The sequence below is a fragment of the Allokutzneria multivorans genome (assembly GCF_039537405.1).
In the GTDB taxonomy this organism is placed as follows: Bacteria; Actinomycetota; Actinomycetes; order Mycobacteriales; family Pseudonocardiaceae; genus Allokutzneria; species Allokutzneria multivorans.
This window is the reverse complement of the sequence record NZ_BAABAL010000019.1, coordinates 421,031-474,777: the sequence shown is the minus strand read 5'-3', so window position 1 is coordinate 474,777 and position 53,747 is coordinate 421,031. Positions and strand designations below refer to the sequence as shown.

64 protein-coding genes and 1 pseudogene (2 of these 65 running past the window's edge) are annotated in these 53,747 nt (G+C 69.9%); 52 read left to right on the top strand and 13 right to left on the bottom strand.

The window, feature by feature from the left end; genetic code table 11:
- The 5 genes from ABD798_RS30205 to ABD798_RS30185 form a co-directional block, all read left to right on the top strand.
- Nucleotides 1-224: the 3' portion of an acylphosphatase gene (locus ABD798_RS30205; protein ID WP_344882293.1), read on the top strand. Its footprint begins 70 nt before the window's first position; only the last 224 of its 294 coding nucleotides appear in the window; its start codon lies beyond the left edge, outside the window; the stop codon is at nucleotides 222-224.
- 35 nt (nucleotides 225-259) lie between these two features.
- On the top strand, nucleotides 260-625 hold the full coding sequence (locus tag ABD798_RS30200) for a winged helix-turn-helix transcriptional regulator (RefSeq protein WP_344882290.1): 366 nt from the start codon (nucleotides 260-262) through the stop codon (nucleotides 623-625).
- A 141-nt stretch (nucleotides 626-766) separates the two neighbouring features.
- Nucleotides 767-4,366, top strand: a complete 3,600-nt coding sequence (smc, locus tag ABD798_RS30195) for a chromosome segregation protein SMC (RefSeq protein ID WP_344882287.1) — start codon at nucleotides 767-769, stop codon at nucleotides 4,364-4,366.
- Between the two features lie 29 nt (nucleotides 4,367-4,395).
- The gene (locus tag ABD798_RS30190) at nucleotides 4,396-4,776 is read left to right on the top strand and encodes an LppU/SCO3897 family protein (RefSeq protein ID WP_344882283.1); all 381 of its coding nucleotides are present in this window, start codon (nucleotides 4,396-4,398) and stop codon (nucleotides 4,774-4,776) included.
- A gap of 106 nt (nucleotides 4,777-4,882) precedes the next feature.
- Entirely contained in the window at nucleotides 4,883-5,296 is a 414-nt protein-coding gene (locus ABD798_RS30185; protein WP_344882281.1) for an LppU/SCO3897 family protein, read from the top strand.
- 110 nt (nucleotides 5,297-5,406) lie between these two features.
- Here the strand turns inward: ABD798_RS30185 and ABD798_RS30180 are convergent, their stop codons facing one another.
- On the bottom strand, nucleotides 5,407-5,703 hold the full coding sequence (locus ABD798_RS30180; RefSeq protein WP_344882278.1) for a hypothetical protein: 297 nt from the start codon (nucleotides 5,701-5,703) through the stop codon (nucleotides 5,407-5,409).
- Nucleotides 5,704-6,015: 312 nt separating this feature from the next.
- Between ABD798_RS30180 and ABD798_RS30175 the strand changes: the two genes are divergently transcribed.
- From ABD798_RS30175 to ABD798_RS30165, 3 genes are all read left to right on the top strand, one after another.
- Nucleotides 6,016-6,435, top strand: coding sequence for a hypothetical protein (locus tag ABD798_RS30175; protein ID WP_344882275.1), 420 nt, complete (start codon nucleotides 6,016-6,018; stop codon nucleotides 6,433-6,435).
- Nucleotides 6,436-6,502: 67 nt separating this feature from the next.
- Nucleotides 6,503-8,062, top strand: a complete 1,560-nt coding sequence (locus tag ABD798_RS30170) for a phytoene desaturase family protein (RefSeq protein ID WP_344882272.1) — start codon at nucleotides 6,503-6,505, stop codon at nucleotides 8,060-8,062.
- A 16-nt stretch (nucleotides 8,063-8,078) separates the two neighbouring features.
- On the top strand, nucleotides 8,079-8,528 hold the full coding sequence (locus tag ABD798_RS30165) for a hypothetical protein (protein ID WP_344882270.1): 450 nt from the start codon (nucleotides 8,079-8,081) through the stop codon (nucleotides 8,526-8,528).
- Here the strand turns inward: ABD798_RS30165 and ABD798_RS30160 are convergent.
- From ABD798_RS30160 to ABD798_RS30150, 3 genes are all read right to left on the bottom strand, one after another.
- The gene (locus ABD798_RS30160) at nucleotides 8,525-8,845 is read right to left on the bottom strand and encodes a GNAT family N-acetyltransferase (protein WP_344882267.1); all 321 of its coding nucleotides are present in this window, start codon (nucleotides 8,843-8,845) and stop codon (nucleotides 8,525-8,527) included. The genes ABD798_RS30165 and ABD798_RS30160 overlap by 4 nt on opposite strands.
- 93 nt (nucleotides 8,846-8,938) lie before the next feature.
- Nucleotides 8,939-10,435 carry a sodium:solute symporter gene (locus ABD798_RS30155; RefSeq protein WP_344882264.1) on the bottom strand — a complete coding sequence of 499 codons (1,497 nt, stop codon included), beginning with the start codon at nucleotides 10,433-10,435 and terminating at the stop codon, nucleotides 8,939-8,941.
- 44 nt (nucleotides 10,436-10,479) lie between these two features.
- A complete protein-coding gene (locus ABD798_RS30150; protein ID WP_344882261.1) occupies nucleotides 10,480-11,712 on the bottom strand; it encodes an anhydro-N-acetylmuramic acid kinase in 1,233 nt (410 codons plus the stop codon).
- Between the two features lie 129 nt (nucleotides 11,713-11,841).
- Here ABD798_RS30150 and ftsY point away from each other — a divergent pair, with 129 nt between their 5' ends.
- The 19 genes from ftsY to ABD798_RS30055 all read left to right on the top strand — a co-directional run bounded on the left by ftsY (nucleotide 11,842) and on the right by ABD798_RS30055 (nucleotide 29,669).
- Nucleotides 11,842-13,152: a signal recognition particle-docking protein FtsY gene (gene ftsY, locus ABD798_RS30145; RefSeq protein WP_425549309.1), complete on the top strand. Its 1,311-nt coding sequence runs from the start codon at nucleotides 11,842-11,844 to the stop codon at nucleotides 13,150-13,152.
- A 184-nt stretch (nucleotides 13,153-13,336) separates the two neighbouring features.
- On the top strand, nucleotides 13,337-14,677 hold the full coding sequence (locus ABD798_RS30140; protein WP_344882258.1) for an ammonium transporter: 1,341 nt from the start codon (nucleotides 13,337-13,339) through the stop codon (nucleotides 14,675-14,677).
- Nucleotides 14,674-15,012: a P-II family nitrogen regulator gene (locus ABD798_RS30135; protein WP_344882255.1), complete on the top strand. Its 339-nt coding sequence runs from the start codon at nucleotides 14,674-14,676 to the stop codon at nucleotides 15,010-15,012. Before ABD798_RS30140 ends, ABD798_RS30135 begins: the two co-directional genes overlap by 4 nt.
- A 66-nt stretch (nucleotides 15,013-15,078) precedes the next feature.
- The gene (locus tag ABD798_RS30130) at nucleotides 15,079-17,433 is read left to right on the top strand and encodes a [protein-PII] uridylyltransferase (RefSeq protein ID WP_344882252.1); all 2,355 of its coding nucleotides are present in this window, start codon (nucleotides 15,079-15,081) and stop codon (nucleotides 17,431-17,433) included.
- Nucleotides 17,434-17,769: 336 nt separating this feature from the next.
- Entirely contained in the window at nucleotides 17,770-18,360 is a 591-nt protein-coding gene (locus ABD798_RS30125; protein WP_344882249.1) for an AAA family ATPase, read from the top strand.
- Between the two features lie 37 nt (nucleotides 18,361-18,397).
- A complete protein-coding gene (gene ffh / locus ABD798_RS30120) occupies nucleotides 18,398-19,939 on the top strand; it encodes a signal recognition particle protein (RefSeq protein ID WP_344882246.1) in 1,542 nt (513 codons plus the stop codon).
- A gap of 2 nt (nucleotides 19,940-19,941) precedes the next feature.
- Entirely contained in the window at nucleotides 19,942-21,027 is a 1,086-nt protein-coding gene (locus ABD798_RS30115) for an amidohydrolase family protein (RefSeq protein ID WP_344882243.1), read from the top strand.
- A gap of 62 nt (nucleotides 21,028-21,089) precedes the next feature.
- Nucleotides 21,090-21,974: a CPBP family intramembrane glutamic endopeptidase gene (locus ABD798_RS30110; protein WP_344882240.1), complete on the top strand. Its 885-nt coding sequence runs from the start codon at nucleotides 21,090-21,092 to the stop codon at nucleotides 21,972-21,974.
- Between the two features lie 45 nt (nucleotides 21,975-22,019).
- Entirely contained in the window at nucleotides 22,020-22,823 is an 804-nt protein-coding gene (locus ABD798_RS30105; RefSeq protein WP_344882237.1) for a CPBP family intramembrane glutamic endopeptidase, read from the top strand.
- Between the two features lie 165 nt (nucleotides 22,824-22,988).
- Nucleotides 22,989-23,447: a 30S ribosomal protein S16 gene (rpsP, locus tag ABD798_RS30100; RefSeq protein ID WP_344882234.1), complete on the top strand. Its 459-nt coding sequence runs from the start codon at nucleotides 22,989-22,991 to the stop codon at nucleotides 23,445-23,447.
- Nucleotides 23,444-23,683 carry an RNA-binding protein gene (locus ABD798_RS30095; RefSeq protein WP_030430526.1) on the top strand — a complete coding sequence of 80 codons (240 nt, stop codon included), beginning with the start codon at nucleotides 23,444-23,446 and terminating at the stop codon, nucleotides 23,681-23,683. Before rpsP ends, ABD798_RS30095 begins: the two co-directional genes overlap by 4 nt.
- 16 nt (nucleotides 23,684-23,699) lie before the next feature.
- Nucleotides 23,700-24,209 carry a ribosome maturation factor RimM gene (gene rimM, locus ABD798_RS30090; protein WP_344882230.1) on the top strand — a complete coding sequence of 170 codons (510 nt, stop codon included), beginning with the start codon at nucleotides 23,700-23,702 and terminating at the stop codon, nucleotides 24,207-24,209.
- A gap of 4 nt (nucleotides 24,210-24,213) precedes the next feature.
- Entirely contained in the window at nucleotides 24,214-24,975 is a 762-nt protein-coding gene (trmD, locus tag ABD798_RS30085) for a tRNA (guanosine(37)-N1)-methyltransferase TrmD (protein ID WP_344882227.1), read from the top strand.
- A gap of 173 nt (nucleotides 24,976-25,148) precedes the next feature.
- The gene (gene rplS, locus ABD798_RS30080) at nucleotides 25,149-25,508 is read left to right on the top strand and encodes a 50S ribosomal protein L19 (RefSeq protein ID WP_030430523.1); all 360 of its coding nucleotides are present in this window, start codon (nucleotides 25,149-25,151) and stop codon (nucleotides 25,506-25,508) included.
- A 33-nt stretch (nucleotides 25,509-25,541) separates the two neighbouring features.
- Nucleotides 25,542-26,426, top strand: a complete 885-nt coding sequence (lepB, locus tag ABD798_RS30075; protein WP_344882222.1) for a signal peptidase I — start codon at nucleotides 25,542-25,544, stop codon at nucleotides 26,424-26,426.
- A gap of 15 nt (nucleotides 26,427-26,441) precedes the next feature.
- Nucleotides 26,442-27,263, top strand: a complete 822-nt coding sequence (locus ABD798_RS30070) for a ribonuclease HII (protein WP_344882219.1) — start codon at nucleotides 26,442-26,444, stop codon at nucleotides 27,261-27,263.
- The gene (locus tag ABD798_RS30065) at nucleotides 27,260-27,583 is read left to right on the top strand and encodes a DUF2469 domain-containing protein (RefSeq protein WP_030430520.1); all 324 of its coding nucleotides are present in this window, start codon (nucleotides 27,260-27,262) and stop codon (nucleotides 27,581-27,583) included. Before ABD798_RS30070 ends, ABD798_RS30065 begins: the two co-directional genes overlap by 4 nt.
- A gap of 202 nt (nucleotides 27,584-27,785) precedes the next feature.
- Complete coding sequence (locus tag ABD798_RS30060; protein ID WP_344882212.1) at nucleotides 27,786-28,157, top strand: YraN family protein; 372 nt, start codon at nucleotides 27,786-27,788, stop codon at nucleotides 28,155-28,157.
- Complete coding sequence (locus ABD798_RS30055; RefSeq protein WP_344882209.1) at nucleotides 28,158-29,669, top strand: YifB family Mg chelatase-like AAA ATPase; 1,512 nt, start codon at nucleotides 28,158-28,160, stop codon at nucleotides 29,667-29,669. It begins immediately after the preceding gene.
- A 5-nt stretch (nucleotides 29,670-29,674) separates the two neighbouring features.
- Here ABD798_RS30055 and ABD798_RS30050 read toward each other — a convergent pair whose 3' ends face one another.
- The gene (locus ABD798_RS30050) at nucleotides 29,675-30,286 is read right to left on the bottom strand and encodes an amino acid transporter (RefSeq protein ID WP_344882206.1); all 612 of its coding nucleotides are present in this window, start codon (nucleotides 30,284-30,286) and stop codon (nucleotides 29,675-29,677) included.
- 41 nt (nucleotides 30,287-30,327) lie between these two features.
- Here ABD798_RS30050 and dprA point away from each other — a divergent pair, with 41 nt between their 5' ends.
- From dprA to ABD798_RS30035, 3 genes are all read left to right on the top strand, one after another.
- On the top strand, nucleotides 30,328-31,524 hold the full coding sequence (gene dprA, locus ABD798_RS30045; protein WP_344882203.1) for a DNA-processing protein DprA: 1,197 nt from the start codon (nucleotides 30,328-30,330) through the stop codon (nucleotides 31,522-31,524).
- Between the two features lie 234 nt (nucleotides 31,525-31,758).
- Nucleotides 31,759-33,003, top strand: coding sequence for a tyrosine recombinase XerC (locus ABD798_RS30040; protein ID WP_344882200.1), 1,245 nt, complete (start codon nucleotides 31,759-31,761; stop codon nucleotides 33,001-33,003).
- 397 nt (nucleotides 33,004-33,400) lie between these two features.
- The gene (locus tag ABD798_RS30035) at nucleotides 33,401-34,177 is read left to right on the top strand and encodes a FliA/WhiG family RNA polymerase sigma factor (RefSeq protein ID WP_344883650.1); all 777 of its coding nucleotides are present in this window, start codon (nucleotides 33,401-33,403) and stop codon (nucleotides 34,175-34,177) included.
- A gap of 15 nt (nucleotides 34,178-34,192) precedes the next feature.
- On the opposite strand, the gene ABD798_RS30030 is transcribed toward ABD798_RS30035, so the two are convergent.
- Nucleotides 34,193-34,702: a murein hydrolase activator EnvC family protein gene (locus ABD798_RS30030; protein ID WP_344882197.1), complete on the bottom strand. Its 510-nt coding sequence runs from the start codon at nucleotides 34,700-34,702 to the stop codon at nucleotides 34,193-34,195.
- A 351-nt stretch (nucleotides 34,703-35,053) separates the two neighbouring features.
- Between ABD798_RS30030 and rpsB the strand changes: the two genes are divergently transcribed.
- From rpsB to ABD798_RS30005, 5 genes are all read left to right on the top strand, one after another.
- Nucleotides 35,054-35,890, top strand: coding sequence for a 30S ribosomal protein S2 (rpsB, locus tag ABD798_RS30025; RefSeq protein WP_344882194.1), 837 nt, complete (start codon nucleotides 35,054-35,056; stop codon nucleotides 35,888-35,890).
- 106 nt (nucleotides 35,891-35,996) lie between these two features.
- A complete protein-coding gene (gene tsf, locus ABD798_RS30020; RefSeq protein ID WP_344882191.1) occupies nucleotides 35,997-36,812 on the top strand; it encodes a translation elongation factor Ts in 816 nt (271 codons plus the stop codon).
- Nucleotides 36,813-36,966: 154 nt separating this feature from the next.
- Nucleotides 36,967-37,701, top strand: a complete 735-nt coding sequence (gene pyrH / locus ABD798_RS30015; RefSeq protein ID WP_344883648.1) for a UMP kinase — start codon at nucleotides 36,967-36,969, stop codon at nucleotides 37,699-37,701.
- A gap of 56 nt (nucleotides 37,702-37,757) precedes the next feature.
- On the top strand, nucleotides 37,758-38,315 hold the full coding sequence (gene frr, locus ABD798_RS30010) for a ribosome recycling factor (protein ID WP_344882188.1): 558 nt from the start codon (nucleotides 37,758-37,760) through the stop codon (nucleotides 38,313-38,315).
- A 114-nt stretch (nucleotides 38,316-38,429) separates the two neighbouring features.
- Nucleotides 38,430-39,224 (top strand): phosphatidate cytidylyltransferase, encoded by a 795-nt coding sequence (locus ABD798_RS30005; RefSeq protein WP_344883645.1) that lies wholly within the window; start codon nucleotides 38,430-38,432, stop codon nucleotides 39,222-39,224.
- Nucleotides 39,225-39,229: 5 nt separating this feature from the next.
- Here the strand turns inward: ABD798_RS30005 and ABD798_RS30000 are convergent, their stop codons facing one another.
- A complete protein-coding gene (locus tag ABD798_RS30000; RefSeq protein WP_344882185.1) occupies nucleotides 39,230-40,066 on the bottom strand; it encodes a VOC family protein in 837 nt (278 codons plus the stop codon).
- A gap of 108 nt (nucleotides 40,067-40,174) precedes the next feature.
- Between ABD798_RS30000 and ABD798_RS29995 the strand changes: the two genes are divergently transcribed.
- Both ABD798_RS29995 and ABD798_RS29990 read left to right on the top strand, forming a co-directional pair.
- Nucleotides 40,175-40,588 (top strand): hypothetical protein, encoded by a 414-nt coding sequence (locus ABD798_RS29995; protein WP_344882182.1) that lies wholly within the window; start codon nucleotides 40,175-40,177, stop codon nucleotides 40,586-40,588.
- 38 nt (nucleotides 40,589-40,626) lie between these two features.
- Nucleotides 40,627-41,373 (top strand): class I SAM-dependent methyltransferase, encoded by a 747-nt coding sequence (locus ABD798_RS29990; RefSeq protein ID WP_344882179.1) that lies wholly within the window; start codon nucleotides 40,627-40,629, stop codon nucleotides 41,371-41,373.
- A 4-nt stretch (nucleotides 41,374-41,377) separates the two neighbouring features.
- On the opposite strand, the gene ABD798_RS29985 is transcribed toward ABD798_RS29990, so the two are convergent.
- Entirely contained in the window at nucleotides 41,378-42,082 is a 705-nt protein-coding gene (locus tag ABD798_RS29985) for a PadR family transcriptional regulator (protein ID WP_344882176.1), read from the bottom strand.
- 169 nt (nucleotides 42,083-42,251) lie between these two features.
- Here ABD798_RS29985 and ABD798_RS29980 point away from each other — a divergent pair, with 169 nt between their 5' ends.
- From ABD798_RS29980 to ABD798_RS29960, 5 genes and pseudogenes are all read left to right on the top strand, one after another.
- Complete coding sequence (locus ABD798_RS29980; protein ID WP_344882173.1) at nucleotides 42,252-42,416, top strand: hypothetical protein; 165 nt, start codon at nucleotides 42,252-42,254, stop codon at nucleotides 42,414-42,416.
- A gap of 49 nt (nucleotides 42,417-42,465) precedes the next feature.
- Complete coding sequence (rlmN, locus tag ABD798_RS29975; protein ID WP_344882170.1) at nucleotides 42,466-43,572, top strand: dual-specificity RNA methyltransferase RlmN; 1,107 nt, start codon at nucleotides 42,466-42,468, stop codon at nucleotides 43,570-43,572.
- A 44-nt stretch (nucleotides 43,573-43,616) separates the two neighbouring features.
- Entirely contained in the window at nucleotides 43,617-43,865 is a 249-nt protein-coding gene (locus tag ABD798_RS29970; RefSeq protein ID WP_344882167.1) for a CopG family transcriptional regulator, read from the top strand.
- Nucleotides 43,859-44,203, top strand: a complete 345-nt coding sequence (locus tag ABD798_RS29965; protein WP_344882164.1) for a type II toxin-antitoxin system PemK/MazF family toxin — start codon at nucleotides 43,859-43,861, stop codon at nucleotides 44,201-44,203. Before ABD798_RS29970 ends, ABD798_RS29965 begins: the two co-directional genes overlap by 7 nt.
- Nucleotides 44,204-44,232: 29 nt before the next feature.
- Nucleotides 44,233-44,439 (top strand): annotated as a pseudogene (locus tag ABD798_RS29960) (dual-specificity RNA methyltransferase RlmN); the annotation flags it as partial.
- 64 nt (nucleotides 44,440-44,503) lie between these two features.
- Here ABD798_RS29960 and ABD798_RS29955 read toward each other — a convergent pair.
- The gene (locus ABD798_RS29955) at nucleotides 44,504-44,824 is read right to left on the bottom strand and encodes a hypothetical protein (RefSeq protein ID WP_344882160.1); all 321 of its coding nucleotides are present in this window, start codon (nucleotides 44,822-44,824) and stop codon (nucleotides 44,504-44,506) included.
- A gap of 96 nt (nucleotides 44,825-44,920) precedes the next feature.
- Here ABD798_RS29955 and ABD798_RS29950 point away from each other — a divergent pair, with 96 nt between their 5' ends.
- Genes ABD798_RS29950 through ABD798_RS29940 form a run of 3 tightly spaced genes read left to right on the top strand, consistent with a single transcriptional unit; the run spans nucleotide 44,921 to nucleotide 46,353 of the window.
- On the top strand, nucleotides 44,921-45,592 hold the full coding sequence (locus ABD798_RS29950) for a DNA alkylation repair protein (RefSeq protein WP_344882158.1): 672 nt from the start codon (nucleotides 44,921-44,923) through the stop codon (nucleotides 45,590-45,592).
- 60 nt (nucleotides 45,593-45,652) lie between these two features.
- Nucleotides 45,653-45,907 carry a FitA-like ribbon-helix-helix domain-containing protein gene (locus tag ABD798_RS29945; RefSeq protein WP_344882155.1) on the top strand — a complete coding sequence of 85 codons (255 nt, stop codon included), beginning with the start codon at nucleotides 45,653-45,655 and terminating at the stop codon, nucleotides 45,905-45,907.
- Nucleotides 45,904-46,353 carry a type II toxin-antitoxin system VapC family toxin gene (locus tag ABD798_RS29940; RefSeq protein WP_344882152.1) on the top strand — a complete coding sequence of 150 codons (450 nt, stop codon included), beginning with the start codon at nucleotides 45,904-45,906 and terminating at the stop codon, nucleotides 46,351-46,353. The genes ABD798_RS29945 and ABD798_RS29940 overlap by 4 nt, the downstream gene beginning before the upstream one ends.
- Nucleotide 46,354: 1 nt before the next feature.
- Here ABD798_RS29940 and ABD798_RS29935 read toward each other — a convergent pair whose 3' ends face one another.
- Nucleotides 46,355-46,843 carry a beta-class carbonic anhydrase gene (locus ABD798_RS29935; protein WP_344882149.1) on the bottom strand — a complete coding sequence of 163 codons (489 nt, stop codon included), beginning with the start codon at nucleotides 46,841-46,843 and terminating at the stop codon, nucleotides 46,355-46,357.
- Nucleotides 46,844-47,045: 202 nt separating this feature from the next.
- A complete protein-coding gene (locus ABD798_RS29930) occupies nucleotides 47,046-47,300 on the bottom strand; it encodes a DUF2631 domain-containing protein (RefSeq protein WP_344882146.1) in 255 nt (84 codons plus the stop codon).
- Nucleotides 47,301-47,417: 117 nt separating this feature from the next.
- On the opposite strand from ABD798_RS29930, the gene ABD798_RS29925 reads away from it, so the two are divergent.
- Genes ABD798_RS29925 through ABD798_RS29900 form a run of 6 tightly spaced genes read left to right on the top strand, consistent with a single transcriptional unit; the run spans nucleotide 47,418 to nucleotide 52,382 of the window.
- The gene (locus tag ABD798_RS29925) at nucleotides 47,418-48,605 is read left to right on the top strand and encodes an ABC transporter ATP-binding protein (protein WP_344882144.1); all 1,188 of its coding nucleotides are present in this window, start codon (nucleotides 47,418-47,420) and stop codon (nucleotides 48,603-48,605) included.
- Complete coding sequence (locus tag ABD798_RS29920) at nucleotides 48,595-49,737, top strand: polyamine ABC transporter substrate-binding protein (RefSeq protein ID WP_344882141.1); 1,143 nt, start codon at nucleotides 48,595-48,597, stop codon at nucleotides 49,735-49,737. The genes ABD798_RS29925 and ABD798_RS29920 overlap by 11 nt, the downstream gene beginning before the upstream one ends.
- Entirely contained in the window at nucleotides 49,734-50,522 is a 789-nt protein-coding gene (locus ABD798_RS29915; protein WP_344882138.1) for an ABC transporter permease, read from the top strand. Before ABD798_RS29920 ends, ABD798_RS29915 begins: the two co-directional genes overlap by 4 nt.
- Nucleotides 50,519-51,346, top strand: a complete 828-nt coding sequence (locus tag ABD798_RS29910; protein ID WP_344882135.1) for an ABC transporter permease — start codon at nucleotides 50,519-50,521, stop codon at nucleotides 51,344-51,346. The genes ABD798_RS29915 and ABD798_RS29910 overlap by 4 nt, the downstream gene beginning before the upstream one ends.
- A complete protein-coding gene (locus tag ABD798_RS29905) occupies nucleotides 51,327-51,638 on the top strand; it encodes an RNHCP domain-containing protein (RefSeq protein ID WP_344882132.1) in 312 nt (103 codons plus the stop codon). Before ABD798_RS29910 ends, ABD798_RS29905 begins: the two co-directional genes overlap by 20 nt.
- The gene (locus ABD798_RS29900; protein ID WP_344882130.1) at nucleotides 51,639-52,382 is read left to right on the top strand and encodes a class I SAM-dependent methyltransferase; all 744 of its coding nucleotides are present in this window, start codon (nucleotides 51,639-51,641) and stop codon (nucleotides 52,380-52,382) included.
- Here ABD798_RS29900 and ABD798_RS29895 read toward each other — a convergent pair.
- Together ABD798_RS29895 and ABD798_RS29890 are read right to left on the bottom strand one after the other, a co-directional pair.
- Entirely contained in the window at nucleotides 52,361-52,936 is a 576-nt protein-coding gene (locus tag ABD798_RS29895) for an HAD family acid phosphatase (protein ID WP_344882127.1), read from the bottom strand. The two genes, ABD798_RS29900 and ABD798_RS29895, sit on opposite strands and share 22 nt — an antisense overlap.
- Nucleotides 52,937-53,125: 189 nt before the next feature.
- Nucleotides 53,126-53,395 carry a GlsB/YeaQ/YmgE family stress response membrane protein gene (locus tag ABD798_RS29890; RefSeq protein WP_344882124.1) on the bottom strand — a complete coding sequence of 90 codons (270 nt, stop codon included), beginning with the start codon at nucleotides 53,393-53,395 and terminating at the stop codon, nucleotides 53,126-53,128.
- 235 nt (nucleotides 53,396-53,630) lie between these two features.
- On the opposite strand from ABD798_RS29890, the gene dxr reads away from it, so the two are divergent.
- Nucleotides 53,631-53,747, top strand: partial view of a 1-deoxy-D-xylulose-5-phosphate reductoisomerase gene (gene dxr, locus ABD798_RS29885; protein WP_344882121.1) — the start only. It continues 1,134 nt past the right edge of the window; 117 of the gene's 1,251 nt are visible here — the first part of the coding sequence; the start codon lies at nucleotides 53,631-53,633; its stop codon lies off the right edge, out of view.

Sequence of the window (53,747 nt, the reverse complement as noted above, 5' to 3'; positions counted from 1 at the left end):
GTTTCCGCTGGTGGACCCGGGCGCGTGCGCTGGAGCTGGGCCTGGTCGGGGCGGCGACCAACCTGCGGGACGGCCGGGTGGAGGTCACGGCGGAGGGGCCGAGGGCGGAATGCGAACGGTTGCTCGGCCTGCTGCGCTCCGACGGCGCGCCGGGGACCGTCACGGCGGTGGTGGAGCGCTGGTCGGCGGCCCGTGGCGGGCTCGGTTCCTTCGTCGAGCGCTGACGCGAGCACCCCGCAAGATCAAGTAAAGTTGAGGCATGTCGACGTCGCACCCGCCAGGTGCAGCCGCCTCCCTCACCGGCGCGCTGGAGGAGATCGGGGACTTCGAGGTCCTGCTCGTGCTCGCGCACGTCTTCGCCGGTGCCAGCACCGAGGAGGAGCTGCTGGCCACGGCGGGCTCGCGGCGGGAGCAGGCCAAGGAGCTGCTCCAGCGGATGATCGAGTACGGCTTCCTGGAGCGCCGTCCTCGGATGCACCGCTCGACCATGGCCTGGGCCTACGAAGTCACTCGCAAGGGTGAAGAACTGCGCGAAGTGGTGGCTCTGCTGGAGCGCTTCGGCGAGCGGTGGTCGGGCCCTGACGCGGAGCTTCTGCCCTACCCGAGGGCCCGCGTGGCGCGCTGAGCGCGCGCCGCCTGGCCGGAGCGCGGGCGCCCTGCGGCTATCCTCCACCCCGATACCACGGCCGCCGGTCGGAGACCGAAGATCCGTTTGCGGGATCGAGCACGGGCACCGGAACCGGACCAGACACGGGAGCGGGCGCGCGTGCACCTCAAGAGCCTGACGCTGAAGGGCTTCAAGTCCTTCGCCTCGGCGACGACCCTGCGCTTCGAACCGGGTATCACCTGCGTCGTCGGCCCGAACGGCTCCGGCAAGTCCAACGTCCTGGACGCACTGGCCTGGGTGATGGGCCAGCAGGCCGCCAAGGCGCTGCGCGGCGGCAAGATGGAGGACGTCATCTTCGCCGGCACCACCGGCAAGGCCCCGCTCGGCCGGGCCGAGGTGACGCTGACCATCGACAACTCCGACGGCGCGCTGCCGATCGACTACACCGAGGTCTCGATCACCCGGCGGATCTTCCGCGACGGGGCCAGCGAGTACGAGATCAACGGCACCAGCTGCCGCCTGCTCGACGTGCAGGAGCTGCTGTCGGACTCCGGCATCGGCCGCGAGATGCACGTGATCGTCGGCCAGGGCCGCCTCGCCGAGATCCTGCAGTCCAAGCCGGAGGAGCGGCGGGCCTTCATCGAGGAGGCCGCCGGTGTGCTCAAACACCGCAAGCGCAAGGAAAAGGCGCTGCGCAAGCTCGACGCGATGCAGGCCAACCTGACCCGGCTCACCGACCTCACCGCCGAACTGCGCCGCCAGCTCAAGCCGCTGGGCAAGCAGGCGGAGATCGCCCGCAAGGCCCAGACCGTGCAGGCCGACCTGCGTGACGCGCGGCTGCGGATCTACGCCGACGACCTGGTCAACGCGCGCTCGGAGCTGGCCAGGGACCAGGCCGACGAGGCGCAGGCCCGCGCGCGGCGCACCGAGGTGGAGCGGATGCTCCAGTTCGGCCAGAACGAGCAGTCGGAGCTGGAGGAGAACCTCGCCCAGGACGCGCCGCTGCTGGCCGCCGCGCAGGAGACCTGGTACCGGCTCTCCGCGCTGGAGGAGCGGCTGCGCGGGACCGTGCGGCTGGCCCAGGAACGCGCCCGCCACCTGACCGCCCCGCTGGAGGAGCACCGCGGCGGGCGGGACCCGGAGGAGATGGAGCAGGAGGCCGAGGAGGTCGCCGAGCAGGAGCTGGAGCTCCAAGAGGGCGTCGAACAGGCCAGGATGCTGCTGTCCACGGCGCTGGAGACCCGCTCCGAGCTGGAGCAGGAGCTCAAGGCCGCCGAGCGCGAGCACATGGCCGCCGTGCGCGCCGTCGCCGACCGCCGCGAGGGCCTCGCCCGGCTGGGCGGCCAGGTGGAGGCGTTGCGCAGCAAGACCGGCGCCACCGCCGAGGAGATCGAGCGGATGTCCGTGGCGCTCGCCGAGGCCAGGGAGCGCGCCGAGCAGGCCCAGCTGGAGTTCGAGGAGACGCGGGCGGAGACCGGTGTCGAGGAGGACGCCGACACCGGGCTGGCCGGGCGCAAGGACGCCGCGGTCGAGGAGCACCGCCAGGCGCGGGCGCGGGTGGAGGAGCTGGTCGCCGCCGAGCGCAAGGCCGAGCGGGAGATCGCCTCCTGGAAGGCCCGTGTCGACGCGCTGTCGCTGGGGCTCAACCGCAAGGACGGGGCCGGCGCGCTGCTGGCGTCTGCGGCGAGGCTGCCCGGCCTGCTCGGGTCGGTCGCCGCGCTGATGACCGTGGAGCCCGGCGCCGAGGTCGCCCTCGCGGCGGCCCTGGGTGCCATCGCCGACGCGGTCGCGGTCGCCGCGCCCTCGGACGCCGTTGCGGCGCTTGAACTTCTGCGTGCCTCGGACTCCGGGCGGGCAGGGCTGCTGATCGGCGGAGGCGTCCAGCCGGAGCGCTCGGCGTGGCCGGTGCTGCCGCACGGCGCGCGCTGGGCGGTGGACCTCGTGCAGGCGCCGCAGTCGCTGCGCCCCGCGCTGACCCGCGCGCTGGAGAAGCTCGCCGTCGTCGACGACCTGCCCGCCGCGCGAGCGCTGGTCGAGCGCTTCCCCGGCGTGCGCGCCGCCACCGTCGAGGGCGACGTGCTCGGCGTGGACTGGGCCGTCGGCGGTTCCGGGCGCAGCCAGAGCGTCATCGAGGTGCAGGCCGCTGTCGACGAGGCGCGGGACAAGCTCACCGAGGCCGAGCGCGCGCTGGAGCACGCCGGAGCCGCGTTGCAGGGCGCCCGCGAGGACGAGAAGGTGCGCCGCGCGGCGGTCGCCGAGGTCCAGGAACTGGTCAATGACTCGCGCGTGCAGCGGGCGCGCAGCACCGAGCGGCTGTCGCGGATGGCCAAGGCCGCCAGCGCCGCGCAGGCGGAGGCCGAACGCCTCGCCGGGCAGCGGGAGAAGGTGGAACAGGCCCGCGAGGACGCGCTGAGCAAGCTCTCCGAGCTGGAGGAGCGGCTGCTCACCGCCGAGTCCGAGCAGGTCTACGACGAGGAGCCGGACACCCAGCGCCGGGACGAGATCGCCATCCAGCTCGCCGCGTCGCGCCAGGAGGAGGTCGAGGCGCGGCTGGTGCTGCGGACCTCCGAGGAGCGGGCCCGCGCGCTGCTGGGCAAGGCCGACCAGCTGCGCAGGGCCGCGCGCAACGAGCGCGATGCGCGCGAGCGGGCCGAGCGGGCACGGGCGGCGCGGGTGCGCAGCGCGGTGGTCGCCGAGGCCGTGGTGCGCGGTGGTGAGACCGCGCTGGAGCGCATCGCGCTGTCGCTGACGCGGGCCGCGACCGAGCGCGACGAGGCGCAGTCCCGGCGCACCGAACGCGAGGCCGCGCTGAACAAGGTGCGTGGCCGGGTCCGCGAACTCTCCGGCGAGCTGGAGAAGCTGGTCGACGCCGTGCACCGGGACGAGGTGCTGCGGGCGGAGCAGCGGCTGCGGATCGAGCAGCTGGAATCGAAGATCACCGAGAACTTCGGCATCGGCCTGGACGACCTGGTCGAGGAGTACGGGCCGATGGTGCCCGTCCCGCCGAGCGCGCCCGAGGTGGCCGAGTACGAGGCGGCCAAGGAGCGGGGCGAGGACGTCAGCCCGCCCCCGCCGCTGCCCTTCGACCGCGCCACCCAGGAGCGCAGGGCCAAGCGCGCGGAGAAGGACCTGACGCTGCTGGGCAAGGTCAACCCGCTGGCGCTGGAGGAGTTCGCCGCGCAGGAGGAGCGCTACAAGTTCCTCTCCACGCAGCTGGAGGACATCAAGGACACCCGTCGCGACCTGCTGACCGTGGTCAAGGAGGTCGACGACAAGATCCTGGAGGTCTTCACCTCGGCCTACGAGGACGTGGCGCGCGAGTTCGAGACCGTCTTCAGCACCGTCTTCCCCGGCGGTGAGGGCAGGCTGCTGCTCACCGACCCGGACGACATGCTCACCACGGGCGTCGAGGTCGAGGCGCGGCCGCCGGGCAAGAAGGTCAAGCGGCTGTCGCTGCTCTCCGGTGGCGAGAAGTCGCTGACCGCGGTGGCGATGCTGGTGGCGATCTTCCGCGCCCGCCCCTCGCCGTTCTACGTGATGGACGAGGTCGAGGCCGCGCTGGACGACACCAACCTGCGCAGGCTGATCAGCCTCTTCGAGCAGCTGCGGGAGAAGTCGCAGCTGATCGTCATCACCCACCAGAAGCCGACCATGGAGATCGCCGACGCGCTCTACGGCGTGACCATGCGCGGTGACGGCATCACCCAGGTGATCTCGCAGCGCCTGCAGCGGCCCGCCGCCGCGCCCGTCGCCGAGTGAGAACCAACGCACCCCAGGGAGAGACCGGAGTGGACACTCCGCAGGACGCGCTCGCAGGACGCTCGATCCCGCGAGCGGATCATCGGCGGCGTTCGTCGGTGAAGCTGGTCGTCGCGATCGTCGTGCCGCTGCTGGTGATCGGCGTCGGCGTGTACTTCTACGTCACCTCGGCGGGCACGGCCAAGGTCGGCGACTGCCTCAGCGACGGCGAGACGCCGGACTCGCCGATGGTCAAGATCGCCTGCGGGGAGGCCGCCGACTACCGCGTCGTCGGGCGGCTGGAGGGCAGGAAGAAGGCCGAGATCAACGACGCCAAGCCGTGCGAGCGCTTCCCGACCACCGCGGTCACCTACTGGGAGGGCGATGACTCCTCGGGGAACCTGCTCTGCTTGGAGCCGTACCGGCCGTAGCCCCGATGGCGCAACGCACATCTGAAAACAGTTCCTTTTTTGTCCATTTCCATGCATGATGAGCGCCCGCTTGACGCGGATCTCACATCTCTTGGAAAGAAGTCCAGTGAGCACTCCTCAGAACATGCCGGACCCGACTCAGCCCGCCGCCGCCGAGCAGCAGCCCGCGAAGAAGAAGCGGTCGCCGGTGAAGCTGATCATTTCGATCCTGGTGCCGCTCGCGGTCATCGGGTTCGGTGTCTACGGCTACTTCAACTCGGTCGGCAGCTCCTCCAAGGTCGGTGACTGTCTTGCTGGACAGATCACGGATGACCCGAAGTCGGCCGACAGCATCAAGAAGGCCGACTGCGGTCCTGGCGCCACCTACAAGATCGTGGGCCGCATCGAGGACAAGAAGCAGACGGAGGCAGGCGCGGACGGTGCGATCTGCCAGCCGTTCCCGGCCGCGCAGTACGTTTACTGGGAAGGTACCAGGGGCGGCAACGGCAACTTCCTCTGCCTGGAGACGCTGAAGCCATAGCTGTTGTCGCGTAAGGGCCCGGCACGAGTTATCCGTGCCGGGCCCATTGTTTGATCACTGGTGTACGCCGAAGAGCCCTCGGTGGACACCGTCCACCGAGGGCCTGCCCATCAGTAGTACTCGCGAGGGAGGGTGCAGCTGGTTCCTCCGACGGGAACGGGCAAGGAGCCCGCCACCCAGTGGCTGTAGAAGAACTGGTGAGTTTCCTGGCGCCAGCGCTCCTTGAAGTTGTTGACCAAGGTGGTTCGCAGGTACTTCCACCAGTGTGAGCCGTTGTACAGATCGCTGGCCTTGCACTCCGGAGGTGCCGGAACAATACCCTCGCTCATTGAATAAGACGCCGGTGCCGCGTTCTGAGGTGCGGCCTGTGCTGTGGCGTTGCCGAGGCCGGCCAGTGCGATGACCATGGCCACAGTGGTCGCTGTTCTACTGAGCTTCACTTTTCCTCCCATGTGCGAAGGCCGCCTCCCTAGCCAAGAGAAAAGTTCTCCAGGCTCCCCTGGTGCGCTGCTTCGCTTACTTCGTGTCTGCGCTCTGATGGTCAACTTTGGGGCGGATTTGGGCAAGCGGTATCTACGTTCTTGGTGCCAAATCCATTCCTTCAGAGGGTGTTCATGGCGTTCTTGTCAGGTGGGCTTGCACGACGTGGTAGGGGTCGGAGGCGATCACGCTCCGGGGGCGCTGTGACTTCTGTCCCCTGGGACCATTACCTTGTGCGCATGTACCCGCAGCAGCCCTATCCTCAGCAGCCGATGCCGCCGCAGCCGGGTTTCGGGCGCGTGCTGCTGGACATCTCGTTCAACCCGATGAACTGGTTCCTGTTCTTCATCAAACCGACCGTGGTGATCAATGGTCAGGCCCGGCAGGTGGAATGGGGCCAGATGCCGATCGATCTCCCGGCCGGGCAGCACACCGTCCAGGTCGGGTTCCAGTACATGGGCAAGCCGCGAGGTGTCGCCAGCGTGACCATTCCGGTGCACCCCGGCCAGGTGCAGCCGGTGTGCTACCGCGCGCCCGCCTACATCTTCATCGCGGGCGCGATGGGGCCGACGCGTCCGATGACGCCGGGCATCATCGTCAACGTCGTCGCGATCGGTGTCGCGGTGCTGATGCTGCTGCTGTTCACCCTGCTCCTCTGAGCCTGGCGATCCGGAAAGCCCCGGGTGGTCCTGGCCGGAGGGTGTCGTCCTCGGCGAAGATCGGCGCATGCGCTGTGACGATGACGTCGTGGTTGTCGGTGGCGGGCACAACGGCCTGGTCGCCTCGATCCTGCTGGCCAGGGCCGGTCTGTCGGTGCGGCTGCTGGAGCGCGCGGAGCACGTGGGCGGCGCTTCCGTCGGCAAGCGCGTCTTCCCCGGCCTGCCCGCGAGGCTGTCGAAGTACTCCTACCTGGTGAGCCTGTTCCCGGACGCGCTCGCGGCGGAGTTGGGGCTGCGGCTGGAGCTGCGCTCGCGCGCGGTGTCCTCCTACACGCCGACCGTTCGCGACGGCCGACCGACGGGGTTGCTCGTCGAGCGCGATCCGGGCGCGGCCACGGAGGCGTCCTTCGCGGAGCTGACCGGTTCCGGCGAGGCGTGGCGGGCGTGGACCTCCTTCTACGACAGGGTTTCCGCGTTCGGCGCGGCCCTCGGCCCGGCGTTGCTCGGTCCACTGCGGCGGCGCTCCGAGCTGCGCGCCGAGGTCGATCCGTCCACTTGGGACGACCTGGTGGAGCGGCCGCTCGGCGAGGTCTTGGAGCGCGAGTTCGCCGACGACCTGGTGCGCGGTGTGGTGGCCACGGACGGGCTCATCGGTACCAACGCGTCGCTGCACGACTCCGCCGCCAACCGCTGCTTCGCCTACCACGTGATCGGCAACGGCACCGGGGAGTGGCGCGTGCCCGTCGGGGGGATGGGCGCGCTGGCCGACGCGCTCGAACTCGCCGCGGTCGAGGCGGGCGTCAAGCTGACCACGTCCACCCCGGTGCTGGCGCTGCACGAGCACGGTGATCACGTCGAGGTGGTGACCGAGGCCGGGGCCAGCTCGGCGCGGCGGGTGCTGTGCGCGGTCGCTCCGTCCACTGTGGACGAACTGCTCGGCAGGGCCGCGGAGAAGCCGGAGGGCAGCCAGCTCAAGGTGAACATGCTCCTCAAGCGGCTCCCGCGACTGCGAAGCGGTGTCGATCCCCGGGTGGCCTTCGCGGGCACGCTGCACCTGGAGGAGGGCTACGCGGACCTGGAGCGGGCCCACCGCCTCGCGCAGGACGGCACTGTGGCCGATCCGTTGCCGTGCGAGGTGTACTGCCACTCGCTGACCGATTCGAGCATCCTGGGGGAGCTGGCCGAGCACGGTTTCCACACGCTCACGCTGTTCGGGCTGCACGCGCCCGCGCGTCTGTTCACTGTGGACGGTGCGCGGGAGCGGGCGACGGAGGCTGCTGTCGCGGCGTTGCAGAAGCACCTCGCCAAGCCGCTGGAGGACTGCCTCGCCGTGGACGCCGACGGGCGGCCGTGCTTGGCGGCTGAGTCCCCGTTGGACCTGGAGCGCGACCTGGGCATGCCCGGCGGGCACATCTTCCACGGTGACCTGGACTGGCCGTGGCTCTCCGACGACGAGCCCGCCGACACGCCCGCACAGCGCTGGGGCGTCGAGGTTTCCGGGTCGAGCCGGGTTCTGCTGGCCGGTGCTGGCACCCGTCGCGGCGGCGGAGTGAGCGGCCTCGGCGGCTGGCACGCTTCGAACGCTGTGCTGGAGGCCAGGCCTAGACAACCGGGCAAGATCGTCTAGACGTAGGGTTGGTGGTGTGAGCGCGGAGAGCGGAATGCTGATCGTGCACGCCACCTACCACCGCCGACTGCAGCGCGAGCTGTCCAACGACACCTCGGGTGCGAGGGTGCTCGTCGCCGACCGCGGCCAGTTGGCCGACTGGGGCGGGACCGCGGCCTTCGAGCTGCCCGAGGGCTCCTACGAGGTCTCGGCCGGGGTCAGCAGGGCGGAAGCGGCCTTCCTGGGAGAGGGCGAGCACGAGGAGACGGTCTACGGGGAGGCGCGCACCATCGTCCTGGTGCCGGCCGGTGGCAGTGCGGAGCTGTTCTACGCGCCGCCGTGGACCTCGTCCGGGCCCGGAGCGCTCGCCACCACCCGTCCTCGCACAGGTGGTCTGCGAGCGCTCCTGCCGGTCGTCGCCGCACCGCTGGTGATCGTCGCCATCATCGCGATCACCCTGGCCGTGCTCGCCGCGGTGCTGCTCTAGTCGACCTTGGCCGCGGCCATGACGCGCATGCGGTCGACGGGGTCGATCAGGTCGACGTAGTCGGTGTGGCGGCGAACCCAGCCGGCCACGAACGGGCATAGCGGGCGGACGACCAGCCCGTCGGCGCGGGCGAAGTCGAGCGCGGCCTTCGCCAGCTCTCCGCCGACGCCCTGGCCCTCGAACGCGGCCTCGACCTCGGTGTGCGTGAGCAGGACCTTGCCGCCGAGCCGGGCGTACTCCAGGTGTCCGGCGAGCGCGTCGCCGACGCGGGCTTCGAACCGGGTGCGTGCCGCCACCTCGGTGACCACGACATCCATGGCTGCTCCTCTCGCCGTGAACCACTGCGTGTGGAGCATGCAATGCCGGGCACGCGCTCGCCATTCCAGCGCGTGCCCGGCATCGTGGAGGGGTTACTTGGCGGGCAGTTCCGCCTCGACCGACTCCGGCGCGTTCGTGCTGTGCCGCAAGGACATCAGCCCGCCGACCACCAGGGTGATCAGCACGCCCAGCGGCGGGTACCACGGGTAGGCCAGCGCCAGTTCCTTCGCGCCGACCGGGAACTTCACCGTGAGGATGATCGTGGCCATGCCGAGCACGGTCACCACGAACGCCACCAGCGCGTCGCTCTGCCTGGCCTTCTTGAAGATCAGGCCGAGCAGGAACGAGCCGAGCAGCGCGCCGTAGGTGTAGCCGGTGATCGACAGGCCCTGCTCGACGATCGGGTTGTTCTTGCTGGTGAACAGCGAGGCGAAGCCGATCAGCAGGCCGGCCCAGACCACGGTCCAGATCTTGCCCTGGCGCAGGATCTCCGCGTCGGTGAAGGTGCGCTTGGAGACCTTCTGGATCACGTCGGTGACGGTGGAGGAGGCCAGCGCGTTGAGCGAGGAGCTCATCGCCGCCGCCAGGATCGCGGCCAGCATGAAGCCGGAGACGCCGGGCGGGAGCACGTTGATGATCACGTGCGGGAACAGCTCGTCGCTGGCGGCCATGCCCATCGACGCCGGGGTGGCGCCCTTGAACAGCGCCCAGATCATCACGCCGATCAGCAGGAACAGGCCGAACTGGAAGAACACGATCACGCCGGAGCCGATCAGCGCCTTGCGGCTGTCCTTGAGGTCCTTGCAGGACATCAGCCGCTGCACGATCAGCTGGTCGGAGCCGTGCGAGGCCATGGACAGCACCGCACCGCCGAGTACCGCCGTGATGATCGCGTACGGGCTGGTCAGGATGTCCGCGCCGAAGTCGAAGATCTGGAACTTGCCCGCCTCGAAGGCCTGGCCGAGCCAGCCGTCGGGGAGCTTGCCCGCGAGCACGGCGATCACCGCGAGGCCGCCGATGACGTAGACGCCGAGCTGCACCGCGTCCACCCAGACCACCGCGCGCACGCCGCCGATGTAGCTGAACACGAGCATGCCGACGCCGGTGACCAGGCAGATCGCCCAGTACGGGGCGTTGATGTCGTAGGCGGCCAGCAGCACCTTGATCGGGATCGCGGTGGCGAACAGCCGCAGGCCGTCGGCGAGCAGGCGGGTGAACAGGAACGTCACCGACGCGGTGCTCTGCAGCTTCGAGCCGAAGCGCTTGCCCAGGTAGGCGTAGGCGGTGACCAGGTTGCCGCTCATGTACTTGGGCAGCAGCACGAAGGCCACCACGATGCGCCCGAGCAGGTAGCCGATGGCCAGCTGGAGGAAGGTGAACGTGCCCAGGTACGCGACGGTGGGCACGCTGATCACGGTCAGCGCGCTGGTCTCGGCGGAGACCACCGAGAGGCAGACCACCCACCATGACATCGGTTTGTCACTGACGAAGTAGTCCTTCGAGGAGCGTTGCCGCCCCCCGAAGAGCACTCCGAGCAGCGGCATACCGATCAGGAACGCCGCGACGATGATCAGATCGAGAGCGTGCATGGCCTCTCCTGCGGACTCCGGGGGACGTGACGTGCGGGTACTGCTCAGCCGTGACGCGGCATCGGGGTCCGGTCGGCCAGCTGGAGCACGCGCAGCCGTCTCGGCGGCGTGCTGGAGGGTTCTGGCAGCTGGAGCGGACGCCTGCCCGGGGTGATCGAGCCGAGCACGCGGGGGCCGCTCGCCCCGGTCGCGGTCGGCAGGTTCGCGGGCAGACCGTGCCAGGTCAGCAAGCCCAGCAGCGCGGTCAGGTACGCCTCCTTGGCATCCGCCGCGATGCCGAAGGACTCACTGGTGGCCAGCTCGATCTCGCCGAGGTGGCGATCGAGCGCGGCCATCAGGGTCGCGTTGCGGACGCCACCGCCGGAGGCGACGACGCGGGTGGCTCCGTGGTCGCGGCACGCGTCGGCAACGGTGATCGCCGTCAGCTCGACGAGCGTGGCCAGCAGGTCCGGGAGCGGGATCTCCGCGAGGCCGTCCAGCGCGGCGCGCAGGTGGTCGGCGTGGAAGTGCTCCTTGCCGGTCGACTTCGGCGGCGCCGCCGCGTAGTACGGGTCGGCCAGCAGGCGGGACAGCAGGTCCGGGTGAGGGGAGCCGTTGGCGGCGAGCCGGCCCCCCTCGTCGTACTGGAGCCCGCTGTCCGCGGCGAGGCGGCAAGCGGCGTCCAGCAGAGCGTTACCCGGACCCGTGTCGTAAGCCAGCGGGGCATGCGTCCCGCCGACCACGGTGATGTTGGCGATCCCGCCGATGTTCAGCGCGACCGCCACGTCCCCGGCGTTGGCCGGGGTGAGCCAGAGCGCGTCCAGCAGGCTCGCCAGCGGAGCGCCGTGCCCGCCCGCGGCGACGTCGCGCACGCGGAGGTCGGCGACCACCGGGGCACCGGTCGCCTCCGCGATCCACGCGGGCTGGCCGAGCTGGAGCGTTCCCTTGCAGGTGCGGCCGTCCACCCAGTGGTAGATGGTCTGGCCGAGCGAGGCGATCAGGTCGACCTCGCCGCAGCCGAGCTCGGCGACGCCCTTGCGGGCGGCGTCGGCGAAGGCCTGGCCGACCAGCGTGTCCAGCACGCACAGCCGCTCGGCTGAGCAGTCGGCCGGCGGCAGCGCGGCGACCAGGTCCCGGCGCAGCGGCTCGGGGTAGGGGACCTCGATCGCGCCGAGCGGCAGCAGCTCGACGACCGGTCCGCCGGGGGCGTCCTCGCGCAGGCAGAACTCGGCCACCGCCACGTCGATGCCGTCCATCGACGTGCCGGAGATCAGCCCGAGCACCCGCCAAGATTTCACGGAAAGAGGTCTAAACCATGGTGAATCTTTTCGCAAGCACCTGGCCTGCTTTGAGGCCAGGTTGTGAGCCCGCCCGGAGGGGAGTGCGAGGATAGCGACGTGCCTGTTGAGTCCGTGCCTGCCGTGCCCGTGCCCGCCGAGCCGTCGTTCTGGAGCGGCCCCCTGATCTGGGTCGTTCTCGGCGTCGTCGCCGTGCTCGTCATCGCTCTGGTGACCGGACTGGTGCTGGCCAGGCGCAGGCGGGTCAGCCTCGCCGAGGACCGCCCCGAGGGCGTGCCGCCGACCACGGGCAAGGACACCTACAAGACCAAGGGCGCCATCGGTTTCTCGTCGGGGACCACCGAAGCGAAGCACCCGGTCACCGAGCGCACGGAGACCGACGGCCAGCCCGGTGTCGGCGACGACGCCGCTGTTCCGAGGGACACCCCGCGTCGCGGCATCGTCGACGTGGAGCTGCCAGAAACGCCCGTGCCGGTCGCAGCGCCCGAGCCCGAGCCGGAGCCGGTCGTCGACGAGATCGAGCCGACCGAAGGCCGGATGGAGCGGCTGCGCGGACGGCTGTCGCGGTCCCGGTCGACGCTGGGGCAGAGCCTGCTGGGCCTGCTCGGCGCGGGCGACCTCGACGAGGACTCCTGGACCGACATCGAGGACACGCTGCTGATGGCGGACCTCGGCTCGACCACCGCGAACGAGGTCATCGAGCGGCTGCGCAAGGAGATCACCGCGCGCGGCGTGCGCACCTCCGACGAGGTCAAGGGCCTGCTGCGCGAGGTGCTCGTGGACGCGCTGCACCCGGAGATGGACCGCTCGGTGCGCGCGCTGCCGCACGACGGCCGTCCTGCCGTGGTGCTCGTCGTGGGCGTGAACGGCACCGGCAAGACCACCACGACCGGCAAGCTCACCCGAGTGCTGGTCGCCGATGGCCGCACTGTTCTGCTCGGCGCGGCGGACACCTTCCGCGCCGCAGCGGCTGAGCAGCTGGCGACCTGGGGCGAGCGTGCGGGCGCCGAGGTCGTGCGCGGGGCCGAGCGTGCCGACCCGGCCGCTGTCGCCTTCGACGCGGTGAAGCGCGGTATCGAGGCCAAGGTCGACGCGGTCCTCATCGACACCGCTGGCCGGCTGCACACCAAGACCGGCCTGATGGACGAGCTGGGCAAGGTCAAGCGCGTGGTCTCCAAGCAGGCCGAGGTGGACGAGGTCCTGCTCGTGCTCGACGCGACCACCGGCCAGAACGGCCTGACCCAGGCACGCGTGTTCTCCGACGTCGTCGAGGTCACCGGTGTCGTGCTGACCAAGCTCGACGGCACCGCCAAGGGCGGCATCGTCTTCCAGGTGCAGCGCGAGCTGGGCGTTCCGGTGAAGCTGGTCGGCCTCGGCGAGGGCGCCGACGACCTCGCGCCCTTCGAGCCCACCGCCTTCGTGGACGCACTTCTGCGCTGACTCTCCGAAGGCTGGGGTTGCGGACGGGTTTCGCGGCGTCGTCGAGAACGCGGCGCCGCGCGCAACCTGGACGTAACAGAAGAAGGCCGACAGTTCACTTCGGGGAAACCTCGCGCGTCGCCGGGTGAAACACCGCCTTCCGATGCTGCTCATGCGAATGGGGCAGGCAGCGGAAGGACTACCTATGAACTCCGGCGACACCGCCTGGGTGCTGATCAGTGCCGCGTTGGTGCTGCTCATGACACCAGGGCTCGCGTTCTTCTACGGCGGCATGGTGCGCGCGAAGAGCGTGCTGAACATGCTCATGATGAGCCTCGGCAGCATCGCCGTCGTCGGCGTTCTGTGGGTGCTCATCGGTTACTCCACCGTTTTCGGCACAGATGTCGGCGGCGGCCTTCTCGGAAAACCGTTCGAGTTCTTCGGTTTGGAGGGACTGCTCGGCGCCGACTCGTTGTTCGGCACGATTCCCACCACCGCGTTCGTGGCCTTCCAGGCGATGTTCGCCATCATCACCGTCGCGTTGATCTCCGGTGCCATCGCCGACCGCGCCCGCTTCGGCCCGTGGCTGCTCTTCGCCGCCGTGTGGTCGATCGTCGTGTACTTCCCGGTCGCGCACTGGGTCTTCGACTTCGACGGCAAGGACGCGGCGGGCAACGTCGTGGACCCGGGCGGCTGGATCGCCAACACCCTCGGCGCGCTTGACTTCGCCGGTGGCACGGCGGTGCACATCAACGCCGGAGCCGCCGCGCTCGCCCTCGCGCTGGTGCTGGGCAAGCGCAAGGGCTGGCCCAAGGAGCCGATGAAGCCGCACAACCTGCCGCTGGTGGTGCTCGGCGCGGGCCTGCTGTGGTTCGGCTGGTTCGGCTTCAACGCGGGTTCCGCCGTCGCGGCCAACGGGACCGCCGGTGTCGCCTTCATCAACACCCTCGTCGCCACCGCCGCCGCCACGCTGGGCTGGCTGGTCGTGGAGCGCATCCGGGACGGTCACGCCACGACGCTCGGCGCGGCCTCCGGCATCGTCGCGGGCCTGGTCGCGATCACTCCGGCCGCGAACTCCGTGACGCCGCTGGGCTCGATCGCCGTCGGTTTCATCGCTGCCGTGCTGTGCGCCCTCGCGGTGCCGTTGAAGTACAAGCTGGGCTATGACGACTCGCTCGACGTGGTCGGCGTGCACCTCGTCGGCGGCCTCGCGGGCACCCTGCTGATCGGTCTGTTCGCGTCGAAGTCCGCTCCGGCCGGGATCGACGGGCTGTTCTACGGCGGCGGCTTCGACCAGCTCGGCAAGCAGGCGCTCGGCGCGGGCGCGGTGCTGGTCTACTCCTTCGTGCTCAGCCTGCTGATCGGCCTCGCGATCAAGTACACGGTCGGGTTCCGCGTCGACGCGGAGGCCGAGGTGACCGGCATCGACGAGTCCGAGCACGCGGAGAGCGCCTACGAGCTGGTCTCCTTCGGTGGCCGTGGTTCCGGCCGTGCCGCGAGCGTGACCACCCCGTCCTCCCCGGCCCTTGAGGAGAGCAAGCCATGAAGCTGGTGACCGCCATCGTCAAGCCGTTCACCCTGGACGACGTCAAGAGCGCACTGGAGCAGCTCGGCGTGCTCGGCATGACCGTCAGCGAGGTGCAGGGATACGGCAGGCAGAAGGGCCACACGGAGGTCTATCGCGGCGCGGAGTACGCGGTCGACTTCGTGCCCAAGGTCCGCGTCGAGGTCTTGGTGGACGACGAGGTCGTGGGCAAGGTCGTCGACGCCGTCGTCGCGGCGGCGCGCACCGGGAAGATCGGCGACGGCAAGGTCTGGGTGACCCCTGTGGAGACCCTGGTCCGCGTTCGTACCGGAGAACGTGGCAACGACGCGCTTTAAGCCAGTCGCGGGTGCGCTCCGGTCATCGGGGCGCACCCGCTGCTCTGTTGAGGGGTGGCGGGGGAGATGACGACCGTGAGCGGTGGAGCCGCTGAGGACCTGGTCCGCGCCAGGGGGCTGCTGTTCACCCCCGCGCCAGGGCAGCGCAGGTTGGCGCCGGAGGAGCTGCGCGGCGCACTGGTCGACCTGCACGACTTCTGGCTGAGCGCTCACGCGAGTTCTGCGGGGCTTGTTGGCCCTGGCACCGCGCTGGTCGCGGTAGGTGCGCTCGGCAGGCGTGAGCTGACCCCGCGCTCCGACCTCGACCTCATCATCGTCCACAGTGGACGATCGGACATCGCTGAGCTGGCCGATCGCGTCTGGTACCCGCTGTGGGACTCCGGCATCGGTCTCGACCACTCGGTGCGCACGGTCGCCGAGGGCAAGCGCGCGGCGGGGACGGACCTCCGCGTCGCGTTGGGGCTGCTGGAGATCCGGCACATCGCCGGGGACGCGGAGATCACGCAGCGGCTGTCCGCCACGACCAGGCAGGCGTGGCGCTCCGGCATTCGCGGCAGGCTCGACGAGCTGGCCGAATCCGCTGCCGAGCGGTGGCACCGCAGCGGCGAGATCTCCCACCGCGTCGAGCCGGACCTCAAGCACGGCAAGGGCGGTCTGCGCGATCTCCAGCTGCTCGACGCGCTCGCGGCGGCCCAGGTCGTGGACCGTCCCGCCGCCGACATTTCCGGCGCGCACGCGTTGCTGCTCGACGCGCGCACGGAGCTACACCGCATCAGCGCGCGCCCACAGGACGTTCTGCGCGCACAGGATGGCGATGACGTTGCGTCCGCATTGGGCTTGGCCGACCGTTTCGAGCTCGCGCGGGCGATTTCGAGCGCCGGGCGCACGGTGAGCTTCGCGCTCGAAGGCGCACTGCGCACCGCGCGAGCCGCAGCGCCGAAACGCACGCTCGGTGTCCTTACGCCGTGGCAGCGCCGCCCTGCGCGTAGGCCGCTGGACGAGGGCGTTGTGCTCCACGGGGGAGAAGTTGCGCTTGCACGAGACGCAGTGCCTCACCGTGATCCCGCGCTGCTGCTGCGTGTGGCGGCAGCAGCAGCGCGCACCAACAGCCCGATCTCTGCGGGCACTCTCGCCAAGCTCGCGGACTCCGCGCCAGAGCTGCGCAAGCCGTGGCCCCGCGCGGCCCGCGAAGAGCTGCTGTCGCTGTTGAGTTGCGGTCGCGGCCTTGTAGACGTGGTCGAAGCGCTCGACCGCACGGGGCTGTGGGGCAGACTGATCCCGGAGTGGGGCTCGGTCCGCGATCTGCCCCCGCGCGACGCCGCGCACATGTGGACGGTAGACCGGCACCTCGTGCAGACCGTCGTGCACGCGGCACGCCTCGCGACCCGGGTGTCCAGGCCAGACCTGTTGCTGCTCATAGCTTTGGTGCACGACCTTGGTAAGGGCGTCACGATCGGTCGTCGCGACCCCGAGCAGTCCGACCACTCCGTCGTCGGTGCCGCGCTGGCGACACAGGTGGCCGAACGCATCGGTTTGTGGCCCAACGACGTCAAGCTCGTCTCGGACGCCGTGCGACACCACTTGCTGCTCCCGCACACCGCAACGCGCCGCGACGTCGAAGACCCCGCGACGGTGCACCGTGTCGTAGAGACGCTCGAAGGCAACTCGGTGCTGTTGGAGTTGCTGCACGCGTTGGCCGAAGCCGACTCCCTGTCCACAGGGCACGGCGTTTGGACCGATTGGAAAGCAGCGCTCATCGCGGACCTTGTAGGCCGCTGCCGCGCGGCTATGGCGGGCGATCCACTACCGGAGCCCGAACCGCTCCCTGAAGACCAACGAGAACTCGCGGTCGCCGCATTGGAGTCTGGGCGCCCGAAGGTGCTTGTGGCCGAAGACGGCCCCAGCGCGACCGTGACCGTGTTCGCGCCGGATCGCCCCGGATTGCTTTCCAGGGTCGCCGGAGTGCTGGCGCTCAACTCGCTCGAAGTGCACGCGGCGGTGTTGCACGGGCACGAGAAGGCAGCCGTGGAGACGTTCACCGTCTCGCCGCGATTCGGCACGTTGCCTGATCCGTCGCTGTTGCAGGAACAGCTGCGCCGAGCCCTCGACGGGTCACTGCCACTGAAGGACCGCTTGGCGGCGAAGGAACGCGACTACGGCGGACCGCCGGAAGAAGTGGCCCCGCCCAAGGTGCTGTGGTTCGACGACGAGGCATCGGGTGCCGTGGTGCTCGAACTCCGTGCCACCGACCGCATCGGCCTGCTGCACCGCGTCGCCGCCGCACTGGAGTCCTGCTCGGTGAACGTGCGGTGGGCTCGGGTGTCCACGTTGGGCGGCACGGTGATCGATGCGTTCTGCCTTGACGGGGACATCTCGGCGCGGAGGTCGATCGAGCGCGCGGTGCTCGCCGCGGCCCGCTGAAGTTTTTCTGGCCAACCGCGTCATGCGCCTGCGCGTGCACCGTCGAACAGGCGGAGGCACTGGGCCTCACCTGTGCCGTTCGCGGGTGAGGGTCGCGCGGAAACCGCCGACACGGGGGTGTGGCGGAGCCGGCGCGGAGGCGGGGATGGAGTGCGTCGCGGCGCCCGTGGTGGGCGCGGTTCGGACCTCGGGGGTCTGGACCGCCTCCCACCACGGGCGCTTTTCCTTCCGAAGACCCGCCTGTGCGGAGGTTGCGCGGAGCTGTTAGAAAACGGTCATCAATCACAATTCGCACGCGCCTGGAACGTCTCCGTGGCCATCACTCGTTGCCGAGTAGTGGAAGCGTCGAGAACCCGCAGAGCGCCCGCCGTCTTCACGGTCGGCGGTCGAGACTTGGTGCTGCTCGCGGGACTTCCGGGAGCGGGGAAGTCCGAACTGCTCCGCAGGGCCGACGTGCCCGCGCACGTGAAGGTGCTCGACTCCGACCAGGTTCGCCGCCCGCTGCGTGAAGCCTTCGGGCCGGTGCCCTACCGGCTGTACAGGCCGCTCGTGCACATCACTCACCACGCGCGGCTCGTCTGGTACGCCGCAACGGCCAGGGGCGCCGTCGTCGTGCACGAGCCCGCGACGCGCGTGAGCACGCGCGTGTGGATCGCCGCGCTGCGCGTGCTGACCCGTCGTCCCGGCACGTTCGTGTGGTTGGACGTCAGCGCGGTCGAGGCGTTGGCGGGCCAGCACAGCAGGGGACGGGTGCTGCCCGCGGAGTCCTTCGCCAAGCACGTCCGCAGGGCTTCCGGCATCCGCAGGAGGCTGCGCGCGGGCTACACCTTCCCCGGCTGGCGGAAGGTGTGCGTGCTGCGGCGGCACGACATCGACGAGCGGGTCAGGGTCGAGTTCCGGCTTCCGGCTACCCTGAGACCCGACTGAGCCTGAGCAGACCTCACCTGGCTGGAGCCCGAAACCCGTGTTCGACACCCTCTCCGACCGTCTCACAACGGTACTGAAGAACCTGCGCGGCAAGGGGCGCCTCTCCGACGCCGACATCGACGCCACCTGCCGCGAGATCCGCATCGCGCTGCTGGAGGCCGACGTCGCGCTGCCCGTGGTGCGGCAGTTCATCGCGCAGGTCAAGGAGCGGGCCAAGGGCGCGGAGGTCTCCGAGGCCCTGAACCCGGCCCAGCAGGTCGTCAAGATCGTCAACGAGGAGCTCGTGACGATCCTCGGCGGCGAGACCCGGCGGCTGAACCTGGCCAAGACCGCGCCGACGGTGATCATGCTCGCCGGTCTGCAGGGTGCCGGTAAGACCACCCTCGCGGGCAAGCTGGCCAAGTTCCTCGCCGGTCAGGGCCACACCCCGCTGCTGGTCGCCTGCGACCTCCAGCGCCCCAACGCGGTCAACCAGCTCCAGGTCGTCGGCGAGCGCGCCGGGGTCCCGGTCTACGCGCCCGAACCCGGCAACGGCGTCGGCGACCCGGTCGACGTGGCCCGCCGCGCGATCGAGGAGGCCCGCAGGGCCCAGCACGACCTGGTGCTGGTCGACACCGCCGGTCGCCTCGGCGTGGACGAGGAGCTGATGCGGCAGGCCCGGGATATTCGTACTGCCATCCGCGCCGATGAAGTGTTGTTCGTCGTCGACGCGATGGTCGGTCAGGACGCGGTCACCACCGCCGAGGCCTTCCGCGACGGCGTCGGCTTCACCGGCGTGGTGCTGACCAAGCTCGACGGCGACGCCCGCGGTGGTGCCGCGCTGTCGGTCCGGCACGTCACCGGCCAGCCGATCCTGTTCGCCTCCAGCGGCGAGAAGCTGGAGGACTTCGACGTCTTCCACCCCGACCGGATGGCCAGCCGCATCCTGGGCATGGGCGACGTCCTCTCGCTGATCGAGCAGGCCGAGCAGGTCTTCGACGCCCAGCAGGCCGAGCAGACCGCCGCCAAGATCGGCTCCGGCGAGCTGACGCTGGAGGACTTCCTCGAGCAGATGCTGGCCATCCGCAAGATGGGCCCGATCGCCAACCTGCTGGGGATGCTGCCGGGCGCGGGCCAGATGAAGGACGCGATGGCCCAGGTCGACGAGCGGCACCTGGACCGGCTCCAGGCGATCATCCGCGGCATGACCCCGGCCGAGCGCGCCGACCCGAAGATCATCAACGCCTCCCGGCGGCTGCGCATCGCCAACGGCTCCGGCGTGGCGGTCAGCGAGATCAACGACCTGGTCAACCGCTTCTTCGACGCCCGCAAGATGATGAAGCAGATGGCCGGCCGCTTCGGCCTGCCCGGCGCGGGCGGTGGCGCCTCCAAGAAGCTCAAGGGCAAGAAGGGGAAGAAGGGCAAGAAGTTCGGGCCCAAGAACAACACCGGTGGCGCTCTGCCCGCCGGCATGCCCGACCTCTCCCGGATGCCCCCCGGCCTCAACCAGCTGCCGCCGGGCCTCGCGGGCCTCGACCAGCTGCCCGCCGGGTTCGACCCGTCGAAGCTGAACTTCGGCAAGAAGAAGAAAAAGGACTAGGCGTGCCGAACCTGCACCTGCGCGGGGTCGTCCTGCCCCGTGAGGAGCACGGTGACGAGGTCCGCGATGTGTGGGTGGCCGACGGGCTGATCTCGTTCGAGCCGGTCCCGGACGCGGTGACGGTCGCGGACGGCTGCTGGATCGTGCCGGGGCTGGTCGACGCGCACTGCCACGTCGGCATCGGCCCCGGCGGCCCGGTCGACCTGCCGGAGGCCGCCGCACAGGCGGAGATCGACCGCGACGCGGGCACCCTGCTGATCAGGGACTGCGGCTCGCCGATCGACACCAGGCCGCTCCAGGAGCGCGAGGACCTGCCGAGGCTGATCAGGGCGGGACGGCACATCGCCCGGCCCAAGCGCTACATCCCCTACCTCGGCGTCGACGTCGAGGACCCGGCCGACCTGCCCGCCGCCGTCGCCGAGCAGGCCGCCTACGGCGACGGCTGGGTCAAGCTCGTCGGTGACTGGATCGACCGCGGCGTCGGCGACCTCGCCCCGCTCTGGCCCGAGGACGTGCTGACCGAGGCGATCAAGGTCGCGCACGGGGCCGGTGCCCGGGTGACCGCGCACGTGTTCTCGGAGGACGCGGTCCCCGGGCTGGTCAACGCCGGGATCGACTGCATCGAGCACGGCACCGGGCTCAGCCGCGAGGTGATCGACGTGATGGCCGCGCGCGGCACCGCGCTGGTCCCCACGCTGATCAACATCGAGAACTTCCCCGAGATCGCCGACAAGGCGGCCAAGTACCCGCAGTACGCGGGTCACATGCGCAACCTCTACGCGAACTCGCGCGAGACCATCGCGCAGGCGATCGAGGCGGGCGTTCCGGTCTACGCCGGCACCGACGCGGGCGGCGGCATCAAGCACGGCCGCATCGCCGACGAGATCGCCGCGCTGCACTCGGTCGGGATGAGCGCGGAGCAGGCCATCGGCGCGGCGAGCTGGGCCGCGCGGCGGTGGCTCGGCATGTCCTCGATCGCCCACGGCACCCCGGCCGACCTGGTCGTCTACGCCGAGGACCCGAGGCTGGACCTGGCCGCGCTGCGCACGCCGTCCCTGGTGGTGCTGCGTGGTCGTCCGATGCGGTGACCTGCGGGCGCCCCACCACCGGCTAGCGTCTTGACCACGGCACCACGGGGTATGGAGGGCGTGTGGAAGACCAGCGGCAGGACCCCGGCGGCACCGATGACCACCCCTCCGAGGCCGCCACTCCGCCGATGGGTGTTCCACAACAGCCTTCCTGGGCCGCCTACGGCACGCCCATGCGCGGAGTCCAGGACGGCAGGGACCTCAAGCTGCACACCAGGTTCTGGGAGGCCGAACAGGTCGCCGCGGCCCGGGGCAGCCTGCACTGGGGCTTCCTGGCGTTCTTCATCGGCTTCGGCGGCTTCTACCTGCTGTCGCTGCTGATCAGTGCGCTGATGGCGGGGCAGCTGCGCGGCTTCGACCCCGCCGATCCGCCCAAGCTCGGTCCGCTGCTGCTGCTCGCCTTCGTGCCCAACCTGCTGCTCGGCCTCGGCCCCGCCGTGATGTCGTGGGTGCGCGGCCGGGGACCCGTGTCGGACTTCGGCTTCAAGCCGACGATGCGCGACGTGCGCGTGGGCGTGCTGTGCGGGCTGGCCGCGCTCGTGCCCGCGTGGATCATCGGGCTGGTCCTCGTCCGCAACGCCGGTGACGGCGGTCCGCAGGGGCCCATCGCCGGGCTGCCGGTGTTCTCCGAGGGGCAGACGATCTGGCTGGCGATCTTCGTCCTGTTCATCGCCGTCGGCGCCCCGATCACCGAGGAACTGCTGGTCAGGGGTGCGCTGTGGGGAGCGCTCGAACACTATCGGGTGCCGAGGTATGCGATTCTGGTGCTCACCACGATGATGTTCGCGTTCATCCACCAGGAACCGGACCGGATGCCGCTACTGTTCGCGGCCGGGTTGCTCCTCGGAACCGCCCGCATGATCACCGGACGGATCGGCGCCAGCGTCGTGGCGCACGCCGTCTACAACCTGCTGCCCGCCACAGTGCTGTTCTTCGCGGCCGGTTGACCTCGTTCCCAGGCAGGTAGGTAGCACCGACGTACGGAGGCGCTCGTGAACGCACCGCAGGAGTCCAGCGGTGGTGGCGTGCGGGCGTGGGTGGCCTCCCTCCGCGCGCTGGGCAGCAGCCCCGCCCCGGCCCACGGCCCCGACACCCCGGTCACGCCGCACCGCTGGGGTTTCGGCGCGTTCCTGCTGGCGCAGCTGGTGTTCCTGCTGGTCTCGGTGTTCCTCGCGGCGATGTTCCGGCCCGGCCCCGGCGAACCGCTCTCGCACCTCGGGCTGGTGCTGACGCTGTCCGTGCCGATCGTGCTCGCCGCCGCGGTCGGCATCGCCGCGACGAAGTTCCGGGGCAACGGCCCGCTGATCGACCTGCGCATCGAGTGGCGCTGGTCGGACGTGGTGCTCGGGCTGACGATCGGGGTGATCAGCCTGGTCCCGACGCTGATCGCGTCCTCGCTGTGGACGAAGTGGATGGGCAAGGACGAGGCCAGCTCGGCCGTGGGCAACGTGCTCGACGGCGTGCACCTCTCGCCGACCGTCGCGGTGCTGGTCTTCCTGCACCTGTGGCTGATCGCGCCGATCTGTGAGGAAATCCTCTACCGCGGACTGGTCTGGGGGGCCGCCGAGCGCCTCAAGTGGAGCCGCTGGGCCGCCTTCGGCGTCAGCACCTCGATCTTCGCCGTCGCCCACCTCGAACCGGCGCGCACACCGTTGCTGCTGGTCATCGCCATCCCGATCGGCCTGGCGCGGCTGATCACCGGGCGCCTGCTGGCCAGCATCGTCGCCCACCAGGTGAACAACCTGCTCCCGGCGCTCGGGCTGCTGCTGACGGTGCTCGGCGTGATGCCCGCCTAGGGTGTGTTCGGCCGCCCCCACCGATCTGGCACAATGGCTGGCTGTCCGCCCTGACAGGCCCCTCTCGCCGGTCATGGGCGCCTAGACATCTGGACGTTCTGACCCGCAACCCCACGCTGGTCACGAGCGCTCAACCGTGAACACAGTTGAGGAGCACTCCTACCCGTGGCCGTCAAGATCAAGCTCATGCGGCTTGGCAAGATCCGTTCGCCGCACTACCGCATCGTCATCGCCGACTCGCGCACCCGTCGCAACGGCAAGGCGATCGAGACGATCGGCAAGTACCACCCCAAGGAAGAGCCGAGCCTGATCGAGGTCGACTCCGAGCGCGCGCAGTACTGGCTGGGTGTCGGCGCGCAGCCGACCGAGCCCGTGCAGCGCCTGCTGGAGCTGACCGGCGACTGGCAGAAGCACAAGGGTCTTCCCGCGCCCGCCGAGGGCACGCTGAAGGTCAAGGAGCCGAAGGCCGACAAGAAGGCCCTGTTCGAGGCCGCTCTCGAGGCCGCGGGTTCCGAGCCCAGCGTCGACGCCACCACGCCGAAGAAGAAGCCCGCCAAGAAGGCGGACAAGGCTGAGGCCAAGACCGAGGGCGACGCCGAGAAGGCCGAGGGCGGCGAGGCGTGAGCGAGCTCGCGGACGCTCTTGAGCACCTCGTCCGCGGCATCGTCGAGAACCCGGACGACGTGCGCGTCCAGTTGATCACGACTCGGCGTGGCCGCACCCTTGAGGTGCACGTGCACCCCGACGACCTGGGCAAGGTGATCGGTCGGGGCGGTCGTACCGCAACCGCGCTGCGCACCGTCATGTCCGGTATCGGTGGTCGCGGCCTGCGCGTCGACGTCATCGACACCGACCGCTGAGCGAGATCGGGACGAAGTGGACCTGGTAGTCGGACGTGTGGTGAAGCCGCACGGTGTCCGGGGCGAGCTCGTGATCGATGTCCGAACGGACTCGCCCGAGGACCGCTTCTCTCCCGGTGTCGCGCTCGGCGTGCGCGGCTCGACGAGAACACTCACCGTTGCGGCCGCCCGGCCTCACACCGGGCGGCTGCTGGTGTTCTTCGAGGGCGTCGGCACCCGCGAGGCGGCCGAGGACCTGCGGGGGAGCCTGCTCACCGTCGAGGTGGACCGGCTCCCGCCGATCGAGGACCCCGACGAGTTCTACGACCACCAGCTCGAAGGGCTGGCCGTGGAGCTGCTGGACGGCACCGCCGTCGGGACCGTGCGCGAGATCGCACACGGACCCGGCGGGGAGCTGCTCGTCGTCAAGGCCGAGGACGGGCGCGAGGTGCTGATCCCGTTCGTGGAGCAGATCGTGCCGACCGTCGACATCGCGGGCGGCCGGGTGGTCATCGACCCGCCGGACGGCCTGCTGAGCATGGAATAAGCCCGTGCGCGTCGACGTCATCACGATCTTCCCGGACTACCTCTCCCCGCTGCGCGAGGCGCTGCTGGGCAAGGCCATCGACAAGGGCCTGCTCGAACTGGGCGTGCACGACCTGCGCAAGTGGACCTACGACGTCCACAAGGCGGTCGACGACAGCCCGTTCGGCGGCGGTCCCGGCATGGTGATGAAGCCCCAGGTGTGGGGAGAGGCACTGGAGGAGGTCTGCGCCGGTGCCGTGACACGCGGCTCGACGCCGCGCCTCATCGTGCCCACGCCCGCCGGGCGGCCGTTCACCCAGGCCGTCGCCGAGGAGCTGGCGCGGGAGTCCCACCTGGTCTTCGCCTGCGGCCGCTACGAGGGCATCGACCAGCGGGTGATCGACGACGCCGCGACCAGGATGCCGGTGGAGGAGCTCTCCATCGGCGACTACGTGCTGGTCGGCGGCGAGGTGGCGGTGCTCGCCATCGTGGAGGCGGTGGTCCGGCTGCTGCCCGGGGTGCTCGGCAACCCGGCCTCGCACCAGCAGGACTCCTTCTCCGACGGCCTGCTCGAAGGGCCGAGCTACACCCGCCCCGTGGTCTGGAAGGACCGCGAGGTGCCCGAGGTGCTGCGCTCCGGCAACCACGCCGCGATCGCCCGCTGGAGGCGCGACCGAGCACTGGAGCGGACCTTCGAACGCAGGCCCGACCTGCTGGCGGCCCTCCCGGACTCGGAGCTGGACAAGCAGGACCGTAAACTCCTCGACCGGTTGCGTGACCAGCAGTGACCCGGGTCGATTTCATGACCGGGCAACCCGTCTGGCAGACTGGACAGGTTGCCGCCGCCGGGTGAATCCCGGTGCGCCCAGCCAAGCCATCTCCCGCCGCAGGGGATGTCCTCGTCATCTGACGGGTGGACCCGAGGCGGAGAGCACGAAGCACACGTGAGGACGGACCCCCGATGAACACCCTGGACGCCTTGGACGCCCAGTCGCTGCGTTCCGACATTCCGGACTTCCGCCCGGGCGACACCCTCAAGGTCCACGTCCGCGTCATCGAGGGCTCGCGCTCGCGCGTCCAGGTCTTCCAGGGCGTGGTCATCCGTCGGCACGGCGGTGGCCTGCGCGAGACCTTCACGGTCCGCAAGGTCTCCTTCGGCGTCGGCGTCGAGCGCACCTTCCCGGTGCACTCCCCGAACATCGCCCAGATCGAGGTCGCGACCCGCGGTGACGTGCGTCGCGCCAAGCTCTACTACCTCCGTGAGCTGCGCGGCAAGGCCGCCAAGATCAAGGAGAAGCGCGACACGGTCCGCAGCTCCTGACGCACGCCGTCGAGAACTGCGTAGCCTGGCCTCGTGGCTGAACTAGATCCTTCGCCCGCCGCACAGGGTGATCCCGATTCCGGCTCTTCGGACGGAGATCACCCTGTCGGCGAGAAGCCGGCGAAGAAGAAGAGCTCCTTCTGGCGTGAGCTGCCGATCCTCATCCTCACCGCCCTGGTGCTCACCTTCCTGATCCAGACCTTCCTGGCCCGGGTCTACGTGATCCCCTCGCAGTCCATGGAGACGACCCTCCACGGCTGCTACGGGTGCACGAACGACCGGGTGCTGGTCGACAAGATCACCTACAACTTCACCGATCCCAAGCCCGGTGACGTGGTGGTCTTCCGCGGACCGGACTCGTGGAGCCAGACGGAGTTCGAGGACAACCGCTCGGACAACGTGGTTGTCCGCTGGTTCCAGGAACTCGGATCGGTGATCGGGCTCGCCCCGCCGAACGAGCGCGACTTCGTCAAGCGCGTGATCGCCGTCGGCGGTCAGACCGTGGAGTGCTGCACTCCGGACAACAAGGTCAAGGTCGACGGCAAGCCGCTGACCGAGCCCTACATCCACTACGAGGAGGGCCGCGGCGACAAGCAGGAGGAGTTCGCCGCCGTCAAGGTCCCCGAGGGCCAGCTCTGGATGATGGGCGACAACCGCAACAACTCCTCCGACTCGCGCGCGGACAACCACGGACCGGTGCCGGTGGCCAACGTGATCGGCAAGGCGCAGTTCATCGTGCTGCCGCCGAGCCGCTGGCAGGGCATCGACAACCCGAACCCGCAGGCGGTCGCGCTCTCCGCGCCCGCGTGGCAGGCAGGTCTGCCCGCCGGTCTCGGGCTCGCGGCCGCGTGGCCGGTGCTCTGGTTGTTCCGCCGCACCAGTCGCGGCATCCGCTCCCGGATGACCAGCCAGGACTAAAGGTCAGCGCTGCTGATGACAGCTCTCGTGCGCACCGCCCCCGGTGCCCGGCTGCCCGTGCCGAGGCCACCGAGGGCGGTTGTGCGTTCCAGCACCGGAACCTGGGCGTTGCAGTCGACCCTCGCTCGCAGGGGCCTCGGTCCCGTCGCCGGGGTGGACGAGGCTGGCCGGGGCGCGTGCGCCGGTCCGCTGGTCATCGCCTCCTGCGTGCTGCGCCCAGGCGACGTGCGGCACTTGGAGGGCCTCAACGACTCCAAGCTGATGACCGCCGCCGCCAGGGACCGGATGTACGACCTGGTCCTGCGGCGGGCCGTTGACCACGCGGTCGTGGTGGTCGACGCCGCCGAGGTCGACTGCATCGGCGTGCACGTGGCCAACATCGAGGGCATGCGGCGCGCGGTCGCCCGGCTCGCCGAGCACCCCGGCTACGTGCTGACCGACGGGTTCCGGGTCCCAGGGCTGACCGCGCCGAGCATGGCGGTGGTCAAGGGCGACCAGGCCGCCGCGTGCGTCGCCGCCGCCTCGGTGCTGGCGAAGGTGACCAGGGACCGCATCATGGCCGGAATGCACGAGGATCTGCCGGTGTTCGGATTCGACGTGCACAAGGGCTACGCGACGGCCGATCACTCGGCCGCGCTGCTCAAACACGGGCCGAGTGACCAGCACCGGTGGTCCTATGCCAACGTGGTGGCGGCGGCTGCCGAGCACGGCATGCGCGCGCCGCGCCGGGTCAGATCAGGGCTGCTGCACTTGGATCGGGTCGGCGTGGTTCAGAATGGGGTGCCCCCCGTGCCCGGGGTGGCAGGCTCGCAAGCAGGAGGGGCGCGGACCGCATGAGCGCGGAGGATCTCGAGAAGTACGAGACCGAGATGGAGCTGCAGCTCTACAAGGAGTACCGCGACATAGTCAGTCAGTTCTCCTATGTCGTGGAGACGGAGCGCCGCTTCTACCTGGCCAACGCCGTTGACGTGCAGGTGCGCAACGCCGACGGCGAGGTGTACTTCGAGGTGCGGATGTCCGACGCCTGGGTGTGGGACATGTACCGGCCCGCCCGGTTCGTGAAGAACGTCCGGGTGATCACGTTCAAGGACGTCAACGTCGAGGAGCTGGACAAGCCGGACCTGCGGCTGCCGGAGCCCGGGCCGTTCGGCCAGTAACGAACTCGGTTCTTCCTGTCAGGGGCGCGTGCGCGCAGCACGCGCCCCTGACTTTTTCGCGCTCTTCGCGGACCTGGTGCGCCTAGTTGTCCACATCGGGGGTGGCTGTCCACAGATTGCTCCTGAGCGGCTCTGGCGGCCTCGCGGATGCCGCATCGTCGAGGTGGGACTCGTCGGTGTGGGACTCGCGGGAGGAGGCAGTGTGGGGACGCGACGTGGGGCGGCCAACCAGGAGCTGGGGCGCAGGGGTGAGGACCTCGCCGTCTGCTACCTGGAACGCCAGGGCATGGTGGTGCTCAGCCGCAACTGGCGCTGTCGCCTCGGTGAGCTGGACGTGGTGGCCACCGACGGCGAGACGCTGGTGGTGTGCGAGGTGAAGTCCCGCTCCGGCACCGGGTTCGGTCGCCCGGAGGAGGCGGTCACCCAGGTGAAGCTGCGCCGGATGCGAGCCCTGGCGCAGCAGTGGCTGTCGGTCTACCGCGTCGGGTGGTGCGCCATCCGCTGCGACGTGGTCGCGGTGCTGTTCCAGCCGGACGGCAGGACGTTCATCGACCACCGGCGCGGGGTGGTCTGAGTGGGACTGGCGAGGGCTTGGTCAATCGCGTTGTTCGGTGTGGACGGCGTCGCCGTGGAGGTGGAGGCCGACATCGGCGCGGGCCTTCCTGGTGTGCAGCTGGTCGGTCTGCCCGACGCGGCACTGCAACAGGCCAAGGAGCGCGTGCGCGCGGCGGTGCGCAACAGCGGAGAGCAGTGGCCCGCACACCGGATCACGCTCGGGCTGTCCCCAGCGGCTCTGCCCAAGGGTGGTTCCGGCTACGACCTCGCGATCGCCTGCGCGATCCTGGCCGCCGCCAAGGCCATTCCTCCGGATGTGCTGGACAACATGGCGCTGATCGGAGAGCTGGCTCTCGACGGCAGGGTGCGGCCCGTTCGTGGCGTGCTGCCCGGTCTGCTGGCGGCGCGGCGGGCTGGGCTGCGCGAGGCGATCGTCCCGGCGGAGGCCCTTCCTGAGGCTGGCCTGGTGGACGGCATGCGGGTGTTCGGCGCGAGGCGGCTCGACGAGGTGCTCGCATGCCTGCGCGGCGAACACGGCTTGGAGACGCCGCCCGAGCGGGCTCCGGCCAAGCGGGCGTCATCGGTCGATCTCGCCGACGTGCTCGGCCAGCCGGAGGCTCGTTGGGCGTTGGAGGTGGCGGCCGCTGGAGGGCACCACCTGTTGTTCGTGGGGCCGCCTGGCACGGGCAAGACCATGCTGGCTCAACGCCTTTGCGGACTCCTGCCGGAGCTGACCCCGGAGGAGGCGTTGGAGGTCACCGCGATCCACTCCGTTGCAGGCGCTCTGGCCCCCGAAGCGCCACTGATCGACGCGCCTCCCTTCGTCGCTCCGCACCACTCGCTGTCAGTCGCGGCGATGATCGGCGGAGGTACCGGGCTGGCCAAACCCGGTGCGGTCAGCCGCGCGCACCGGGGCGTGCTCTTCCTGGACGAGGCGTGCGAGTTCGGCCCACGTCGGCTCGAGACACTGCGCACCGCGTTGGAGGAGGGCGAGGTCCGGCTGGCTCGCCGCGACGGTGTGGTGCGGTATCCCGCTCGGTTCCAGCTCGTGCTGGCGACCAACCCGTGCCCGTGCGCTCCGCCCAGGGACACCGAGTGCCTGTGCCCGCCGAACACTCGGCGTCGCTATCTGGCCCGCTTGTCCGGCCCGTTGTTGGACCGCGTGGACATTCGGGTGCGGATGCGCCCGCTCACCGCGATGTCCGCCCATGACGGCGCCGAGCCGGAGCCGACTTCGGTCGTGCGCGAGCGCGTGCGGGAGGCGCGTCGGCGAGCCGCACAGCGGTGGTCCGCGTACGGGTTGGGCTCGAACGCCGAGGTGCCGGGAACCGTGCTGCGGCGGGATTTCCCGTTGGCGCGCGGAGCGATCGAGCTGCTCGACCACGGCCTGGACATCGGAGTGGTGACCGGCAGGGGAGCCGACAGGTGTTTGCGGGTTGCGTGGACGCTTGCTGATCTCGCCGGGATCGACGAGCCAGGAGTGGACGAGGTGGCTTCGGCACTGGAGTTCCGTGATCGGAGGTCGGCGTGACTCGCTCAGTCGTGATCGAGCAACCGCTCCCGCCAGGGATGTCCCGTCGCTATGGCGTCGCTGAGCCACTGCCGCTGGTCGGCGTCCAGGTGGGGGAGCACGGCGAGGAAGTCCTGCTCGTCCTTCGGGCTCACGCATCGGGATTTGTAGAACAGCTGAATCTCCGGTCGCAGGAACGGCAGGCCGCCGGTGGTGACTTCGCCGACCTCAGCCGGAGGGCGGCGAATCTCGTTGTCCCGCCGCGAGATCCACTCCGTCCCGCTCGACTCGTCGATCATCAGCTGAAGGCGCCACGGGGCGTTCGGGCCTGGGCGGCACCACACGTCGTGCACTGCGGGTGGCAGCACCTCGCCGCGCGGCCACCGGCGCAGCGTTCCCGGCGGGTCGGCTGCCCACAGCTCCCATCCCGGCAGGGCTTCGTGCGTCCCAAGGTGGTGTTCGCGCAGGATGAGCACGTCGATGTCGGCGTGCGGGCGTATTCCGTCCACAGTGGACGGATCGATGGCGAACTCGATCGCCCAGCCCCCGGCGATCCACCACGGTCCCCGGAAGTTCGCGAACAGCGCTCCGACCTCCGCCGGGGTGGCGGGCTCCCAGCTGCCCAAGTCCTCGCCCATGACCCCAGCCTGCCGGAAGTCGTTGTGCGTGGGAGGCCGATGTGACCGGCGCGCTGCCCTCTGTCGAGTTGGCCAGGGCCTACCTGTCGCGGGTGGCCGAGCCGCCCGCGCCCGCGCTCGTCGCTTTCGTGGCCCTGCACGGTCCTCAGCGGGCGGCGGCGTTGATCCGCTCCGGCGAGGTGCCCGCCGAGGTGGCGAAGGTGACCACCGCACGCGCCGAGATCTGGCGTCCGGATGCTGACCTCCGCGCTGCGGCAGCGGTCGGGGCTCGGTTGGTCACGCCGGAGGACGACGGATGGCCCGCGTGGCGGCTGCTGTCCTTCACCGCTGCGGCGATCCGAGGGCGTGCGGACGCGGCTGAGCCGGTGGCGCTGTGGGTGCGCGGTGACCCCGACCTCGACGTCGCCGAGCTGACCGAGCAGTCCGTCGCGATCGTCGGAGCGCGCGCCGCGACCGGCTATGGCGAGCACGTCTCCGCCGACTTCGCGCACGGCTTGGCGCGGCGTGGTTTCACGGTGATCTCCGGTGCCGCGTACGGCATCGACGGTGCCGCGCACGGTGGTGCGCTCGCCGCTGGCGGTCGGACGGTCGCGGTGCTGGGCTGCGGCGTCGACATCCCCTACCCGGCGGGGCACGCGCGTCTGCTCGACCGGATCGCCGCTGCCGGAGCGGTGGTCAGCGAGTACCCGCCGGGCACGAGGGTCGGACGGCACCGGTTCCTGGTGCGCAACAGGCTGATCGCCGCGCTGGCGGAGGGAACGGTCGTGGTGGAGGCCGGGCTGCGCAGCGGCGCCAGCAACACCGCCGCCACCGCGCGCACGCTCGGCCGGATGGTGCTCGCCGTGCCCGGGCCCGTCACCTCGGCGATGTCGGCCGGGTGCCACGCGATGCTGCGCGAGGGCGAGGCCCAGGTGGTCACCAGCGTCGCCGAGGTCGCGGAGTCCATCGGCCGGATCGGCGGCGACCTCACCGTGGAGGCCGACGCTCCGGTCCGCCCGACCGACTCGCTCGACCCGCGTTCGCTGCGCGTGCACCAGGCGTTGCACGAGCGCACGGGCAGCAGTCCCGAGCAGGTGTCGATGGAGGCGGGCATCCCGCTCGGACAGGTGCGCGCCGTGCTGCCGATGCTGGAGATCGCCGGGCTCGCCCAGCGCGGTGACACAGGGTGGCGGCGGAGGTCCGGCCGCTCCGTGCCCTCCCAGGCGGAAGGAGGTGGACCCATCACCCCGACTACCTGAGCAAACGTGCGTCGAGCGGGTGAAGATCGTCGCCGTGGGTGCGGATGCTTGCTCAGCCGGGCTACCCCCGGACGAGTGGTTGACTGCGTCCACCTGTCGGTCAAGTGGTTGGCGTAGTCGCCCCTGGCCCCTACGGTGGCCATGTGGCTGCCGTTGTCCCGACCCGCGAGGGCGCTGATCCACGAGGATCGGTGCGGCCCTCGCCCCGTTCCGGGACGCGGCGGTAGGCACGCCATGGACGCCCTCACCCACCGTCGGCCGTCCCGCGTCGATCTGGTCCGGCTCCGCGCCGACCTGCCCGGCGCGCTGGGCGGAGTGGTCGGCGACTTCGAACGCCACCTCGCGAGCGAGCGCGGTCTGTCCCCGAACACCGTGCGCGCCTACATCGGCGACGTCGTCTCGCTGCTCGGCCACCTCGACCACAACGGCACGCGCCACACCGGCGCCGGGCCGAACGTGCCAGCCCAGGACACTCCGGCCCAGGACGCTTCAGCCCAGAACGTTTCCGGCCAGGACGACCAAGCCCCGGACGACCAAGCCCAGGACGACCAGGCCCAGGACACGCGGCTCCGCGGCGGCGACGTTCAACGCGGCGCGGGTCACGACGGTGCTGGCCACCCCAGCGACGTCCAGGGCAGCACGGGGCCGGGCGGCGACGTTCGGCATGGCGGTGGGCGCGATGGCGTGGAGCGGCGCGGCGCGCGGGAACGGCTTGGCGCGCTGGACCTGACGGTGCTGCGGTCGTGGTTGGCGGCGCAGCGCTCCTCCGGTGCGGGGCGCACGACGCTGGCCAGGCGGTCGGCCTCGGCGAGGGCCTTCACGGCGTGGGCCGTGCGCAACGGGCTCATGACCGCCGACCCGGGCGAGCGCTTGGCGTCGCCGCGAGCGCACCGGGAGCTGCCGACGGTGCTGCGCGCGGAGCAGGCGGAGCAGGCGATGCGCGCATCGGCGTCAGGGGCCGAACAGGACGATCCGCTGGCTCTCCGTGACCACGCGGTGGTCGAGTTGTTGTACGCGAGCGGCATCCGAGTTTCCGAACTGTGCGGCCTCGACGTCGGCGACGTGGATCACTCGCGGCGGGTCGTGCGGGTGCTCGGCAAGGGTGGCAAGGAGCGCTCGGTGCCCTACGGGGTGCCCGCGCAGAAGGCGCTCGACGGCTGGCTCGCCAAGGGCAGGCCACTCCTGGTGAAGGGGGAACAACCAGCGGCTTTGTTTCTCGGAGCGCGTGGGCGGCGGCTGGACCCGCGCACCGCGCGGCGAGTCGTGCACGACGTGGTCGGCGCCGTTCCCGGTGCGGCGGACATGGGGCCGCACGGCCTGCGCCACACCGCGGCGACGCATTTGCTGGAAGGCGGAGCCGGCCTCCGCAGCGTCCAGGAACTGCTCGGTCACGCTACGCTCGCAACAACGCAGCTTTACACCCACGTCACCGTCGAACGGCTGAAGGCGATCCATGACCGAACCCACCCCCGTTCCTAACGCTGCCGGGGGAGGGTCCCGCACGGCGACTGTGCCCACGACGTCCACGTCGCAGCAGGGCCAGCGGCGTCCTGCGCGGACCTACCACCCCGGCTCAGACAGGGACGGCGAGACCGGCCGGACCCCTTCTGCGGCAACGGCTTCCGGTGTGCCCGCGCAGGGCGAGACCTTGCCCGCCGCGTCGGTCGACGCCCCTGCGGAGTCGTCCACCACCGAGTCGTCCACCACCGAGTCGTCCGCCGCCGGAGCCGTGGGCGCTGGAACGACGGGCACTGGAACGACGAGTTCCGGGACGACGGGTTCCAGGGCGACGGGTACGGCGACAACCAGGGCCGCGTCGAAGACGAGTGGTGCGAAGGCCTCCTCTTCTGCCTCAACCTCCTCTGCCTCTACCGAGCTGCGCAGCGCCGACGAGGTCGAGGCCGGGATCGTGGCGCTCTGGCGCGCCTACGGGGGCGAACGCGCGCAGCCGTTGCGCGATCGCCTGGTGCTGCACTACGCGCCGCTGGTCAAGTACGTCGCCGGTCGCGTCGGCACCGGCCTCCCCTCCTACGTCGATGTGGCTGACCTGGTGCAGTCGGGCATCTTCGGCCTCGTCGACGCGATCGAGAAGTTCGAGCCCGAGCGCGGCCTGAAGTTCGAGACCTACGCCATGCAGCGCATCCGGGGCGCGATCCTGGACGACCTGCGCGCCCAGGACTGGGTGCCCAGGTCGGTGCGCAGCAGAGCCCGCGACGTCGAGCGCGCCATCGAGCGCCTCGAAGCCAGGCTCCAGCGCTCCGCGACGGACGCCGAGCTGTCCGAGGAACTCGGCATCACCGTCAGCGATCTGCGCGACCTCTACGCGCAGCTCCAGCTCACCTCCGTCGTCGCACTGGACGAGCTGATCGCGGCGGGCCGGGGCAGCGCCTCGCTCGCCGAGACGCTGCCGGACGACCGCGCCGAGGACCCGGTCGCCTCGCTGGTCGACCAGGACGGCAAGCGCCAGCTCGCCGACGCCATCGCGCAGCTCTCCGAGCGCGACCGCGTCGTGGTCACGCTCTACTACTTCGAGAACCTGACCCTGGCGGAGATCGGCAAGGTGCTCGGCGTGACCGAGTCCCGCGTCTGCCAGCTGCACACCCGCGCAGTGCTGCGGTTGCGCACCAAGCTCTCCGAGCAGTCGGACGGCTGAGCGCCTAGGCAACACCTAGCGCCGTGTGCCGTCCCAGGGCAGCAGGCGCAGTGCCGGACGCCGGAGCAGGCGGAGCGGATCGAGGTAGTCCTTGTCGCGCCGCACGCCCCAGTGCAGGCACGCTGGTGGACCCCGGCACCCCGCGTGACCAGGCTGGAGCGCGCCGATCACCGCGCCGCGCACGACGCCCGCGCCCGCTGTGACCGCAGGCGTCAGTGGTTCATAGGTGGTCCGCAGTCCGTTGGGGTGGTCGATCGAGACCACACCGCGCCCGGCCACCTGACCGGCGAACGCGATCGTGCCGTCCCCCGCCGCGAGCACCGGCTGCTCGGGTGCTCCCGCCAGGTCCACACCGCGATGACCCGGCGCGTAGCTGTGCGCGGGGCGCTCGAAGTGGCGGAGGACGACCGGCGTCCCCTCCAGCGGCCAGCCGAAGCTGGACGACGGCGCGAGGTGCGTCGGTGCTGGGGCCGGTGGCAGGAACAGCAGGGCTGCCAACAGCAGGGGAGCGAGGTGCGTGGGCATGGCTCCACTGTCGCTCGGCGGGGGTGGGCGAGCGGGCGGCGAGGACGGATCTGTGGACGGACCGGGTCGTTGTGGACAACTGGGCGCATCTGGTGGGGCCGCGTTGTCCTCGCCCGGGCGAGGGTGAGTACACTCGGTTCGCGGTCTGTACTGCGCAGATCGACTTCGCGTGCTACTGCGGGTCCCGATTCACCGGGGCGCGGCGCCCGGGGGTCCGACGGGGGAGTTCGCTCCTCGCTCGGTCCGGGTGACGGCAGGGCACCAGGGCGGTGACCAGCCCGGTCCCCGCGACAACCCACCCGCGCGTGGGGCAAGGCCCGACGCGCTGATCACATGAGGTGTGAACCGGCCATGGCCGTCGTCACCATGAAGCAGCTGCTCGACAGCGGCGTGCACTTCGGACACCAGACCCGTCGCTGGAACCCGAAGATGAAGCGCTACATCCTGACCGAGCGCAACGGCATCTACATCATCGACCTGCAGCAGACGCTGACCTACATCGACCGCGCCTTCGAGTTCATCAAGGAGACGGTCGCCCACGGCGGCACCATCCTGTTCGTCGGCACCAAGAAGCAGGCTCAGGAGGCCATCTCCGAGCAGGCGCTGCGCGTCGGTATGCCGTTCGTCAACCAGCGCTGGCTGGGCGGCATGCTCACCAACTTCACCACCGTGCACAAGCGCCTCCAGCGCCTCAAGGAGCTGGAGTCCATGGAGCAGACCGGTGGCTTCCAGGGTCGCACCAAGAAGGAAATCCTCATGCTCACGCGTGAGAAGGACAAGCTGGAGAAGACCCTCGGCGGTATCCGCGACATGCAGAAGGTGCCCAGCGCCGTCTGGATCGTGGACACCAAGAAGGAGCACATCGCCGTCGGCGAGGCGCGCAAGCTGAACATCCCGGTCGTCGCGATCCTCGACACCAACTGCGACCCGGACGAGGTCGACTTCCCGATCCCGGGCAACGACGACGCGATCCGCTCCGCCGCGCTGCTGACCCGCGTGGTCGCCGACGGTGTCGCCGAGGGCCTGATGTCGCGCTCCGGCCGCAACACCGCCGCCGCCGAGGGCGCTGACAAGCCCGAGGCCGGTGTCGCCAGCGAGGAGCCGCTCGCCGAGTGGGAGCAGGAGCTGCTGACCCCGGCCACGGCCGACGCCGGTGCCTCCTCGGGCGGCGACTCCGCCCAGGCCTGACCTCAGGCGCGCCCCGTCCGTCCCCGTGACGGGCGGGGCGCCCGGTCGGACCTCCCAGCAAGAGCACACCCCTCCACGTAGGCGATCAAGGACGGAACACAGCACCATGGGGAACTACACCGCGGCCGACGTCAAGCGGCTCCGCGAGCTGACCGGCTCCGGCATGATGGACTGCAAGAAGGCGCTCGAAGAGTCCGAGGGCGACTTCGACAAGGCCGTCGAGCTGCTGCGCATCAAGGGCGCCAAGGACGTGGGCAAGCGCGCCGAGCGCACCACCGCCAACGGCCTGGTCGCCGCTGACGGCGGCGTCATGGTCGAGCTGCGCTGCGAGACCGACTTCGTCGCCAAGAACGACGCCTTCCAGGCGCTGGCGAACAAGATCGTCGCCGTCGCCAAGGCCAACAAGCCCGCCGACGTGGAGACCCTCAAGGGCCTCGACCTCGACGGCCAGACTGTGGACGCGGCCGTCCAGGAGCTCTCCGCCAAGATCGGCGAGAAGCTGGAGCTGCACCGGGTCGTCGTCTTCGAGGGCGTCGTCAGCACCTACCTGCACCGCCGCTCCTCCGACCTGCCGCCCGCCGTCGGCGTGCTGGTCGAGTTCACCGGCGAGGGCGACGAGGTCGCTCGCGGCACCGCGCTGCAGATCGCCGCGATGAAGCCGCGCTACGTCACCCGCGAGGAGGTGCCCTCCGACCTCGTCGCCCACGAGCGCGAGATCGCGGAGAAGACCGCCCGCGAGGAGGGCAAGCCGGAAGCCGCCCTCTCCAAGATCGTCGAGGGTCGCCTCAACGGCTTCTTCAAGGACGTCGTGCTGATGGAGCAGTCCTCCGTGCAGGACTCCAAGAAGACCGTGAAGGCCCTGCTCTCCGACGCGGGCGTGACCGTCACCCGGTTCGCGCGCTTCGAGGTCGGCCAGAACTGAGTCAGCAGGGGGCGGGGTTGCTGCGCGCGTCACGCCGCGGCGGCCCCGCCCTCGGCACGTGTGCCACCCGTGGCGCACGCAACCGCGCCACCGACAGACCACGACCCCGCCGAGGCGGGACGCGAGGAGGACTGACGTGAGCTCCGACGACGTGATGCTGCACCCGCCCTACAAGAGGGTGCTGCTCAAGCTCGGCGGCGAGATGTTCGGCGGGGGCTCCGTCGGCGTCGACCCCGACGTCGTGGAAACCGTCGCCACCCAGATCGCGGACGTGGTCCGCACCGGCGTGCAGGTGGCCGTCGTCATCGGCGGCGGCAACTTCTTCCGCGGCGCCGAGCTCCAGCAGCGCGGCATGGAGCGCGACCGCGCCGACTACATGGCGATGCTCGGCACGGTGATGAACTGCCTGGCGTTGCAGGACTTCCTGGAGAAGCTCGGCATCGACACCAGGGTGCAGACCGCCATCACCATGGGCCAGGTCGCCGAGCCCTACATCCCGCGCAAGGCCGAGCGGCACCTGGAGAAGGGCCGCGTGGTCATCTTCGGCGCGGGGGTGGGCATGCCCTACTTCTCCACCGACACCGCGGCCGCCCAGCGAGCGCTGGAGATCGGCTGCGAGGTCGTGCTGATGGCCAAGGGCGTTGACGGCGTCTACACCGCCGACCCCAAGAAGGACGCGGGCGCCGAGCGCTTCGACCAGATCTCCCACCAGGAGGTCCTGGTGCGCGGCCTGGAGGTCGCCGACGCGACGGCGTTCAGCCTCTGCAAGGACAACGCCATGCCGATCCTGGTCTTCAACCTCTTGGTGGAGGGCAACATCGCGCGCGCTGTGCGTGGTGAGAAGATCGGCACGCTGGTGAGCACCCCCGCCGAGCCCGTCCCGGCGTGAGCGGCACCGGTGCCAACGCCAGCACGCTCCATCGGCACGCACACTAAGGAGAAGCCGTGATCGACGAGACTCTCTTCGACGCCGAGGAGAAGATGGACAAGGCGGTGACGGTCGCCAAGGAGCAGCTCCAGTCGGTGCGCACCGGTCGCGCGACCCCCTCCATGTTCTCGCGCATCCACATCGAGTACTACGGGGCGCCGACGCCGCTGAACCAGATGGCCAGCGTCAACATCCCCGAGGCCAGGATGGCCGTGATCAAGCCGTACGACGCCGGGCAGCTGAACGCCATCGAGAAGGCGATCCGGGTCTCCGACCTGGGGGTCAACCCGACCAACGACGGCACCGTGATCCGCGTGATCATCCCGCAGCTCTCCGAGGAGCGCCGCAAGGAGATGGTCAAGGTCGCCAAGACCAAGGGCGAGGACGCGAAGATCTCCATCCGCAACGTTCGCCGCAAGGCCAAGGAGGAGCTCGACCGCATCGTCAAGGACGGTGAGGCGGGCGAGGACGAGGGCGCGCGGGCGGAGAAGGAACTCCAGGAACTCACCGACAAGTACGTCGCCCAGGTCGAGGTGCTGGTCAAGCACAAGGAAGCCGAGCTGCTCGAGGTATGACCCACTCCTGTACCCCCCGCCGTGTCGGCCGGGGATCGTGAGAGCACGTCCGGCGCGTCGGGTGACGCGCCGGACGGCGGCTCCGGCAAGCCAGCGTCCCGGGCCGGGCGCAACCTGGGCGCCGCGATCGGCGTCGGTGTCGCGCTCGGCGCGGTCATCCTGCTGACCCTGCTGACCTACCGGCACTCCTTCCTCGCGGTGATCGGCGCCGCGGTCGCGGTCGCCACCTGGGAGCTCGCGGGCGCGCTCAAGCGCAGCCGGGGCATCGAGGTGGCGCTGCTGCCCGTGCTGGTCGGCGGGCAGGCGATGCTGTGGCTGTCCTGGCCGTTCGGCAGGGACGGCGTGCTCGCCGCGTTCGTCGTGACGATCCTGGCGTGCCTGGCCTGGCGTTTCCGGGGCGGGCAGGAAGGCTTCGTCCGCGACGTCACCGCCTCGGTGTTCACCGCCGCCTACGTTCCGCTGTTCGCCGCGTTCGCCGCGATGCTGGTGCTGCCGGAGGACGGTGTGGGCCGGGTGGTCGCGTTCATCGTCGGCGTGGTCGCCTCCGACACCGGCGGGTACGCGGCGGGCGTGTTCTTCGGCAAGCACCAGATGGCGCCGACGATCAGTCCGAAGAAGTCCTGGGAGGGCTTCGCCGGATCGCTGGTCGCGGGCATGGTCGCGGGCGCGCTGAGCCTGACGCTGATGCTCGACGGCCAGTGGTGGCAGGGCGTGCTCTTCGGCATCGCGCTGGTGGTCACGGCGACCGCGGGAGACCTCGCGGAGTCGCTGATCAAGCGGGATCTCGGGATCAAGGACATGGGCACGCTGCTGCCCGGCCACGGCGGGCTGATGGACCGGATGGACTCGCTGCTGCCCTCCGCCGTGGTCTCGTGGCTGCTGCTCAGCTTGTTCGTGCCGGTGCCCTAGCCGGATCAGTCGTCGAAGCGCTCGTCGTAGTAGCGCACGATCGCCCGCCTCGACGGGTCGATCACGGAGAACGTCGCGCCGCCCGGATCGCGCAGCACCGCGGTCCGGCCGTACGGCGAGTCGAAGGGGTCCACCTCGATCGCGCCGTCCAGCATCAGCGCGCGGTCGGCGGTGACGTCCGTGCCGACCCTGGGGCTGACGTTGAAGTAGATCATCCAGTGCGGCGGGACCTCGGCGGGGTAGTCGGAGCCCATCGCGAGCCTGCCGAGGTACGGCTTCCCCTGTAGCCACCAGGTCGTGTAGTTGAAGCGCTTGCCGTCACCGACCTGGCGCGGGGTGAAGGCGAACAGCGTCGCGAAGAACGAGTCCGCCCGGTGCGCGAGGTGGGTGTTGAGGTCGGCCCAGCCGAAGGTGCCCGGCCTGCGCGTGACGAAGCGCCACGGGCGGGTCGGCTGCCAGAGGCCGACGCGCGCACCGCTGGGGTCGTCGAGCGCGACCAGGGAACCGTGCCCCTCGATGTCCAGCGGTCCGTAGTGGACCTTCCCGCCGAGCCTGCGCACCCGGGCGCTCGCGGTTTCGATGCGCCGCATGCGGAGGTAGAGGTTCCACGCCGGGAAGTCGCTGATGCGGTTGGGCAGCGCGTGCAGTCCCGCGACGGGCTGGCCGTCGAGCATCGCGAAGGTGTAGTCGCCGATCGCGGGATGGCGCTCGGTCTCGTACTCCCAGCCGAACAGCTCGGCGTAGAACTCCTTGCTGGCGTCGAGATCACGGGTCGAGACGTCCACCCAGGACGGCGTTCCACTGACCGGGTCATGAGCGCTGTGCGGCATCGGGCTGGCCACGGCGACCTCCTGGGCGAGCAGGCGAGATCGGCTATTGATCAACGGTACGCCGGACAATTCCCACCGTGGTGCCTCCATTCGGGCGGGATTGACCGATAACATCGGCCGATGTCAGCCCTGACGCCGCTCGGCACCACGATCACCTCACTCACCTGGATCAACGTGCCGGACAAGTACAACCCGCAGCGCGGTTTCGACCGTCTGGAAAAGGCTCGGGCTTACGACTCCTCGGGTTTCATCCACGCCGAACTCGGACTGTCCCATTCCGACGCCGGGAGCCGGACCGTGACGGTGCACGACGGCGAACGGGCGCTCGCCGGAGTGGATCCGGTCGGCGCGGTGGCGGTCGAGCACGACCTGCTGCTGACCCACGCGGGCGGGCGGCAGAGCTGCACCTCGTTGCGCGAGGCGGAATCGAGCGGGCTGAGCGGCTACCTCACGGAACGGGTGGGCTTTCGCAGCACCGGTGGCGAGCTGTTCTGGCTCGACCTCGGCGGAGCCGTCGCACTCAGCCGCGAGTAGGACGTCCGCAGTGGACGGTTGAGCTATACCTTGGTGGGGTGCGGAACTACGTGCGCGCCGCGCTCGCCGGTGTGCGCCCGGCGGCGGTGGTGCCCAGCCCCAACATCTGGAACTGGCCCGAGGTCTACGAGGTCGAGAACCAGGCGCAGGACGACGGCGGCGTGATCTGGAGCGCGCTGCGCGAGGACTGCCCCTTCGCGGGGCTGGACGTCGTCGACGTCGGCTGCGGGGACGGCTTCCACCTGCCGGAGTTCGCCGCGAGCGCGCGTGGCGTGGTCGGCGTGGAGCCGCACCGGCCGTTGCTGCGCAGGGCGCGGCAGCGGATCGCCGGACTGACCAATGTGGAGTTGCGGCACGGTTCGGCTGAGCGGTTACCGCTCGCTGACGGCAGCGCGGACGTCGTGCACGCGCGCACCGCGTACTTCTTCGGCCCCGGCTGCGAGCGCGGGATGGCCGAGGCGGATCGGGTGCTGCGCCCCGGCGGCGCGCTCGTGATCGTCGACCTCGACGCCACGAGCGCGCCGTACGGGGCGTGGTTGCGCGAGGACCTGCCGGGCTACGACCCCCTGGAGATCGAGGAGTTCTTCACCGAACAGGGATTCTCGTGCCGGGCCTTGGAAACGCTGTGGCGCTTCCAGGACCGCGAGAGCCTGGCGGCGGTGCTGCGGATCGAGTTCTCCCCGTCCGTGGCCGAACGGGCGATCGCGCAGACCGCCGGGCTCACGCTGCCGGTCGGCTACCGCATGAGGGTGCGGCGCAAGCCGACCGGCCTGCTGCTGGCGTGAGCGCTCAGTCCTCGTCCTCCGGCGAACCGTGCTCGGCGAGCAGTGTGTAGATCTCCCGCCGGGCTTCCTTCAAGATGGCCAGCAGCCGGAGCTGGTCCTCCGCCGGGATGGCGTACGCCGCCTGCTGGAACGCCATCGCGAACTGGCCGTACGCCTCGCGGAGCTGCTGCTCGGCCGGGCTGACGGGGTTGGTGAGCCCACCCCACAGCTCCTCGGTGTCGATCTTCTCCGCTTCCGCGCGACCGGCCTCGGTGAGCGTGTGCAACCTGCGGCCCTCCGACTCCTCGGTGCTGATGAGCCCCTCGTCGGTGAGCATCTGCAGTGTCGGGTAGACCGAGCCCGGACTGGGCTTCCACGAGCCCTCGGAGCGCTCGGCGATCTCCTGGATCATCTCGTAGCCGTGCATGGGGCGTTCGGTGAGCAGCGCGAGCAGTGCCGCGCGCACGTTGCCCCTGCGCCGCCTGCCGCCGGGGCCGCCGTGCGGGCCGCCCCTGCCCCGGCCCCGCTCCCAGCCGGGGCCCCCGCCCCATCCGGGCGGTGCTGGGGGACCAGGAGGGAAGGGCGGCGGACCGCCGAAGGGGCCGCGCTCGTGCGGGAAGCCGAATCCGCCGCCGGGACCGCCACGGGCCTGCGGGGCGAAGCCGAAGTGCTGGTGCTGCGGGCCCCATTCGGGGCCGAAGCGGTGGTTGTGCTGGGTGTGCGGGTGCATGAGGTCCTCCTCGGTTGACGCCGGCCGCTCTGGCCGACGGGCTAACGATATATCGCTGAACTATCGCGATGCAACGTCGAATATCGGTGACCTGGCTCTCGACTGCTCCGAACGGAGTAGTAGCATTGTTGATCTTGTGTCCGTTTTGTGTAGTAATCGGGAGTTGGCAATGCGTCTGAGCAGCATCGGAATGGCCCTGAGCGTCTGCGCGCTCGCCGCCGCCCCGGTCGTGGAGATCAACGAGTCCCTCGTCGAGATCGAGGACGTCACCGTGGACGTGCACCCCGGTGAGCTGACCTCGTTGCTGCTCGAGGAGCAGCCGAAGCGGGCTTGAGCGGCGGCGTGCCGGGAGCGCGTCGGCGACGTGGGACAATCGGTGCGCTATGACTTCACTACCTCTCGTCTTCGACGCGCCCAAGCGCGGCCTGCCGCCGCGCCACCTGGTCGACCTCAGCCCCGCCGAGCGGCAGGACGCCGTTGTCGCGCTGGGCGAGAAGCCGTTCCGGGCGAAGCAGCTGGCCAACCACTACTTCAGCCGGCTCACCGTCGATCCGGCCGAGATGACCGACATCCCGGCCGCGACGCGGGAGAAGCTCGTCGCCGACCTGATGCCGCCGCTGTTCACCGAGCTGCGCAAGGTGACCTGCGATGAGGGCACCACGCGCAAGAGCCTGCTGCGGGCGCACGACGGCACGCTGATCGAGAGCGTGCTCATGCGCTACCCGGGCCGCGCCACGCTGTGCATCTCCAGCCAGGCCGGGTGCGGGATGGCCTGCCCGTTCTGCGCGACCGGACAGGGTGGGTTGCAGCGCAACCTCTCCACCGCCGAGATCGTGGAGCAGGTCCGGCTCGGCGCCGCCGCCATGCGCGACGGCGAGCTGCCCGGCGGGCCGGGACGCCTGTCCAACATCGTCTTCATGGGCATGGGCGAACCGCTGGCCAATTTCCGGCGGGTTCTCGACGCGGTGCGGCGGATTTGCGATCCGGCCCCTGACGGGCTGGGGATCTCTCAGCGGTCGGTGACCGTGTCGACGGTCGGCCTGGTGCCCGCGATCCGGAAGTTGACCGAGGCGGGCTTGCAGGTCCGGCTGGCGGTGTCGCTGCACACGCCGGATGACGAGCTGCGGGACACGCTGGTGCCGGTGAACACGCGGTGGAAGGTCTCCGAGGTGCTGGACGCGGCTCGCGCGTACGCCGAGAAGACCGGTCGGCGGGTGTCGATCGAGTACGCGTTGATTCGCGACATCAACGACCACGCGTGGCGCGCGGATCTGCTCGGCAAGTTGCTGCGCGAGCACTTGGGGCAGTTCGCGCACGTCAACCTGATCCCGTTGAACCCGACTCCGGGTTCGAAGTGGGACGCTTCGCCGAAGCACGTGCAGGACGACTTCGTGCGTCGCGTCGAGGCTCAGGGTGTGGCGTGCACCGTGCGGGACACGCGGGGCCAGGAGATCGCAGCGGCTTGCGGGCAGTTGGCCGCCGAGGGCTGAGCTTTGACTGGAGTTGGCGGTAATACCCGGTTATACTCCGTGGTATGAAAACGGCGATTTCTGTGCCCGACGAGACGTTTGTGCAGGTAGAGCGTAGTGCGAAGTGTCTAGGTGTCACGCGTTCGGAATTCTATGTGCGCGCGGCTCGCTACTACCTGGAACACTTGGAACAAGAGTCTCTGACCAACGAGATCAACGCGGCCCTTGAACTTGTCGGTGACGACGATGACTCCGCTGCGACCGCTGTCGGTGCAGGTCGGCGCGTGCTGGCCCAGGTGGACGACGAGTGGTGATCGAGCGGGGTGGCATCCATTGGGCCGACCTCGGTGAGGTGGATGGCTCAAAGCCTGCCAAACGTCGCCCGGTGCTGGTCGTACAGGCCGATCCCTACAACGCGAGCCGGCTGGCGACCGTGCTCGTGGCGGTCCTCACGTCGAACACGAAACTGGCCACCGCGCCAGGGAACGTCTTTCTGCCCGCGTCCGTGACAGGGCTGTCTCGGGACTCGGTAGCAAACGTGACCGCGTTGGTGACCCTCAACAAGAGCGACCTGACCGGGCGAGTGGGAGAGGTTCCGATGAGCCTGATGCGGGACGTGGACGCGGGGCTGCGCCGAGTACTCGGACTCTGACAAGGCCGAGTTGTAAAATCGTCGCCAGCGGTGAATCGCTGGCAAGTTTCCGGCGGGTTCTCGACGCGGTGCGGCGGATTTGCGATCCGGCCCCTGACGGGCTCGGTATTTCTCAGCGGTCGGTGACCGTGTCGACGGTCGGCCTGGTGCCCGCGATCCGGAAGTTGACCGAGGCGGGTTTGCAGGTCCGGCTGGCGGTGTCGCTGCACACGCCGGATGACGAGCTGCGGGACACGCGGGGCCAGGAGATCGCAGCGGCTTGCGGGCAGTTGGCCGCCGAAGGCTGACCCCGCATGCAGGTCAGCAGGGTCGCAGTGCCGTCGCCGCGGTGATGTAGGAATTGTTGAGCATGGCGGTGAGGTCCGTGGTGCCGGTGCCCAGGCAGCGGTACACGAAGTTCACCGGGAGACTGATTCGCACGTAGGCGGTGCGGTAGCTGCAGTTCACGAACCAGGAATTGTTCTCATTGGCGCCGACGGCGAACGAGTAGTAGCCGCAGTGCCCTGGCGGCGGCCCGTCCGGCCCGGCGTGCGCGGGGGTGGCGGTTGCGAGCGACGCGGCGACCAACGCGACGCCGACGCCGACCTTCGCCAGGCTGCTACGGATACGGCCTGATTTCATGAGCCCTCCAGAAGTGTTTGGAAGGGACCCTAGGGCGGTGCGCGTCCCTCCCCAGCGGGGTTCACTCGTGATCGAATCTCTCGACAGGAGGCTCGGATGGCTGAGGAAACGGTGCCTGGGCTGCTGGCCGAACTGGCCGCGCTCGAAGACCCCAAGATCCGTGCGGTGAACGAGAAGCACGGTGATGACCACGGCGTGAACCTCACCAAACTGCGCGCGATCGCGAAGCGGCTGAAGACGCAGCAGGACCTCGCGCGCGAGCTGTGGGCGACCGGCGACTCCGCGGCGCGGCTGCTGGCGTTGCTGATCTGCCGTCCGAAGGCGTTCGAGCGCGACGAGCTGGACACCATGCTCCGCGAGGCCGGCTCGCCCAAGGTGCAGGACTGGCTCGTGAACTACGTCGTGAAGAAGAGCCCGCACTCCGAGGACCTGCGCCTGACCTGGTTCGCCGACGCCGACCCCGTGGTCGCGAGCGCCGGTTGGGCGCTGACCACCGAGCGCGTGGCGAAGAAGCCGGAGGTGCTCGACCTCCCCGGCCTGCTCGACCTCGTCGAGGCGGAGATGAAGGGCGCGCCACAGCGGCTCCAGTGGGCGATGAACCACTGCCTCGCCCAGATCGGCATCGAGCACGCCGAGCACCGCGCCCGCGCGATCGACATCGGCGAGCGCCTCGAAGTGCTCAAGGACTACCCGACTCCGCCGAACTGCACGTCACCGTTCGCGCCCGCCTGGATCGCCGAGATGGTCCGCCGCCAGGACGATCGGTAGGGGCGTGCAGTAGGGCTGTTCTGCTAGCATTGACTGCACTGCTGGCAGGGGGTGGGGCTCGTGGCGACCTTGACGATTCGTGACTTCGACGAGGACCTGAAGGCCAGGCTGCGCGTTCGCGCCGCCGAGCACGGGCGCTCCATGGAGGCGGAGGTGCGGGAGATCCTCGCCTCGGTGCTCACCAGGCCCGCGCCGGGGCCCGGGATCGGGTCGCGGTTGCGGCAGCGGTTCAGCGACGTGCGCGCGCTGGGGGAACCTCCGGTTGAGGTGCCTCAGCGGACGGAGCCGCCGCGCGCCGCGGAGTTCTCGGAGTGATCGTTCTCGACACCAACGTGATCTCGGAGTTCATGCGGCACGAGCCGGACGACGGCGTCGTGCGCTGGCTCGACCAGTACCCGCGCGAGGAGGTCTTCACCACGGCGGTCACCGTGGCCGAACTCGGGTACGGGATCTTGCGCCTGCCCAACGGCAAGCGCAAGGACGCGCTCAGCGCCGCGATGACGGGGCTGTTGGCGGAGGACTTCGCGGACCAGATCCTGCCGTTCGACCTCGTCGCCGCCGAGCACTACGCGGCCATCACCGCCGAGCGGGAACGCTGCGGGCGTCCGATCAGCATGGCCGACGCGCAGATCGCGGCGATCTGCCGCACGTACTCCGCGGCCCTGATCACCAGGAACACCAAGGACTTCGTCGACACCGGAGTGCGGGTGGCCGACCCGTGGAGCGGTTCGCGGGGCGGCCCCGCGAACCGCTCGTGGTGAACTAGACGACCTCGTTCAGACGGCCGGTGGCGACGTCGAAGACGAAGCCGCGCACGGAGTCCTTGTGCGGGATGAACGGGCTGGCCTTGATGCGCGCGATCGACTGGCGCACATCGGTTTCCAGGTCCTCGAACGCCTCGGAGGACCACGCGGGCTTGATGCCGGTCTCGTCCTGGATGCCGTTGCGGAAGTCGACGTCGGAGAAGGTCAGCATCCCGCAGTCGGTGTGGTGGATGAGGATGATCTCCTTGGTGCCGAGCAGCCGCTGGCTGATCGCGAGCGAGCGGATCTCGTCCTCGGTGACCACCCCGCCCGCGTTGCGGATGACGTGCGACTCACCCTCGTTGAGGCCGAGCGCCCCGTAGACGTTGAGCCGGGCGTCCATGCACGCGAGCACGGCCACGTGCTTGGCGGGCGGGAGGGGCAGCGGGCCGGAGAAACCCGCGGCGTAGGTGGCGTTGTTGGCGAGCAGTTCGTCGGTGACAGACATGTCGGTCCCATCGCGTCGTGTGAAGTCCGGGCGCGAAAAGGCCGCACACTCCGCGTGAGTGCTGCGGTGTGCGCGGCCCAGGGACACGACTGGGAGAACAAGTAGTAGCGCCGGTGAGGCCAGAACGGCTCAAGCGCTACGCCCATGAAGAGCAGTGAACCGACCTATGCGCTCATGCGCAATTGTTCCCAGAACGTGGGAGTCAGCGGCGCCACGAGGTGCGGCGGCGGACCTTGTCCAGCAGCAGGACACCGACCATGCTGGAGCCGATGACGATCAGCCAGACGTCCTCGTTCCAGCCCTTGTGGTTGCCGATCAGCATGATGAACATGATCGCGGCGCAGATCCAGCCCGCGGCCCGGGTGGCGCGAGGGAACTCGCCGTGCCAGCCCCACGCCTGCGACGGCTCGGCGTGCGGGTCGTGCTTCTCCAGCTCAGAGGACTGCTGGGCCGCCACGATTACCTCCCGGGATGATGGTTGAAGCGGTGCAATCGTCGCACATCCGCCCCGTGCGATCCCCTCCGGAGTGGTCTTGCCGACTCCTCGCGATCTCCTGCTCTACGCTCCCCGGACGTGTCCGTCCAGCCGTCGACGGGGTTCCGCCCGGCCGAGCAGCGAACCCCGGATCTCCACGCCCCGGTGGAGGTCGGCATCCACGAGGTGCGCAAGAGCTTCGCCGACCAGATCGCGGTCGACTCCGTGTCGCTGAGCGTGCACGAGGGCGAGTTCTTCTCGGTGCTCGGCCCGTCCGGGTGCGGCAAGACCACGCTGCTGCGCATGATCGCGGGCTTCGACGACCCGGACAGCGGGCGCATCGAGCTCGACGGCGTCGACATGGTCGGGGTGCCGCCGTACCGCCGCGACGTGAACACGGTCTTCCAGTCCTACGCGCTGTTCCCGCACCTCAGCGTGCGTGACAACGTCGCGTACGGCCTGCGCCGCAAGAAGGTCGGGGGCGCGGAGCTGCGCAGGCGGGTGGACGAGCACCTGGAGCTGGTGCAGCTGGGCCGCTTCGCCGACCGCCGTCCCGGGCAGCTCTCGGGCGGCCAGCAGCAGCGCGTCGCCATCGCGCGGGCGCTCGCGTGCGAGCCGAGGTTGTTGCTGCTCGACGAGCCGCTCGGCGCGCTGGACGCCCAACTGCGCAAACAGGTGCAGATCGAGCTGATGCGCATCCAGCGCGAGGTGGGCACGACCTTCCTCTACGTCACGCACGACCAGGAAGAGGCGTTGGTGCTCTCGCACCGGGTCGCCGTGATGAACGCGGGGCGCCTGGAGCAGGTCGGCTACCCCGAGGACGTCTACGAACGGCCCTCGACACGGTTCGTCGCGGGGTTCATCGGCACGTCGAACATCCTCGACGGACAGGTGTCCGGAGTGGACGGTCAGTGGGTCGAGCTTGTCGCTGACGACGTGCACCGCCTCCGTGCCGTGCTGCCGGAACGGCGAGCCGTGCGCGTGGGGGAGAAGGTCGCGGTGACCGTGCGGCCGGAGAAGCTGCACCTGCACGAGCACCAGGACCAGGTCCCCAGCGGCTGGTGCTCGCTGAGCGGCACGGTCGCCGACGTGGTCTACACGGGCGTTTCCACGCAGTACGTCGTTGAACTGCCCGGTGGCGGATCGATGGTCGCCTTCGTGCAGAACGCTCGTAGGGTTTCCGACGCGGGTACTCCCGGGCAGCCCGTGTGCATGGCCTGGGACCCGGAGTTCACAGTGCTTCTTGGCGAGACGCTCGTCTACGAGGAGAACACCGATGTCCGGTAGCGTGCGCATCGCGCGGTTGTGGGACGACCGTCGGATGAACCGGCGGAACATGTTGCGCTCCATGGCTTTCTTCGCGATCGCGGCCAACGGGCTGACCGCCTGCGCCATCTCCGAGGCGCCGAAGGGCGAGAACGGCGGACAGGGCGGTCGTGCGGTCAACCGGGTCGACGAGCCCAAGCTGAACTTCTACAACTGGACCGACTACATCGCGCCGGACACGATCAGCAGCTTCCAGGCGGCGACCGGGGTCAAGGTCACCTACGACAACTTCAGCTCCAACGACGAGATGGAAGCGAAGATCGCCTCCGGCGCGGCGGGTTACGACCTCGTGGTGCCCAGCGACAACTTCCTGCGCAGGTTCGTGCGCGGCGGGCTGGTGCGGGAGCTGGACCGCGACCTCATCCCGAACCTGGGCAACCTGGAGCGCCGCTTCGCCGAAGCCGACTACGACCCCGGCAACCGCTACTCCGTGCCGTGGGCGTGGGGCACGACGGGGCTGGCCTACTCGAAGACGGTGCTCGGCGACCGCGTCACGGGGTTCTCCGCCTACGACCTCGCCGAGGCGCAAGGGCGCGGCATGGTGCTCGACGAGGCGCGCGACGGCCTGAGCATCGGCCTGCTCGCGCTCGGCCACGACCCGAACACCAGTGACGCCAAGCAGATCGAGGACGCCGCGAAGTACCTGCTCGGCCTCAAGAAGAAGCTCGGGCAGATCAGCTCCGACGTGATCGAGCCGCTGACCTCGGGGCAGATGGTGCTCGCGCAGGCGTTCTCCGGTGACGCCTTCCAGGCGCGCAGGGCGAACCCCGCCATCGCCTACACCATCCCCAAGGAGGGCGGTCTGTCCTATGTGGACCTCCTGTGCGTTCCCAAGGACGCGCCGCACGCGCTGAACGCGCACCGGTTCATCGACCACGTCCTGCGCCCCGACGTGGGCGCGGCGCTGTCCAACGCGGTGCGCTACGGCAGCCCCAACGCCGCGGCGAAACCCTTCATCGACAAGGAACTCCTCAACGACCCGCTCGTCTACCCGAGCGCCGAGGTCCTCGCGCGCCTGCCGTTCGTCAAGGACCTGGGGCGCGAGGTGGAGGCCAAGTACGCGGATGCGTGGACCAAGGTGAAGACAGGGTGAGAACCGCCCTTCGCCGAGTGCTCGTGCTCGGTCCCGCAGGTGTCTGGCTGGCCGTGTTCTTCCTCGCCCCCATGGCTCTCGTGGCGCAGTACAGCTTCGCCACCAGGGACCTCGGCATCCTCCGCGTGGTGCTGCCGTGGACGACGCAGGCCTATCGCAGCGTGCTCGATCCGGCGTTCCTGCCCATCTTCGGGCGCACTGTGCTCTACGCGGGACTGACCACGGTCATCTGCCTGTTGCTCGGTTTTCCGTTGGCGTGGTTCATAGCGCGCCACGGTGGCCGCTGGCGCTTGGTGCTGCTCGCGGCTGTGCTGATCCCGTTCTGGTCCAGTTTCCTCGCGCGCATCTACGCGTGGAAAGCGCTGTTGGACGACACCGGGTTCCTGTTCACCGACGGTGCCGTGATTCTCGGGTTGAGCTACGGGTTCCTGCCGTTCATGGTTCTGCCGCTGTACGTCGCTTGTGAGCGCATGGACTACCGGCAGGTCGAAGCGTCCTACGACCTTGGTCACGGTCGTTTGTCCACGTTCTGGCACGTGGTGCTTCCCGGCGTCGCACCTGGTGTGCTCGCGGGTTCGTTGCTTGTGTTTGTGCCCGCAGCAGGAGATTTCGTGACACCGAAGCTGCTCGGCGGCGTGGACCAATCGACCTTCGGCAGCGTCATCGACGACCAGTTCCGTGGTGGCAACAACTGGCCGCTGGGGTCGGCTATGGCCGTCGTGCTGCTCGGGCTGGTCGTGATCGTCCTTATAGTGCGCGGAAAGCGCGGAGAGGACGTTCTGTGAGACGGCGTCCTTGGAAGCTCGCTGTTGTCGTGCTGCTCGTCTACGCGTTCCTGTACTTGCCGATCGCGTGGCTCGCATTGGTGTCGTTCAACTCGTCGCGCTCGGTCAGTGAGTTCACGGGCTTCTCGTTGCAGTGGTACGCCGAACTGCTCGACGACGACCGAGTCCTCCAAGCGCTCGACCTGACACTGCGGCTCGCGATGACGAGCGCGCTCGTGTGCACGGTGCTTGGCACGCTCGCCGCGTTCGGGCTGCGACGCGCGTTTCGCGGCCGGTCGGTCTGGGCGCTGCTTCTGACACTGCCAATGGTGGTGCCAGAAGTCGTGATGGGCGTGAGCCTGTTGGCGTTCTGCGTGAAACTGGCCGGTATCCCCCTCGGCTTCTTCGCGTTGCTCGTGGCGCACGTGTCGTTCTCGCTGAGCTTCGTGGTTGTCGTGGTCCGCGCGCGGCTCAGCGGAATGGACCCGCGCCTTGAAGAAGCCGCCGCAGACCTGGGCGCGGGACCGTTCACCGCTTTCCGCACGGTGACGTGGCCGCTGGTGCTGCCCGCTGTGGGCGCGGGAGCGGCGTTCGCGTTCCTGTTGTCCTTCGACGACGTGGTGACCTCGAACTATCTTGGTGGGGTCGGGTCGACCACGTTGCCGGTCTACGTCTACGGGCAGGCCAGCAAGCGCGGGGTCTCACCGGAGATCGTCGCGCTGTCCACCGGGATGGTCGCGGTGAGCGCGGTCCTGCTGGTGGTGGGAGTGGTGATCGCGAGCAGGCGGGCGCGTCGTGCCTCGTCGTCCGTCATGGAGGTGGTCGGTGTTCCGCAGGGTGGTTGAGGACTTCGAGTGCGGCAACTGCGGCCGTGCCGTGCGGGGCAACGGCTACACCAACCACTGCCCCACGTGCTTGTGGTCGCGTCACGTCGACGAGGAGCCGGGGGACCGCGCGGCGGAGTGCGGCGGGCTCATGCGCCCGGTGCACGCGTTCCTCAAGGGCCAGAAGACGCGGATCGTGCATGAGTGCGCGAAGTGCAAGGAGCGCAAGAACGTCAACTCCATCGACGCCGACGACCGCGACGTGATCCACAAGCTCATGGCGGCGTCCGCGCGCGATTTCATGGGGCACTGAATGATCACCGAGGCTGAGCGGCTGCGCTCGATCCAGCGCAGTACGGACGCGTTCACCTTCGACGTGCTGCGCGGGCGTGGCATCAAGCCGTCGTGGCGGTGCCTCGAACTCGGAGCGGGCGCGGGCTCGGTGGCGCACTGGCTCGCGGAGCAGTGCCCTGACGGCGAAGTTCTCGCCGTGGACATCGACACCGGCGTCTTCGCGCCGTCGGACGCGCCGAACCTCGTTGTCGAGCGCGCTGACATCACCAGCACCGACTTCGCGCCGCGGCGCTTCGACCTGGTGCACGCGCGCTTCGTGCTCTGCCACCTCGCCGAGCGGGACCAGGTCGTCGAGCGCGCCGCGTCGTGGCTGGCGCCCGGCGGGTGGCTCGTCGTGGAGGAGCCGTACCTGCTGGAGGCCGGGTCCTCGCCGTTCCCGGTCGTTCGCCGGATCATGGCCGCCTACCAGGACCATTGCTCCGCAAGCGGTTCAGCGATGACGTGGGCGCGAGGACTCCCCGCGGCGCTGCTCCGGAGTGGCCTGTCCGATGTGGACTGCACCGGCAACCTCGGGCGGATGGGTGGCCTGTCCGCCGACCGCTGGCGCCCGCTGATCGACCGCGTCGCCCCCGAGCTGATCGCCTCGGGGGCGCTCGCCGAGGCCGACGTCACCGAGTTCCACGAGCTGCTCGGCGACGCGGCCTTCCTCGACGTCCCGCAGGTCACGCTCTCGGTCTGGGGTCAGTCCAGCGCGCCGTCGTAGTCGGGCAGCTTGAAGGTGCGCTCGGCGTGCCCGCCCGCGAGGTCCCAGGTGTTGTTGCCGACGTTGGCGACGATCGTGTAGCCCTTGGCCTCGATCGCCTTGCGCGCGTCGGTCTTGACCTTCTCGGTCGGCTCGAAGTTGAACCACGGCCGCAGGTACAGCCCGTCGACCGGGTAGTCCACGTCCACCAGGTTGGCCTTGGTCGGCAGGCCGAGCACCTCGGGGCGGTTGGTGACGAAGAAGACCGCAGCGCCCTTGGACTTGGCCAGCCGCACGGCCTTCAGCATCGACTTGATCGCCGGGGTGGTCAGCGCCGGGTTGTAGGCCGTCTCCAGCGTGGTGTTGTCGATGTCGAGCGTGATCGCGGTCTTCTCACCGGCGCTGGTCAGGCGCGAGCCGAGGTAGGTCTCCAGCTGCGTCGCGACCACGGCGACGTCGGAGATCCAGGTCGCGTAGGACGGCTTCTCCGCGGCGGGGGCGGCGAGCGCGGTGGACGGGGTCGCGGCGCCGAGCGCCGCCGCGACGAGCGCGGCGGTCACGAGTCGTGCCCTCATGCTGGTGCTCCTCTCGCCCCGGGCAGGGTTCCCATGCACGCCATGGGGACCGGGGTCGGTGAGGATCAGGATGTCGGTGATCGCGCCGCGCGAGAATCCGCCGATCGGACGGGCCGCCGTGACAAGGAAGACGACAGCGAACAGGGCCACCGGCGGTTGCCGATGGCCCTGTGTTCACCCAGGTGAACGTCAGGCGTGAGAACTCCGGTTCCCGACGACGAGCCGGTAGATCGCGAGCACGATCACCGCGCCGAGGATGGCCAGCAGCCACGAGCTGAGGCTGAAGAACGAGTCGACGTCCGCGTTGAAGAGCGTGCGCCCGATCCAACCGCCCAGCACACCGCCGACGATGCCCAGCAGCATCGTGACGATGATGCCGCCGGGGTCCTTCCCCGGCATGATCGCCTTCGCCAGAGCACCGGCGATCAGGCCAAGCACGATCCAAGCGATGAAGCCCATCGGGTGTACCCCTTTCCTGCCACGACGCGCCGCGTCGTTCCTGCGCAGTTGCCGTTCGTCCCTGCTGCAACAGAGGTGCCCAGTCCCCGTGATCTCACGCGGATGTTATGACTCCGTGACCTAGCATGAGCCGATCGGTGCGACTACGAGCTGCCGCATCGGGTGCGACAACATGGTCATGATCCCGCCGCAGGGCCCTTCCCGCCCCGCGGCCCGAGTCCCACGATCGGGGAGAATGGCCGCTATGACTGCTTCCGGCGCTGGTCAGCGCTCTGTGCTTGTGCTCGGCTCGACAGGCTCGGTCGGAGCGCAGGCACTCGATGTCGTCAGGGCCGCGCCGCACCTGTTCCGG

Excerpts from the sequence above, each read along its gene's own strand:
- ABD798_RS30200 (WP_344882290.1), top strand. The coding sequence starts at position 260 with ATGTCGACGTCGCACCCGCCAGGTGCAGCCGCCTCCCTCACCGGCGCG.
- ABD798_RS30180 (WP_344882278.1), bottom strand. The coding sequence starts at position 5,703 with ATGGTCATCGCACTGGCCGGCCTCGGCAACGCCACAGCACAGGCCGCA.
- ABD798_RS30175 (WP_344882275.1), top strand. The coding sequence starts at position 6,016 with ATGTACCCGCAGCAGCCCTATCCTCAGCAGCCGATGCCGCCGCAGCCG.
- ABD798_RS30170 (WP_344882272.1), top strand. The coding sequence starts at position 6,503 with ATGCGCTGTGACGATGACGTCGTGGTTGTCGGTGGCGGGCACAACGGC.
- ABD798_RS30160 (WP_344882267.1), bottom strand. The coding sequence starts at position 8,845 with ATGGATGTCGTGGTCACCGAGGTGGCGGCACGCACCCGGTTCGAAGCC.
- ABD798_RS30155 (WP_344882264.1), bottom strand. The coding sequence starts at position 10,435 with ATGCACGCTCTCGATCTGATCATCGTCGCGGCGTTCCTGATCGGTATG.
- ABD798_RS30140 (WP_344882258.1), top strand. The coding sequence starts at position 13,337 with ATGAACTCCGGCGACACCGCCTGGGTGCTGATCAGTGCCGCGTTGGTG.
- ABD798_RS30135 (WP_344882255.1), top strand. The coding sequence starts at position 14,674 with ATGAAGCTGGTGACCGCCATCGTCAAGCCGTTCACCCTGGACGACGTC.
- ABD798_RS30130 (WP_344882252.1), top strand. The coding sequence starts at position 15,079 with ATGACGACCGTGAGCGGTGGAGCCGCTGAGGACCTGGTCCGCGCCAGG.
- rplS (WP_030430523.1), top strand. The coding sequence starts at position 25,149 with ATGAACACCCTGGACGCCTTGGACGCCCAGTCGCTGCGTTCCGACATT.
- ABD798_RS30070 (WP_344882219.1), top strand. The coding sequence starts at position 26,442 with ATGACAGCTCTCGTGCGCACCGCCCCCGGTGCCCGGCTGCCCGTGCCG.
- ABD798_RS30065 (WP_030430520.1), top strand. The coding sequence starts at position 27,260 with ATGAGCGCGGAGGATCTCGAGAAGTACGAGACCGAGATGGAGCTGCAG.
- ABD798_RS30050 (WP_344882206.1), bottom strand. The coding sequence starts at position 30,286 with ATGGGCGAGGACTTGGGCAGCTGGGAGCCCGCCACCCCGGCGGAGGTC.
- ABD798_RS30040 (WP_344882200.1), top strand. The coding sequence starts at position 31,759 with ATGGACGCCCTCACCCACCGTCGGCCGTCCCGCGTCGATCTGGTCCGG.
- ABD798_RS30030 (WP_344882197.1), bottom strand. The coding sequence starts at position 34,702 with ATGCCCACGCACCTCGCTCCCCTGCTGTTGGCAGCCCTGCTGTTCCTG.
- rpsB (WP_344882194.1), top strand. The coding sequence starts at position 35,054 with ATGGCCGTCGTCACCATGAAGCAGCTGCTCGACAGCGGCGTGCACTTC.
- tsf (WP_344882191.1), top strand. The coding sequence starts at position 35,997 with ATGGGGAACTACACCGCGGCCGACGTCAAGCGGCTCCGCGAGCTGACC.
- pyrH (WP_344883648.1), top strand. The coding sequence starts at position 36,967 with ATGCTGCACCCGCCCTACAAGAGGGTGCTGCTCAAGCTCGGCGGCGAG.
- ABD798_RS29995 (WP_344882182.1), top strand. The coding sequence starts at position 40,175 with ATGTCAGCCCTGACGCCGCTCGGCACCACGATCACCTCACTCACCTGG.
- ABD798_RS29985 (WP_344882176.1), bottom strand. The coding sequence starts at position 42,082 with ATGCACCCGCACACCCAGCACAACCACCGCTTCGGCCCCGAATGGGGC.
- ABD798_RS29980 (WP_344882173.1), top strand. The coding sequence starts at position 42,252 with ATGCGTCTGAGCAGCATCGGAATGGCCCTGAGCGTCTGCGCGCTCGCC.
- rlmN (WP_344882170.1), top strand. The coding sequence starts at position 42,466 with ATGACTTCACTACCTCTCGTCTTCGACGCGCCCAAGCGCGGCCTGCCG.
- ABD798_RS29970 (WP_344882167.1), top strand. The coding sequence starts at position 43,617 with ATGAAAACGGCGATTTCTGTGCCCGACGAGACGTTTGTGCAGGTAGAG.
- ABD798_RS29955 (WP_344882160.1), bottom strand. The coding sequence starts at position 44,824 with ATGAAATCAGGCCGTATCCGTAGCAGCCTGGCGAAGGTCGGCGTCGGC.
- ABD798_RS29950 (WP_344882158.1), top strand. The coding sequence starts at position 44,921 with ATGGCTGAGGAAACGGTGCCTGGGCTGCTGGCCGAACTGGCCGCGCTC.
- ABD798_RS29935 (WP_344882149.1), bottom strand. The coding sequence starts at position 46,843 with ATGTCTGTCACCGACGAACTGCTCGCCAACAACGCCACCTACGCCGCG.
- ABD798_RS29920 (WP_344882141.1), top strand. The coding sequence starts at position 48,595 with ATGTCCGGTAGCGTGCGCATCGCGCGGTTGTGGGACGACCGTCGGATG.
- ABD798_RS29900 (WP_344882130.1), top strand. The coding sequence starts at position 51,639 with ATGATCACCGAGGCTGAGCGGCTGCGCTCGATCCAGCGCAGTACGGAC.
- ABD798_RS29895 (WP_344882127.1), bottom strand. The coding sequence starts at position 52,936 with ATGAGGGCACGACTCGTGACCGCCGCGCTCGTCGCGGCGGCGCTCGGC.
- ABD798_RS29890 (WP_344882124.1), bottom strand. The coding sequence starts at position 53,395 with ATGGGCTTCATCGCTTGGATCGTGCTTGGCCTGATCGCCGGTGCTCTG.